Here is a 57,671-nt window from a genome sequence, read left to right as displayed (position 1 = left end):
AATGAGATCCCGGTGATTGAGAATGATGTTTTTCAGTACCATCCGGAACAGAAATACGATCTGGTGCTTTCCTGTGGTTTAATTGAGCATTTTAAGGATACAAAAGATATCATTGAGCGGCATCTTCAATTTTTAAAGCCGGGAGGTACTATGTTTATTACATTGCCCAATTTCAGAAGTGTGAATGGCTGGGTTCAAAAGACTTTCGACAGAGATAATTACGATAAACACTATATCGAATGTATGGATACCGAATATCTTGCAGCGATACTGGAAGAGCTTGGCATGAAATCCATAAAATCCTCATACTTTGGCAGATACAGTGTTTGGCTCGAAAACAAAGATCAAAAATCAGGAATTACTAAAGCGTTTATTAAAAGTATCTGGTTCATTGGGAAGGTAGCTACTACCCTGATACCTTTTGAATCAAAATTCTTATCTCCTTATATCGTTCTGGAGGCAAAAAAATAAATGGGAGAATTTTAATTTACACTTTTCAATTGGTTGTTTTTTCTAAATAAAAAATGGCACCCCTCATTGTAAAACTGCCTCCCTCTGTTGCCAGTTCCTCACCTATTGCTAAATGTTGGGCTGAAGCCCGAAAACGAACAATCTCATTAACCCCAGCTAAAGCTGGAGCCTATTGAGCAATCGTAATGATGTAATGATTGAATAAAAAATACTCAGCCTTGGAATAGCCATATCGCTCAATAGCCCGGTGCCTTAGCTCCGGGTGAAGGTGCGGTTTTCAAATCGGGCTTCAGCCCCAAACCTAAGCGAACAGAAGGGAACAATTACTGGTGCTTCAGCGCCATAATGCCGAAAAATAATCAGATACCTTTTATTTTCTGCTTCGTAAACCGCAATATCCTTTGCCATAAGCTTCCCTTGCGGGTTTTCAAAAAATTCTTGATTGCGAGATAAGTTTCCTTATTCTCCTCAATTTTTTCTGGAAAAGTTGTTACCGGAATTGGGTTGATAATCACATGATAAATATCATTCAAGCCCGAATGAATTCCTGAGCCATCATGTCCAATATTATTAACCAGGGATTTTGAAGGATTCAATGTCAAACCACCTTTGAGAAATATAGAAGCATACCAGCGTATCGCCCATGAATTGTTCCTGCCCCGCTTAAATTCAATAATCTGTTTCCAAAAATTCATAGTACCCTCAATGGAGAATTCAAGTCTCTTCTTCCGGTCGAACCGGGCGATTATCTTATTGATATCGGGTTCAAAATCCTTCCAGGCCCTATCCCAGGTTGCCCATCCCCAGCTTGTCGCGGCCCTATAAAAAAAGGTTTCGGGTAAATTTTCAGCTTTCAGCGGATACATATAAGCACCGATATGCATGACCTTTTCTTCATTCTGATACCGAACCAGGGCATCATTAAAATATTGCAGGGTATATGCCGAACTGATCAAATCATCCTCAAACACTATCACTTTACCGTATTCAGAAACCAGCAGGCTCACCCCATCTATAATAGACTCAGCAAGACCCAAATTGGTTTTTCTTTCAATCAGCTCAACAGACTTAAAGCCATCAACCAGCCTGATAATATCCCTCACTTCATCTACAAACACTTGTTGTGACGGATCTTTGGCAGCATCAGAAAAAATAAAAAGCCGCGATTCATCCGCCAACAAGTTTTGTTGCAAAAACTTTATTGTCCGCCTGGTATGCTCCGGACGGTTATAAACGAATAAAGCTATGGGAGCAAAATTTTGCATTAGATAGTATTTAGTATTTAGTACGGAACTATTAGAGTAAATTATATAAATTTTCAACTTTTAGAACAATCCCTGGGCTTCTGGCTTGTTCCCCTTTGGAAGGGGCAGGGGGAGGTTTTAATACTATTCCTCCCCCTCCAATCGCTCAGGCCTTTCGCACCCCCCTCTAAAGGTGGACAATAATCCTGCTTCTTTGTCTATTATCCTATTTTCCTTAATTCAAATATTTACCTGATTCAACGAAGTTCCCTCCTGCGTCGGGATGACATTCTACTTCACATAAAATAAACCTTAATAAAATTCTCCACTCTTAATTGTCAACTATCAATTCTCAACTCTCCATTATTTAAATTCCTTCTCCGTAAACCCCGTCTGCCTTCCTTTATATTTCAACCGTATAGCTGCAACCTCTTCTTTTGAAACTTTATCAGCTGAATTAGCCCAGGAGCCACGGATATAACTTAAAACCTGCGCAACATCCTCATCCGAAAAATTAGCATTAGAAGCAATCCCGGGCATCTCGCCGCTGACTTCCGGAACCTTGAATAACTTTTTGCTGACAGTTATCGGTCCGTTAAGTCCATAAAGAACGACTGCTGCCAGCCTTTTCTTATCCCCCGTAACCCAATCTGAGTTATTTAATGGAGGAGCCAGTCCATTAACCCCATTCCCATCAGCTCCATGGCATGCCTGACAAATACTCCGGTACAATGCAAGTCCTCTGGGGAATTCTTTTGCAGGATCGGGGGCATTGACTTTCTTTTTTGCCATATCATCGACAATCTTCTTCAGACGTTTACTTAGTACCAGACTCGTATCCTGATTTATCCCGGTAAACTCCTTATAAAAAGCAGCTTCCTTATTTTGCAGATTACTGATTACAGCGTCGGAAATAAAAACATTGCTTGCATACTTTTTGGAGAGTCCCAGCAAAAGTTTATTGGCTTCTGCCGGATCAAAGTCATTAATGTAAGGACTTACAAAAGCCAGATATGGAGCCGCAAGAGTATCATTTTCATTTAGTATTGCGATTAAGACCAGAAGAAACTCTTTGTGATTCTCCCTGTTCAAAACTGAGGGTAATACAGTTAATGCCTGCATACGCATTGCCCAATCAGTACTTTTCAAAAGGGGTAATACATCTTCCTTTTCCAGAACTCCCAGGCCCTCCATGGTCCAAAGGACATGAACCCTGCCCAGACTTTGTGAACCGGATCTCAATACCTGCCTTAAAGCAAAACCCAGACCCTTATCCTTACTGTCGACCAAAATTTGTTGAGCTTTATTACGAACCCATCCGTTTGAATCAGATAATAAGGCGATTAGTTTGGAGGGATCCTGTGGAATTTTGACACCTCTGGCCTTTTTTCCCCTGGGTAGTACTTTGTAAATACGGCCATAATTAAGGGGTTGTGTCAAGTTTCTGGCTTTGATCTCACTTTTGAGATAAGGAGTTAAATAAGTTTTATGTTGTATGATCCCACGATACATATCTACAATATATAAAGCTCCATCCGGACCAGTGTATAAACTTACTGGTCGAAACCTTTCATCTGTACTCGCCAGAAATTCACGACCAATATATGCCTGTTTACCCGCGACAAGATTGCCATCGTTACTCAGTATATTTCGTTTGATAAGATTGGCAGATGGCTCGGCAACAAATGCATTTCCATAATAATCGGAACCGAACAGGGTGCTATTAAAAATTACCGGTCCGCAAGCAGCAGTAAAATTAACCAGCTTCAAATTCTCGTCAATAATCCCCTTCATGTAAGCCCGGTTCACACCGGTATTAGGCCTGATTGGATAAACTTTATTGTTTTTGATAATGCTTTCTGAAAAGCCGGCAAGCCTTGACTGATTTGAATTTGTGGCTCCAAAACCCGGACTGAAATAATCCCCCTGAAGATTCTCGGAGTTGTTATTATAAAACAAACGACCCTGATCATCCTGTGAAATCCCCCATTGCCCCCGGAAATGGGTTCGTTCAATCAGCCATTTACTACCCTGTTTTCTATATCTTTTGCTTGATTTTGCATTATAGATCCAGTTATCTAAAGCCCTGAACAAGCCATTAGGTTGATGTTCAACATTTCCACCTTCGGCATAAGCGGCGTCAACAAGCGTCTTATTAACCGGCTTATCCTTTTTAATTTCGTAGTACCAAAGGTTTGGGGATTCAGCAACAAGAATTCCATTTTCAATGAAGCAAATAGCACGTGGAAGTACCAGGGAATCGAGAAAGATCTTCCTTTCATCCATTTTTCCATCGCCATTCCGATCAGTCAGAATGACGATCTTACCAACCGGCATATCTTCTCCAGTACCTATGGAATCGGGCATATAGTTTTCCATTTCCACAACCCAAATCCTGCCTTTATGATCAAAGCTAAGGGCAACAGGTGTATTTAAGAGTGGTTCAGTTGCGACTATATGAATATTGAAGCCTCTCTCAATCTGCATTTTTCGTATAGACTCCCGGGCAGAAAGTACCGGCGATTCAGAAAAGGCCTTTCTGATAGACAATGAATCAGCATAATAATTCCAATTTGATGATTTCCGCTGAGTACTATCGCTAAATAGTTGCAGGAAAAGGATCAGCAAAAAAGGAATTGAAAATAAGATAGTCTTCATAAAATGTGTTCTGTAGAATTAATGACTGAAGATATCCAGATCACCATTCTTTCTTAAAAATAGGGTATAAGCATTGGCAAATGATTCATTCCTTCTTGAGCCGCTTAATGAAATTATCAATTTCTTAACAAAATATTCAGCATCAATGCGAAGAGAGCTTAACAGGTTTTTAGTTTTCCCCTGATTAATAAATGTGTTGAACTTGGTAACTTCCGGCTCAATCATCGAAACCTTATCCGCTAGCACTTCAAAGCCTTCAGACTGAACCAGGAACCGGACTGAGGTAGGGGTATACATATTAATATGCCCATAATTCAAAAAATGCTTCATCCTTTTATCAACGCCATAGCGGTAATCACAGGGGACTTCAATGATTACATGTTTTGATACCCGTTTGATCTCGCGCAATAACATCCGTTCAAACTCTACATGTTCAAGAACATGGGCCAGAATAACAAGATCAAATTCATTATCGGCAAAAGGGATATGATATCCATCGAAAATATTAACCGATTTTAAATTTTTCAGTTTTCTGGAATTGAGCTGATCTACACCGCTTTGTGAGATTTCCAAAGCATGCATTTCAGGAAAGGAATTCATTCCATCAAGGTGCTGCAAGATACTTCCATCACCGGCCCCTACTTCCAGAACCTTTTTAAATTCATGCCCCTTGCAAACATCCATGATGTTTTTTGCCTTATACTTTGCGCCCAGCATCCTCCATTGTTCATCACGGCCCAGATAAAAATCATCATAGGCGCTTTTAACATCAGCGCTTAAAATCTCATTACTCATCTTAAATACCCAGGCAATTATTGTCTTTGTAAAACACTGAAGTAGACTTACGATAAAAAAGGCCGGGAGAGATGCCACTGAACGATAATTCCCTGAATTCCTCTTTCTTAAAAAAGCTGATCGCGGCAGCATAATTTTCCCGTTCTGAATCGTCGAGAACTATCACTCCCTTCTCGCTAAGTGCAGTCAGGGAATGGTAACAGCAGTTCACCCTGTCGCGGCCATCAACTATGATGATATCGAACTTCAGACCCATACTTTCAGGCATTTTGCTGTAATCCCCATCTTTCTGCAGGTCACAGAATATCATTTCAGAGTTTAGCGGTTTCGATGCTGATATTTTATCAAACCATGCCTTATCATGTTCTACAGAAACAACCTTTTGAGCCCGCTGTGCATAGTAAAAGGTTGAATTACCCGAACCAAATTCAAAAACTGTATGATCCTTTTGAATACGATCAGCTATAAAATCAATAAATGAATAGGTGACCCATGGAATAGGCTCTGAATTCCGGCCGATTGGCGATTTGGTTTCGAATGATTTAAACCAGCCTATTTCTGATAAATAACCTTTTAATCCGAAAGACAATAAGGTCTTTATTCTTGCCGGATTGATCAAACTGGTATAGGATTCCGTTTTTTTCAACGTTTTGCGATTTTTTGAATGAGTGAGATTAAAAATAAGGATTTAAGCATATTTATTCCTTGTTTTCTGGTTTCAGGAAAGACAAGGATAAAAAAAGTAGCAGAGAAGTATGCGATAAGTGTAGCAAAGGCAGCACCCTGCAGTCCGTATAAGGGTATCCAGAAAAATCCCAGAATAACATTAACCACGGCACCTGCACCAGTACGATACAAAGAATACCGGGTATATCCCTCAGCTACCAGATACTGACCACTTGCACTGCCCAGAAAAACAAAAACACCTGCCCAGATATGAATGGATAATATTTTTGCGCCCTCGGCAAACTCTGCAGCATAAAAGTACTGGTAAATATAGGTCGATGCAAAGCTCATAAATATCGCAATACTCAGGCTGATCAAAACCATCAGATCATACATATCGGTTAGTCTTTTCTGATAGCGCGGTGGATCATCCCTGCGGGCATTCATAATGGCAGGAAATACTGAAGTGACGATTGCTACAGGGATAAAATACCAGCTTTCACTCCAGTTAACTACTGTAGAGTAGATTCCAAGCGCTCCTACACCCAGAAAACTTTCTACCATGAGCTGTCCTATTTTCATATAAACAGTAACCAGAATGGCAGAAAATGCAAGCGGCCAGGAATGCTTTAATAGGTATTTGGCGAGGCTGCCTTCATATTCCCACTCTGATGTATAATTCCCCTTCGCTCTGTAAGCTATCAGATAACCTATTCCCATAATTGCGGCATCAATGAGCAAAGTCCAGATAAACCAGGCTAATGGAGCAGAAATAAAAATCAGAATTAGCTTAATTCCTGCCGACAAGAGATTTCCTGTCACCTGAACCATCATGACATATTTCCCCTGAACCCGCGATTGAAAATAGCTATCGATTATAGATAATGATTGAGTGATACCGATACAGGAAGCGATCAGAATATAACTAACAGGTATATCGCTGCTATTTCCTTTAAAGAGGGTATAAGTCAGCCAGGCAAGCGGAATAATAGCGATTCCGGCCAGAAGTCGCATACGGAAGGCAGTCCCAAGTAGCTTATTCTTTTTATCAGGTTCTGAAAGGAGTTCACGAGTTACAAATCCATCAAGACCAAGTGCTGCAGCGGCCAGAAAAAAGGTGACAAATACAAGGGGATAATTCAGCATCCCATTTGCGGTCTTACCAAGATAATTGGCAACGGCAATACCCGCAAGAATCTTAATACCCAAACTCCCCACCCTGGCAAGGAACAACCAGCCAGTGTTTTTCAGGTATTTACTAAAAGCTTGCTGGTCAAACCCGGGTACGACTGGAAACTTCATCAACACAAATATAATAGAAAAGCCCCGGATTAAATCCGGGGCTTTTCGTGTGTTATTTTAAAATATTTCGTTTGATTATTGATTCACAAACTTCTTTGCATTGATCTTACGCTCATTCTCAGTTAGATAAATCTTACGTAAACGCATACTTTTCGGAGTGATCTCAATGTACTCATCGGCCTGGATATATTCCATAGCTTCTTCCAGTGAAAACTTAACCGCGGTAGCAATACGTGCATTATCATCTGTACCTGATGCACGCATGTTGGTCAGAGCCTTACCCTTAACCACATTTACAACCAGATCATTATCACGGATATGCTCGCCCATAATCTGTCCTTCATAAACTTCAACACCCGGCTCAATGAAGAAACGGCCGCGATCCTGCAATTTATCAATCGAATATGCAGTAGTTGAACCTTTTTCCATAGATACCAAAACTCCATTCAAACGTCCAGGGATATTACCTTTCCATGGCTCATAAGCTTTAAAACGGTGCGCCATAATAGCCTCACCTGCAGTAGCCGTTAACACGTTATTACGAAGTCCGATGATACCACGTGCCGGAATTTCAAACTCAAGATGCTGAAGATCTCCCTTCGGCTCCATAATCAATAATTCACCCTTACGTTGTGTTACTAATTCAATAACTTTTCCGGAAACCTCTGCAGGTACATCCACGATAAGTGTTTCAATCGGCTCACACTTCATTCCGTCAATTTCTTTGATGATAACCTGAGGTTGTCCAACCTGCAGCTCATATCCTTCACGACGCATTGTTTCGATCAATACCGACAAGTGTAGAATTCCCCGGCCATAAACCAGATAAGAATCAGGTGAATCAGTTTCGACAACTTTCAGGGCCAGATTTTTTTCCATCTCTTTGTAAAGACGCTCACGTAAACGCTGCGAGGTTACAAATTTTCCTTCCTTACCAAACATTGGTGAATTGTTGATGGTAAACAACATATTCATTGTTGGTTCGTCGATCTTAATTACTTCAAGTTGTTCCGGATTCTCGAAATCGGCAATTGTATCACCAATATCAAAACCTTCGATTCCTACTACTGCACAAATATCCCCCGATGAAACTTCCTGTACCCTGATTTTTCCTAATCCTTCAAACGTATAAAGCTCTTTAATTCTTGATTTCTGTATCTTTCCGTCACGTTTTACCAAAGAAACAGGCTGATTTTCCTTAATCACTCCTCTTGCCACACGCCCAATTGCGATACGACCTACGAATGATGAATAATCTAACGAGGTGATTTGCATCTGAAGAGTTCCATCAAAACTTGGTGCAGGTGGAATGTGCTCTAAAATAGTATCCAGTAATGGCGTAATGTCTTCAGTCTGTACTTTCCAGTCTTCACTCATCCATCCCTGCTTTGAAGAACCGTATAAAACAGGAAAATCAAGCTGATCTTCTGTAGCTTCAAGATTGAAGAACAATTCGAAGATTGACTCATAAACTTCTTCCGGGCGACAGTTTTCTTTATCTACCTTATTAACAATAACAACCGGCTTTAATCCCAAAGAAAGAGCCTTCTGAGTCACGAAACGGGTTTGAGGCATTGCGCCTTCAAAGGCATCGACCAGGAGGATAACCCCATCAGCCATTTTCAATACCCGTTCAACTTCACCACCAAAGTCGGCGTGTCCCGGAGTATCAATAATATTAATTTTGACACCCTTATAGTTTACAGAAACATTCTTTGAAACAATGGTAATACCACGTTCACGTTCAAGATCATTGCTATCCAGTATCAGATCCCCGGTGTCCTGATTATCACGGAACAAATTAGTTTGGTGTAAAATTTTATCAACCAATGTAGTTTTACCGTGGTCAACGTGAGCGATGATCGCTATATTCCTTATTTTTTGCATTAAAAAATTACTCTTAAATTTTTTGCAAAGGTAGGATTTAATAAGCAGATTTAACCATCAATCTCCAAATAAATTGAGGATAAAATTATTTTGCAACACGGTATAATTTACCTTCGCCTGACCGGGCATTGTCAGATATTCTGTAACTTTGATTTATGGACTATCAACTGATTTTGGTTATTCTGCTATTCATCCTGGCCACTGTTTATATGGGCCGTATGGTCTATAAAAGTATGAACAGCAAAAAGGGATGCGCAAGCAATTGTGGCAAATGTGCTGCTGACTTCAGTGAGGTTAAGATTCCTGATTCAGGTAAACATTAGGGACTTCCTCAATTTTTCTCAATCAAACATACTGCATAAGCCACCAGTCCTTCCTTCCTGCCAATGAAACCCATCGTTTCATTCGTAGTTGCTTTGATGGATATATCATCTTCGCTAATCCCGGCAGCCTCAGATATTTTGACTTTCATTTCGGGAATATGTGGATTAATTTTAGGGGCTTCCAGACATAACATGGCATCGATATTTCCGACATTCCAGCCTTTCTGGTTAAGTAATTTGACACATTCCTTTAAAAGGATGAGACTGCTGATACCTTTCCAGCGATCATCTGTATTGGAAAAATGATAGCCAATATCACGAAGATTTGCTGCACCCAGCAGTGCATCACAAATAGCGTGAACCAAAACATCCGCATCAGAATGCCCGAAAGCCCCTGAATGATGTTCTAATTTAACTCCTCCTAAAATAAATGGATGATTTTCAACTAATTGGTGTACATCGAACCCAAATCCTACCCTGATCTTCATTAAACTACTTTTCGAAATTAAATACCAATGAAAAGCGCAGTGTCTGTGCTAATGGACTGGTTTGTTGATTTGCCAGCAAATAAGCGAAATCAAGATTAAATACATTGTATTTTAAGCCTGCACCGAGTGTAAGGTATCTCCTGTCACCCTTTGTGGGGGCTTCATAGAAATACCCGGAGCGAAGGGCAAATTGTTTATTGTACCAGTATTCTGTACCCAGAGAAAAGCTGATCTCACTTAATTCTTCAGAAAAACCACCCGGTGCATCACTGAAGGAACCAAAAATTGCAGCAGGCACTGAACGGTCGGGGTCTTTCCCATCAATAATATTTCCATTTATATCCCGGATAGGATTTGTTGGAACAAGTAATTTGTTCATGTCAAGAGCAACGGTGAAAGTATTCAATTCATCAAGAATAAAAGTAGAAGCTGCACCAAGTTTCATATTGGCAGGGAGAAAGGACTTTGAGCCTCCTTCGGAGTAACTCATCTTTGATCCGATATTAGACAGGTTCAAACCCAATGCAAGCTCTGCATCCTTGCCCAACATAACAGTACCTGTTTTATAATATGCAGAAGCATCTGCTGCAAGAGCGGTAGCAGGCTGTATATCCTGTCCGTTGAATTGTCCGTTACTTAAACTTGAGCGGATATATCTTAATGCAGTTCCCAGGGCAAATCCCTCTCCAAATTTTCTTGAAAAAGAACCCTCAACAGAGAATTCATTCGGGCTGTATACTCCAATATCATTCTGACTATTATCTGTTAGCTGGATGGAACCATAGGAAAAATACCTTAATGCTCCACCTATTGTATTTCTATCATCTAAACGGTGGTAGATCGTCAGGTAGCCCAAATCAACATCCGGAACCAGATTTCGAAGCCATGGTGTGTATGAAGCTGAAAGGCCTGTAGGTTTATCAAGAAATGCCAGCTTAGCCGGGTTCCAGTGCATGGAATTTGCATCAGGTGAAATTGCTACCCCCACGTCACCCATTGCACCTGACCGTGCATCGGGTGTGATCAGTAAAAACGGAGCTGCTGTCTGAATGGTATTGGTTCGCTTTCCATCTGTCTGGGTTGGCTGAGACACAGCCAAAGCAGGCACACAGACAATTAAAACGACGAAATAATTACAAAACGAGAGTTTGTTAACCATTAATTTTGAAAAAAAATCAATCAAATCTACACTTTACAGTGTTTTAAATATAGGTATTTAAAAGAATTATTTCCCAAGTAACCCGATATATTAAATGAAATTATAAAGCAAAAAATCAAATGATTAATAACAAGCAAAAGAGCTCTTCAATTTAAAAACTAATATTGTAATTAATTGATTTTCAAGATTTTAAATTGCTACAACTAAATAACTCACTATTACTCTAAAAATTGCATTGAAATAATATACAATATATAACGTTTGGAAAATGATTTAACGTATATTGATTTGTAACCTTATTCAAACTTTTTTCGTTTGACCATTAGTTAGATATTGACTTAATATAAGACAAAAAAAATCCATTGGGGATATAAGCCCAATTTTGTACTTTTAAAAAATTAATGCTCCAATTACATCGAATAGTAATGAAACGAATTTCAATTTATTCTTTAGCAGCCATAATGCTTCTTGGAATCTTATCATCCTGCAGTAAAAGTAAGACAGGCCAGTCTTCTAAAACAGGCATGGCTTATAATAATAAGAATAATGGTGGCTTTGAGGTTAACAGCAAAGTAAAGGCTGGCCCGGGCCCGGGATTGATTGCAATTGAAGGCGGAACTTTTGTAATGGGCGGAAGTTTGAATCAGGATTTAGGATATGAGTTTGATAATGTTAGACGAAGGGTAACCGTTGCGTCATTTTACATGGATGAAACTGAGGTATCGAACGTTGACTGGCTCGAGTATCTTTACTGGATCAGACGCAATTATGCCAATGATGCAGAATATTATTACAATGCACTTCCAGATACACTTGTTTGGAGACAACCTCTTTCCTATAACGAACCTTATGTTAATAATTACCTCCGTCACCCGGCCTTTCAGGATTACCCGGTTGTTGGAGTAACCTGGGAACAGGCAAATGCCTATTGTGAGTGGCGTACTGACCGTGTAAACGAAGAAATCTTAAGAAGTAAGGGTTATTTGATGGACTATAAAACATTGGCAGCCGGTGCAGGTAAAGCAGGAACGGCAGCTACTGTTTCAACATCCGCGGATCCTTTCAATACAGATATCTACCTGAACGGGCAGTATCGTGGCGAAGGAATTGATGGAAAAAAGATGAAAAAGGATTTAAACCCAAGTGCAGTAGCTACCGGTACAACTCCCAATGCAAAAGGGGTAGTCAGACCAGTACGTCTGGAAGATGGGGTATTAAAACAACCATATCGTTTACCAACTGAGGCAGAATGGGAATACGCAGCTTTGGCCCTGGCGGGTAACACTGAATACGAAAATATTGCAGACGGCAGGATTTATCCATGGAATGGCCTTGGTGTAAGATCGCCTAAAAAACGTACTCAAGGTATGATTCTGGCTAACTTTAAGCGTGGAGAAGGTGATAATATGGGTACAGGTGGCTACCTGAATGATAAAGCAGACATTACTGCACCTGTTAGAAGTTATGTACCGAATGATTTCGGTTTATATAACATGGCAGGAAATGTGAATGAGTGGACAGCCGATGTTTACAGGAAATTAAGTTTTGAAGATTTCAATGATTTCAACCCATTCAGGGGAAATGAGTTTGTTAATAAACGCTTGTCCGATAGAGACAAGGGCATTTATGCTAAAGATAAGTATGGACGTCCTATAAAAGATCCTGCTAAAACAGGCAAAAAACAAAAATGGTCTGAATTACAAAATAACGCCGCAGCTGTAGATTCATCCGCTATTGCAGGTAAACCATACAATCCTGATTTCCGTGGTCATCTGGATACTGTAGTAACCGATCTTTACGGAATTATTACACTGGTAAATGATCGTTCAAGGGTTTATAAAGGTGGATCATGGAATGACAGAGCTTACTGGCTCAATCCAGCTACCAGAAGATTTATGCAACAGGATGAAGCCAGTGCAGAAATGGGCTTCCGCTCAGCTATGACTCTGGTTGGTGCACCTGAAATTATGACTAAGGGTAAACCACAGTTTAGCCAGCCTAAATCAAAGGCTCAGAGTAAATCAAGATAAAAGCAGAAAGCCAAAAGATAAAAGCAGAAAGCCCTGAATGGTTAGCATTGGGGGCTTTCTATTTTTACAGGAAATGTGTGATTACGCAAAATAGCCATACCGACTATAGAACTACTCCATACCCAAACTATAATTATCGGATTTCAATCAATTGCAAGGGGCTTTAGCCATTTGTCCAAAATGGTAGATGAATCGGCTTTAGCAGAAATTCTTATAAATTTTATGCTTTTGGGCTTAAGCCCGATTCAATAGTTTTTCAGAAAACAAATGAAAGACTCATCCAAAGACTTCTTCCAACAGAATTTATTCCACTGCCATGTGTCCGATAATCAGCATTGAAAAGGTTTTGAGCACTTAAACGTAAATGTACATTCTCCAAAGAATATCCGGAATAGACATTTAGCACCTTCCAACCGGGTGTACCGCCTGTAGGAATCCTGTTATCATCTTTATCGCCCTGAGCCAGACGATCTTGTTTATCAGCCCAGCCCATCTCAGCTTTCATATAAAATTTATTCATTTTATATTTCATTGAAATGTTTCCATTAAAGGGAGGGACTCTTCTAAGTGGCTCTGCTTTAGAGATGTTTCGTCCATGATTAAATGAAGCAAATAAATCAAAGAACAGATTTTGTGAAACCTGAAATTCAGCAAAACCTTCTACCCCTTTAATTACTGCTTCTTCTGTATTTTCCTTCATGTAAACCTTATATCCATCAATTACCTGACCTGTTTGTACCCTGTTGATCAGATCACTAAGTTTATTTCGATATAAAGCTGTACCAAAACTAACATGCTCAGAAAAATATTTATAACCGATTTCTGAATTATAGCTCTTTTCAGGCTTGAGAGTATATGAAGGAAGTTCATATCTGAAATCTACAATACCAAGTGTTCCCATATCATCGATATTAGGAGCACGGTATCCGGTATTAAAGGAGCTGTAAATATGGTGCTTTCCAATAGAATAATTAAGTCCTGAATTCCATACAAATGCGCCAGGATTGATTTCCATCCGACCGAGGTCTTTATCTGCAATCGTTGCCTGTAACCAATTGTACCTTAATCCACCCTCAAGATTAAAATTGCCAAGCGCAAGATGATGTAGAGAATACACTGAAGTATTCGAATAGAGTGAATTATCAGGATATAAACCTCTTTGGGTGCTCACTACTCCGCTTTGAAGATTTGTTGTATTCCTGATACTGTTAACCTTGTCTCTGTAATATTCCAGACCACTGTTAACCGTCCACTTTTTACTTAGGTCAGAAAATATCTCAATTCCCAGATTAGAGGTTTTGATCCTATCTTTTTCTAAACCAAGCGACTGACTGGAATTTTTTTGACTGTTTCGTTCTTCCACGGTTGCATTTAAGGAACCTGTTACATCTATCCTTCTGAAAATTGAAGATTTCTGGTCAATACTGTATTTTAGATAGCTGAGATTCCTGCCCTGCAAACCCATTTTATTAACATTGAAATTCTCGAGCTGCACTTTATGATAAACATTGACATCCTTTTGCTGCACAAACTGATTGGCTAGAATAAGTTCGGAATTGTTAGAAACCTTAAGCTTAAATTTCAAGCTGGCATCCGATTGGGAATATCCGGATGGAGACTGTCTTCCGGTTGTGTCTCCGCCAATCAGATCTCCATAATTCTTTATTCCCAAAATTCCTGAAAGAACCATCTTACTTGTGGAATAAGACAATTCTGTACTGCCGGATTGCTCCATTTTACTGCTCCCAAATCTCCCTGAAACGCTTCCCTTGAAGGAATTTTCGGGTGTATATCCCGGATCTTTTGTAAAAATCTGTATAACCCCACCTATGGCATCAGATCCATACTGAACCGAACCACTTCCTCTCAGAACTTCAATCTTATTGACCGAAAAAGGATCAATCGTATTCAAATACTGATTTGGTCCATATCTGAAGGTGGAATTATTTAATCTGATTCCATCAATAAGGATCAATGTTTGGTTACCCGTTAAACCCCTTATAAAAGGAGAACCACCGCCATGGTTCGTCTTCTGAACAAACACACCGGGGATAATATTTAATGATTCAGGAACGGTACGTGGAATATTTTCAGATTGAGCAGGCAGATTTAATACACTGGAGGCAAAAGGCAGATGAACTGAAGAAGTATTGCGGCGTGAGGCAGATAAAATCTGTACTTCCGGAAGAGACCCTGATTGAGAAATAAGGAATATATCAAGGTTGATACCTTCATTATCCAGAATCAAAGTAGTTTGATAGGGCTCATAACCAACATAGCTTGCTTTGATGGTGTACTTGCCTGGCTGGATGTTCTGAAAATTAAATATACCTTTCTCATCTGTTGCTCCACCCATTGAGCTTGCTCCTTCAAGCCTGATGCTCACCCCAATCAATGCATCTTTTGTATTCTGCGAATATATTTTCCCCTTTATACTCTGGCCAGAAAGACTTCCGGAAAGAAATACCAAGGAAAGAAATATTAAAACTTTTGACATTATTATAGAATAAAATAAATAGAATAATTTGTGATTTAACGATAATTAGTCATCGGCTTTGTCTTTTTGCTCAAGCCTTAGAAATGCACTTCTGCGGGGAGCAGGCATTACAGAATCTTCACCCTTAACTGATTTCCAAACTACTTCATTCAGATCCAGATCAGGAGCAGCATCTTCTCTTGCGAAATTCCACTCCTGCGAGCGCTCCGCACTCTTATTCCATGCGATATTACGCTGCTTTAAGTCAACATTAGAAGGTTTTATCTTATAGGGTCTAAAATCAGGTGTTGAAGTAAAACACTCAGACATTGGAACAGCTGCCGCATCATACTGACTCATTGGAGGTAAACCAAGGATCAGCTCCATGGTTCTGAGCATTCCGGAAGTAGAATACATATTGCTATTTACTGAATTCCGTTTGGTATAGGGACTAATTACAAATGCAGGCGAGCGGTGTGCATCCACGTGATCAGGACCGTTTTGAGCATCGTCTTCCAAAACAAAAATTGCTGATTCCTTCCAGATACTGCTGTTTGAAATATGCTCCACAAGCTGACCTAATGCAAGATCATTATCTGCCACCTGAGCTGTAGGAGTTAGTTTCCCAATTCGTTGTCCACTGGTATGATCATTCCCTATCCGGATAGTATTGAATTGTGCCACCTCGTTAATTGCGAGCAATGAATCGAAATCAGATTTAAATGCAGTTATTCTGTCAATATCCATAATATCCAGATTATAAGACGGAAATTTTGTTGCGATTTTACCAATAAGCGATTCTGTTGTTGCACCATCCTTGGTAACAAATTGCCCATAACTACGGTAACTCACACCTGCACGCTTGCAATAATCCCAGATGTACCCATCCCGCGGATAAGCAATTTTGCGGCTGCCCTCATAATCATAAGTACCACCCCTGCTGCCGTAGCTGGTTGGCCATGTTTTCTCGGTATAGTCGGTTGCATAAGCAGCCATGCTCCAGTTATGTCCATCAGCACTTACCTCTGCATCTACATAAAAATTATCAAGCAGAACGAACTCCCTCGCCAATGCATGATGATTAGGTGTTACTTTCTCGGGGAAAATACAAAGCGTAGGGTCACCGTTACCTTCCTTTATATCTCCAAAAACCTGATCATACGTACGATTCTCCTTAATCACATAAAAGACATATTTAATAGGTGATTTACCCCCCTGAATATTGGGTACGGGATTATCTTTAAGGCCCTTAGAAAGAGTTTCAGTCTGCTTGCTATAAGGAGTATTGGCATACACCTGCTTTGAAAATGATTCGAGTTTTGAATCATCCGGCTGATCGATAATCGAAAGTGTTCCTTTAAATAGTCCTCCAATATATTGTACCTCCCTTTGCTCAGTGATACCGACATGTACTCCGCTATTATCGGTCTTTTTAACTGGTTGCGGACCGTATGGGTTTGCCATTGAGCTGAACCCCTTTCCATTTGATACAAATATTTTTTTCCCGGCCACCCGAACATTCGTTGGATACCAACCTGTAGGAATAAACCCTTTTGATCTGCTTTTTCCAGGTGTGGAAACATTAAATACAGCAAGACAGTTATTATCGGCATTTGCTACATAAAGTGTCTTTTCATCTTCAGAAAGTGCAAGACCATTGGTTGTTGAGCCTGTTAGTCTGGTTGGATAAAGAGCGGTAGAAATTACTTCAATTACTTTTCCGGCCTGGGTATCAATAACAGAAACTGAATTATCATTAGCATTAGCTACGAAAAGGTATTTACCGCTCCTGTTTTGAATAATTTCGTTGGGGTGATTCTCAGTAAATATTTCAGTGATTACACGATTTGTTTTGGTATCATAAACAGCAAGTTTATCTGATCCCCAAAGCGAGATGTATAATTTGCTTTTATCCGGTGATAAAAGACAATCGTAAGCCTCTGCGCCAAGATTAACTCTGTGTAAAAGTTTCTTTGTTGAGAGATCAAAAACGTAAAGCGAATTATTCTCCTTGGTTACTGTGTACAATCGTTTGCCGGCATCATCAACCTCCAAACCTGTTGGCCCAATTTTTTCGGCTGGCCAGGGCTTTCCAAGTACAATTGTATCTGCAACGGCTAATTTTTTATTAACTATTGGATATATCAGTATAATATTATCATTTGCACCCGATGCATATAACTTTTTTTCATCAGCACTGAACTTAAGTCCGTACCAGGCCTTTCCGATCGGCTGCTCATGGAGTATTTTTTCGCCTTGCGGATCAATCAGCTGAATACTGTGTTTGCTCTGTCCATTATTGGTTATAGCCATCAGTTTTTGAGATGGGGATATCTGAATGTTCAGTGGCAGATCACCTAATTGAAGTGAACGTCCGGCCGGACTTAATGACCAGCCATTTGGCAGGAGTATTTTTGAAGAATTTTTACTATTAGGAACTGTCTGGCCTATCGCTACATGGGATAAAAACAACAAACAAATAATCAATAGATCAGGTAGGAATACCCGGGGACTTTTTTTTATAAAAATCATAGCAAAAATGTATTTTTCTATTTTGTAAAAACAAGAAACTGTTAATACTTCATTCCATAAAAGAACTCAGTTAATGTGAACAATACATTAAGTGAATATGACCATTAAAACATGTTCATAGTAATGCAGAATCGATCCTTGATTGGCCGAAGTAAATTATGAACCAAATGCAATAAGTTATTTATCTCTTACAGGAATTTACCACAACTCATAACCTATAACTTATTACTTACAACTTATAACCTACAACTTATAACCTACAACTTACAACTCAACTATCCCAGGTCATAATTTTCCCCCGATCCTCTGCTTTCAGACATTCTGCAAGAGTCTTTTCATCATATTCAAGCCCATACTGTTTCAGTACATCATCCGGAACACCATCCCATGCATTAGGTTGATTTCCTTTGTATTGCATATCTTCAATACCTTCTTTACTTGTGAAAAATCCGGTAGCTGTCAGGTTGCGCATTGTACTGAAAAAACTAACCCCAGCAGCATTCTCAGGTGCTGCTTTCTCAGGAAATGCAATCAGTTCGACGAGTTCAATCTGCTGCGCTTTAGAAGCCTCAGTAAATGATTTTTTGAAAAGTTTAAGCGATTTCAAATCCAGCCATTTCAAACCACCTCTCATCGGGGTTTTATACCGGGGCTGGTCTTTTACAATAAACTCAATGAATTCGGGAACTTTAGCATCACTTGCACTCCCCGACTTTTCGTCACGGGGGATGATAATATCGCATAATACTGTAATTGAGCTCATTTCAGCTGCACTGAAGAACTTTTCAGCCATCAGTTTCTCATCAATCAGTTTTTCTTCGGTTGTCCGGCCATATACTCCGGCCTTATCTTCTCCGGCGGATTGTGCTCCATCCTTTTTATCGCATGATGTTAGCAAGGTTCCAACACTTACTGTTCCAACAGCCAGTGCTTTGAGTGAATCTCTTCTGTTCATCTGATTAAATATTTTGTTTTTTTAACTGATCAACGATATACTCTGATGCGCGTAAAGAAAGTGCAAGAATAGTCCAGGTTGGATTCTTATCCGCCTGAGAAACAAATGCACCACCATCCACTACAAACAGATTTTTGACATCATGTGCCTGATTGTATTTATTTAATACCGACCTATTCTTGTCATCACCCATCCGGGTTGTTCCAACTTCGTGAATAATCCTTCCGGGAGCTTCCAGTCCATACTTTTTATCCTCTCCGGGTTTAACTCCGCTGGCAATACCTCCCATAGAATCAATAATCTCTTCAAAAGTATCCTGCATATGTCTGGCCTGCTTTATCTCCTGATCAGTCCAGTTATAATTAAACTTCAAAACAGGAATTCCATATTTATCAACTACATCAGGATCAATTTCACAGTAGTTCTCTATTCTGGGAATGCTCTCTCCACGACCGGCAAAACCTACAGTGGAACCATAGTATCTGCGGTAATCATCTTTCAAAGAGGCACCATAGCCTCCTGCAGCCTTCATTTTGCCATCCGCACCAGGATGCGCACCATTCATTCTTTCGATTCCAAAACCGAAACCGTAGGAAGGCATACCCAGGCCACCCCAGAATTCGATATGATAGCCACGGGCAAAATCAAGTTTTTTATTATCGAGCCACCATGGAATATAAAGGTGGAGACCCCCAACACCGTCCTCATTATAGCGCTTTCTGTCCATCAGCTGAGGGATAAATGCCCCACGTGATGCACCGGTAGAATCATGCAGATACTTACCTACCATTCCACTGGAATTGGCCAGACCGTTTGGATGTGCACTTGATTTAGAATTTAGTAATAATCTGGCAGATTCGCAGGCACTTGCTGCAAGAACAACAACTTTTGCATTAACCTGATATTCCTGCATATCTGTTTTATCAACATAGGATACCCCTGTGGCTTTACCTTCACGGTCGGTAAGAACTTCCCTTGCCATCGCATTAACATAAACATCAGCATTCCCTGTTTTCCTTGCGGGTTTAACGAGGCAGGTTGATGAAGAAAAATCGGCATGTACAGAACAACCCCGGTTACACTGGTTACAGAAGAAACAAGAACCCCGATCATTATTTACCGGTCTCGTTAAAATAGAAAGTCTGGAAGGGATGACCGGTATTCCAATCTTATTTGCAGCTTTCTTAATCATCAGCTCATGAAGTCTTGGCTTAGGAGGAGGAAGAAAATAACCATCCGGCTCATTATAAATTCCTTCTTTAGTACCAAAAACCCCAATCATTTTATCAACCCGGTCGTAATAAGGCTTTACATCATCGTAACCAATAGGCCAGTTATCACCTAAACCATCAAAATCACGACGTTTAAAATCTTTGGGGCCAAAACGAAGGGAAATCCTTCCCCAGTGATTGGTTCTTCCACCAAGCATACGCGATCTGAACCAATCGAATTCAGTTCCATTCTTTTTTGTGTAGGGCTCTCCTTCTATTTCCCACCCACCATAAGCAGCATCAAAATCACCAAAGGCACGGTTTGTACCTGCACCTCTTCGGGGTGATTCATAAGGCCATTTAAGCTGGGTTTTCTGTTCAGGATTTGCAGGGTCATAATCTGGACCCGCTTCGAGTAATGCCACCTTCAGTCCGGCTTCAGTTAATACTTTTACAGCCATTCCGCCACCTGCACCGGAACCCACGATACAAACATCGTAAAGTTCACCTTTGGTTTTAATTTCTATTGACATCAGGAAATTCTTATTATTTAGCTTAAATATGCTTGAAAATAAACAATATTTATTTGCGGGAAGAAATAATATTCAAGGAATACTATGTTTCCCTCAAGAAATTTTAATTGGCCATTCGGTCTCACGCAAAGATCATCACAACCTGGTTCTTTTCGACCTTATCGCCAGACTTAACTTTGATTGATTTTATTTTTACATCGGCAGGAGCCTTTATAATATTTTCCATCTTCATTGCTTCAAGAACAAACAAGTTACCTCCCTTTTCTACTTCTTCCCCTTCGGCAGCCAAAATCCTGATCACCAAACCAGGCATAGGAGCTTTGACTTCTGAAACCTTGGTGGCTTTTAAATTATCCATTCCCAATTGATGCAGCAGTTCATCAAACTGATCAGTCATCTGCATCGAATAAATATTGGTGCCAACCTTAACCGCACAGGATTTTTCATCCTTGTTTAAGTTAATCAGTTCTGCATTATAGGATTTGCCCTTATGAATTACATGAAAGGTCCGATCATTGATTCTGACTATGTCTGCATCGATTGCCTGATTATTGATTATCCTAACATCTTTTTCAGAACTGACTTCAAAACTGAACTTGTCATTTACCTTTATCTTAAGCATATATTATTGAGTTAAGGCGTACTGAACCAGATTTGAGCCCATTTTTAGTGCTTTTTGGCGGGAATCTTCTGAATCGCCGGCATATGTTCCAGCATCCTCCCATCCATTACCAAGATCGCATTCGAAAGTATAATAACAAACTATCCTTCCTTTATAAACTAGTGCAAGGCCTTGGGGGCGCTTACCATCATGTTCATGAATCTTTGGAAGTCCGGCAGGAAATTTAAACTTTTGATTATAGAGCAAGTGATTAGATGGTAATTCTACAAAATCAAGCTCTGGGAAGACTTTCTTCATCTGTGGACGGATGAATTGATCTAAGCCATAATTATCATCAATATGCAAAAATCCACCACCAGTCAAATACTTGCGAATATTCAAGGCTTCCAGATCAGAGAACACAATATTACCGTGACCCGTCAGATAAACGAAGGGGTAATTAAACAGATCTATGCTTCCAGCCTCAACAATGGCCTCTTCCGTATCAAAATTGGTTCCGATGTTTTTATTACAAAAGTTAATCAGGTTGGGAAGGGCTGTACGGTTCGCATACCAATCCCCTCCCCCATTGTATTTCATTTTCGCAATCTTATAGGTCGGAGCCTGAAATGAGAAAAACATTCCTGTAAAAAGAAAAAGTACAATCAATAAATATGTGCTTTTGAAATACTTCATCTGTTTAAAAAATTTATCTCGAAACAGGCTTCCAAAGCGGCGGTTTCAGTCCTTAATCTGGATTCACCCAGACTTATCGGCACAAAATTTTGCTTCATAGCTGAATCAATTTCAGCAGAAGTAAAATCTCCCTCAGGGCCTATCATTACAAGATAATCAGAATTGAGCTTGAATTGATCCTTGATAGCCGATTTTTTACTTTCGATGCAGTGAGCAATAAATTTATTGCTCTGCTTACTTTTCATAATGAAATCAGAAAAGCGTTCGGCTTCATTTAACTTTGGATAAAATGCTTTAATTGATTGCTTAACCGCAGTGGTGATTACTTTGTTCAGGCGCTCTGTTTTGACCTCCTTACGCTCTGAACGGTCACAAATGATTGGAGTAATCTCGTCGATGCCGATTTCAGTAGCCTTCTCAAGAAACAACTCCAGACGCTCAATGTTTTTGGTTGGGGCAATAGCAATGTGCAGGTAATGATTCCTCCTGCCATAATTTTCATGGACACGAAGAATATTAATCCTTGTTCTTTTGGGATGTGCTTCCTCTACAATTGCATCATATAAGCCACCTTTGCCATCAACCAGATTAAGCAGGCTTCCCTTCTGAAATCTTAAAACTTTAATACAATGTTTGCTCTCCTCTTCACTCAGGATATAAGTATCAGAATTTATATCAGGTGTATAGAAAATATGCATGGACAGCCCTCCGGATTAATGAATATCCACTGCATCCTCACTGTCAATTACTAATTCAAGTTTAACAGATTCAACATTCTGATCAGCCTTCTTTAAGATAGTAATAACATATCCATTAAAATCACTGGCTTCCCCAACATCCGGGATCTTTCCAAAAATCTCACTCACAAGACCAGCCACGGTATCATAATCGCCATCTTCAGGAAGATCGTGCGGAAGGTATTCATTTACATCATAAATTGAGGCTGTCGCATCGATGATAAATTCGTTCGCCGATACTTTTTCGACAATTGGCTTTTCCTCATCGTATTCATCCTGAATATCGCCAACAAGTTCCTCAACAATATCTTCGGCGGTCACCATACCTGCTGTACCACCAAATTCATCCAGAACAATAGCGATCTGGATACGCTTCAATTGCAATTCACTTAATAGATCATTAATCTTTTTAGTTTCGGGAATGAAATAAGGTTTACGGATGATATCTCTCAATACACACTCCTTATTTTCTGCTAAAAGAGGCAGAATATCTTTAGCATGAACAATTCCTACAATCTTATCAATCGTTTCGTCATAAACAGGTATTCTGGAATATCCTTCCCTAATAATTATATCCAACACTTCTTTATGAGGAGTATTCAGTTCGATTCCGGATATCTTGGTCCTGGGTACCATGATATTCTTAACGACACGATCGTTGAAATCGAATACATTCTTTATTAGTTCATGTTCATTAGTTTCAAGTGCGCCACTTTCTTTACCTTTATCAAGCAGATACTGGAGTTCTTCAGAACTATGGTGCGCCTCTTGACCTCCTATTGTACTGATTCCCATTATCTTAAGAATGAAATTTGCAAAGCCGTTAAGCAGCCAGATAAAAGGTCTGAACAGCAAATAGAAGAAATGAAGTGGTAAAGCAATTCCCATGGTTGTACCGATAGGACGCTGAATAGCAAGAGATTTCGGAGCCAACTCACCAAATACGATGTGCAATACTGTAATTATCGCAAATGCGAGAACATGACCAATATTTGTGGCAATCGAGGAGGACATATCTATATTTATCAAATTGAAGAAATTGCTGACAATTTTAGTCATCACTTCTTCTCCAACCCAACCCAATCCCAATGAGGCAAGTGTAATACCTAACTGGGTTGCAGCAAGATAACCATCCAGATGCTGAGTCATGTGCTTGGCAATCTTTGCTACCCGGCTACCGGTTTTGGCTTTAATTTCAATCTGTGAAGCACGCACTTTTACCAATGCAAATTCAGCAGCAACAAAAAAGCCGTTAAGAAAAACAAGGAAAAATGTAAAAAACAGCGCGATGCCCATGTTAATTATTTATTTAAAAATGTGGTCTTATATAATTGAAGACTTTCCTTGATGACTTTATATGCATAATTTTTGCCAAGTAAATGTTCAATACTAACATTTTTGCGTTCCAGGGCTTTATAATCCTGAAAAAACCGCACAATCTCCGTCATAGTATGTGGAGGCAATTCTTTCAGATCCTCAATATAATTAACAGACATATCATTCCTGGCAACAGCTATAATTTTATCATCCTGCTCACCATTATCTACCATATGCATTACCCCAACAACTTTCGCTTCAACAATAGACATGGGGTAAACGTCAACAGAACATAAGACTAATATATCCAAAGGATCCTTATCATCACAATATGTCTGAGGAATAAAGCCGTAATTAGCCGGGTACATAACGGATGAAAAAAGTACGCGATCTAATTTAATCAGGCCTGACTCTTTATCAATCTCATATTTTGCTTTTGATCCTTTTGGAATTTCAATAATTGCATTAACATGTGAAGGGATATCTTCACCGGGTGAAACGTTGTGCCAGGGATGGTCTTTATTCATTTTATTTAAGGATTTTGCTCTTCTTCATCGCTCCTGTCTCCTTCAATTTTCCTTTTTAAATAGGTTACAATTAACGGTATAGCTGTTATCAGTATAAAACCAATAATTATATATAACAGATAGTCATTTATCTCTTGTTCAAAACTCCTGCCAAGATAAAATCCAAGCAAAGTTAAGGATGTAATCCAAAGAAAAGCGCCCGATATATTATAAAATGCAAATTTATTAAAATCAAGCCTAACAATCCCTGCAATTATTGGTGCAAAAGTCCGGACAATTGGTATGAACCTCCCCATAATCAGAGCGAAAGCACCTTGCTTTCTGTAGTAAACTTCAGCAGCTTTGAGGTATCTCTTCTTAAAAAAAAAGGAGTCCTCTCTCTGATATAGGACTGGCCCGGTCCTCTTACCAAACCAATACCCAACAAAATTACCCCCAACTGCAGCTGCAATTAAACCGGCTATCAGTATATAAATTGATACATCAAGTTTATTGGTAGCAACAAACATTCCGGCAAGGAATAAAAGATAGTCTCCAGGTAGGAAAAAGCCGAAAAACAAGCCCGTTTCGGCAAATATTACAAAGAGAAGCAAGTAAAAACCCCCTTCTCGAAGCAATTTCACAGGATCAATAAGATGTTGAAAATAGTCCCAGAACTCGTGCATAAAATCAATATGCGTAAAGCTACAATATTTATGTAATAATTTGGCTTAGAAAAGGTTGGATATGAAGCCTGGATAGACCCCAACAATAATCGTTAGCAAGGCAGAAAATCCAAGAACAAAATTAAAGTAAGGGGATGACTGAATCTCTGAACGTTCTGCAGATTTAAAGTACATCGCTACCACTACTCTTAAATAGTAATAGATTCCGATTACAGCATTAATAACTGCAATAATTACAAGCCAGATATGATATTCTGACAAAGCCGTTGAGAACATCATAAATTTCCCGATGAAACCGGCAGTTAATGGTATTCCTGCCAAAGAAAGCATTGCCACAGTGAGCGTGAAAGCAATAAAAGGATTTCTTTTAGCAAGTCCTGTAAAACTATCAAAATTATCAGATCCGGTTTGGCGCTTAACGAGTATAAGCACAGCAAATGCGATAATGGATGCTATTGAATAGGCACTGGCATAAAGAAAAACGGAATTGCCAGAACCCGGACCCAAAGCAATAATTGCAAACAACATATAACCTGCATGCGAGATACTCGAAAAAGCAAGCATTCTTTTAAAGCTATGCTGGTATAAAGCGGTTACATTCCCAATGAACAGGGTTAAAACAGAGATGACCAGCAAAACAGGCATCCAGAAATCATGAAGCGGTGCAAAGCAAATCATGAATAAGCGTAAGAAAGCAGCAAATCCGGCAGTCTTAACTACAGTACTCATGAAAGCAGTAATGATTGTAGGAGAACCTTCATAAACATCCGGAGTCCAGAAATGGAAAGGAGCGGCACCGACTTTAAAACTAAGTCCAATGATCATTAATGTCAGGCCTGTATAGAATAGCGGTGAGATCTGAGTGGGGTTTGAAATGACATACTCTTTAATAACACCCAGATCAAAGCTGGCGGTTGATCCATACAGAAATGCAATTCCCATCAATAAAAATCCTGTAGAAAAAGCACCTGTCAGAAAATACTTTAAAGCAGCCTCATTGGATTTAAAATCATTTTTACGGATACCTGCAAGAATATAAAGACTCACCGACATGATCTCAATACCAATGAACAGCATCGAGAGATTGTTGAAAGACACCATAACCAGTATCCCAATCAGTGCGAAAAGTATGATTGCATAGTATTCTGCAACATTATCGCTGATATGTTCAAAATAGTCTTTGGATATCAGCAAAATCAGCATAGTTGACACAATACCTATCGAAGTAAAGGCTACAGCAAAATTGTCAAACTGCATCATTCCACTGTAAATTGGTGCAGCACCCGAGTTCCACTCAAGTAAAGCTAAAACTAGTCCGACAGCCAGGCCAAGCAAAGTAACAGGCAGCAAAGCATTTTTTGCCTTATACAAGCCTAAGTAAAGAACCAGAATGGCTAAAATAGATAGGGTTATTAATGCGTTCATGCTTTTATTTAACTAATATTTTTTGATTGACCTGATCTAACAGGTTAATAACTGCAGCTTCTGAAATATGCAGGATTGGCTGAGGGTAAACCCCGATTAAGATCACAAGTGCTGAAATAAGCAGCAAAACTGATTTTTCTGTTCCATCAAGATCTTTAAAAATTGCTGTACTTGAATTTACTGGCCCAAGCATCACCTTCTGATACATTCTTAGCATATAAACTGCTCCGAAAATAATAGTCAAACCGGAAATAGCTGACAGCCAGATATTATGATTGTAGACTCCCATTAACAGCAAGAACTCTCCAACAAAGCCATTAGTAAGGGGTAAGGCAACAGTACCCAGTAAAACGATAAGGAAAGTAATGGCAAGAATTGGTGCCGGTTTTGCGATTCCTCCCATCTGAGTCATTTCACGGGTATTCATCCTGCGGATAAGAATATCTGCAATGAAGAACATCCCAACCACATTGATGCCGTGATTTAGCATTTGTATCATTGCTCCTTGCAGCCCTTGCAGGTTCCAGGCAAAAATACCGGCTGAGATAAGTCCGACGTGTGCAATTGATGAGTAAGCAATCAGGCGCTTAATATCATTCTGAGTAAATGCAATAATTGATGCATAAACAACGCCAATTACCGATAAGATCAACGCTGTTTCTCCCCATGCATCAAAACCAAGTGGCGCAACAGGAATTAACCAGCGAATAACTCCATAAATACCCATCTTAAGCATGATACCTGAAAGCAGCATGGTTCCTGCAGTCGGAGCTTCAGTATAGGTATCCGGCTGCCAGGTATGAAATGGAAATACAGGCATTTTGATTGCAAAAGCAATAAAGAATGCCCAGAATATCCATGCCTGAGTTACAGAATCAAGTTCAAGTTTATAAAACTCTGCTATATCATAACTATTGCCCGGAGTTTGTAAATGCAGGTAGATAATCGCCAATAACATTAATAAACTACCGGCGATAGTATAAATGAAGAATTTCAAATTGACCTTTATACGATTCTCGCCACCCCATAATGCACAAATGAAGTAAACTGGTATCAATGCTGCTTCCCATCCGATATAAAAAAGAAAGCCATCCAAAGCTGTAAAAACAAGCAATAAACCAGTCTGCATGAAAAATATCAATGCATAAAAAGCAGTAACATTCTTAATATCATGTTTATAGCTTGATAAAATAATGATTGGAATAAGGAGGTTGGTAAGTAATAAAAGCACCATACTTATACCATCGACTCCAGCCTTAAAATGAATCCCAAACTGTGGAATCCAGGCCAGATCAACAAGAAACTGGGTGCTGGCATCCGGAATAAAATTCAGATATAAATAAATAGTGATAGCAAGGGATACTAAAGACAAAACACCCGCAAGCCCCTTAACTATTGTTTTGCCTGAAAGGAGGATGACCAGTGCAGCAATAAGCGGAATAAAAATTTGTAACAGTAAGATTTCCATTTAAATTGTTCTACTCCTTAATATTAAATTTTATACATACTATAAACCAGTAAGGCCAGGATTCCGGCAACCATCATAAAGATGTAAAAGCCAACCATACCGGATTGAAGTAATCTGAAAGTTTTACTTGCTTCTACCGCTCCCTTTCCAAAGCCATTCACCAATCCGTCAATACCTGCTTTATCCACAGTTCTGAAAAAGAATCCGGACAATGCATTTAGCGGACGGGTAATAAGTGCATCATAGATCTCATCTACAAAAAACTTATTGTAGGAAAGACGAGCTAGTCCGCTGCGTCCTGTAATTTCATCTGCAGGAATATGAGCTTGTTTTACATAACGGTTATAAGCATACAGCATTGCAATTATTGCAGCCCCAACAGAAACAGCCATAAGAATGTATTCTGTTGTATGGTCTAAAGTCAGGTGGCCCGATTTGGAAGCAGAAGCTTCAAAAACCGGAGCAAGGAAACCAGCCAGCCAATGGCTGCCGCCAAATACTGCAGGAATTCCGATCAATCCGCCCAGAGCAGAAAGGATTGCCAATACGATCAAAGGAACTGTCATGGATGCTGGTGATTCATGTAAATGATGTTCCTGATCAGAGGTTCCACGGAATTTTCCGTTAAAAGTAAGATACATCATCCGGAACATGTAAAATGCGGTGAACATGGCACCAATAACAGCGATCAGCCAGAAAATTTTGTTGCTTTCATAAACGTGTGCAAGTATCTCATCCTTCGAGAAGAATCCTGAAAAAGGAGGAAGTCCGGCAATTGCAATTGTCCCGATCATCATGGTAAGATAAGTAACCGGCAATTTCTTTTTCAGTCCGCCCATATTTCGCATATCCTGCTCATTACTCATGGCATGAATGACTGATCCTGCACCAAGGAAAAGTAATGCTTTAAAAAACGCATGGGTGATTACATGAAAGAATGCCCCGGTATAGGCTCCAACTCCTAATCCAAGAAACATATATCCCAACTGAGATACAGTTGAATAAGCTAATACTTTTTTAATATCAGTCTGAGTTACAGCAATGGCTGCAGCAAGGAAGAGCGTTGCAAGTCCGATAATGGCTACCACTCCGAGAGTTTCGGGTGCCAGTGTAAATAAAATATTAGAGCGGGCAATCATGTAAATACCTGCAGTAACCATTGTCGCAGCATGAATCAGGGCTGATACAGGAGTAGGCCCGGCCATTGCATCAGGCAACCAGGTAAACAATGGAATTTGTGCCGACTTTCCTATAGCTCCTATAAATAATAAAGCCGTAATTAAAATCAATACTGAATCACCTGAAGCCATATTTGCAGCCTGAGGAAAAACACTGGAGAATTCTACACTGTTGAAAGTGGCAAAGATCAGGAAAACAGCAATCAAAAAGCCTAAATCACCGATACGGTTCATCACAAAAGCTTTTTTTGCCGCACTGGCATACGATGAGTTAGTGAACCAGAATCCGATAAGCAGATAAGAGCATAAACCCACGCCTTCCCATCCGATAAACATGACCACATAATTGGAACCAAGCACCAATAGTAGCATGAAAAATATGAACAGATTCAGGTAGGAAAAGAATTTAGCAAAGCCTGCATCATGGTGCATATATCCGGTTGAATATACATGGATCAGAAAGCCAATCCCGGTAACGATCAGCAACATTAATGCACTGAGAGGATCAACAAGGAAAGAAAAAGGAATCTTCACATTTCCTGCACTAATCCAATCGAAAATTGGAATAATGAAAGATTTTGTTTCTGCTGAATTCAGTTCAAAGAATATCCCCAAACTAACCGCAAAAGAGGCAAGTACTGTAAGGCAACCCACAAAACCAACAACAGCTTTGGGCAGGGTATTACGGCCTAATCCGTTGATGAGGAAACCTAAAAGTGGAAATAAAGGAACTAACCAGACTAAATTTATCATTATTATATGCTAATTATCATACTATACACCCTGTCATCCCTGTCTGCCGTCAGGCAGACTGAGTCTCAGCAGAGGATTACCACTTAAGTTTATTCAAAATATTAACATCAGTTGAGTTGGTGTTTCGGTAAACCATTACAATGATGGCCAGACCGATTGCCACTTCAGCTGCTGCCAATGCCATTATAAAAAATACAAATACCTGCCCTGAGGGATCATTATGATGAACTGAGAATGCAGTGAGTAAAAGATTCACAGCATTAAGCATCAATTCAATTGACATAAAAATTACGATAGCATTTCTGCGGATAAGTACTCCAATTACACCAATCGCAAAAATGATTGTGCTTAACAGGATATAATGATTTAAAGGTACACCTTGAATTGCCTGAGTTACATTTTCCATGATCTATCCCTGTTTTATATCTTTTTTAGCTAATAGAACGGCTCCAACCATCGCAGAAAGTAAGAGAATAGATGATATCTCAAACGGTAACAGGAATTTGCTGAATAAGACCTTTCCGAGGTTTTTCACAAGACCAAGGTCCTGAGTTTGCAGAACCAGGGGATCGGAAGCATTTAATGCCTTGACCGATCCAACCAATGTTATGACAAGACACATACCTGCAATGACGCCTACCATTTTAAGAAGATTGGATTTCGAACCGACTGAGCCCTCATTCAGGTTAAGCAGCATGAGGACAAAAAGGAAGAGTACCATTATCGCACCCATATATACGATGAAGTTCACAATAGCAAGGAACTGTGCATTCAGCATGATATAGTGCAGGGTAAACGTAAAAAATGTGACAATGAGATAAAGCACGCTATGCACCGGATTCTTCGAAAATATCACCAAAAGGGCGAAGAATATGGTTAAGAAAGCAACAAAATAAAAAAGAGATATACTCATTAATACGGTATTTTAATCTTTGCTCCGAATTTGGGCAAAGGTATAATTTCTGCCGAAATAATTACAGGCTCCGGCTGCCTCAAATTTAAAAATATTAGTCCTATTGAACCTTCATAGGCTCTTCAACCAGCTTATCCTTACCATAGATGAAATCCTTTCTGAGGTAATCTGCAGGAACGATAGGACCATCCAGATAGATCGCTTCTTTCGGGCAAGCTTCTTCACACAACCCACAGAAAATGCAACGCAGCATATTGATCTCGTAAACAGCCGCATATTTCTCTTCACGATATAAAGCTTCTTCACCCTTCTGACGCTCGGCCGCAATCATTGTGATTGCTTCTGCCGGACATGAAAGTGCACAAAGTCCACAGGCCGTACAACGCTCACGACCTTCTTCATCCCTCTTCAGTGAGTGCATACCTCTCCAGTTTTCAGAAAATTCGCGTTCAACCTCAGGATAAAAAATAGTCTCCTTCTTTTTGAACATGTGCCTGAAAGTTATTCCCATCCCCTGAAAAATTGCCGGAAGGTATAATCGCTCCCAGAAATTCATTGGTTTCTGTTCTAAAACTTTTTTTCTGTTACTTAATGGTTCCATAGAGCCTAAATCCTCCTAAAAGGGTATTTATTTATAATAAATCAGTCGCTTACCAACCAATTATAGTTTGTCAATAATTGTAATTACAATACCGGTAATTACTATGTTGGCAATTGCCAAAGGAATTAATATTTTCCAGCCAAGGTTCATCAACTGGTCATATCTGAAACGTGGTACGGTCCACCTCACCCACATAAATAAAAAGATGAAGGCAAATATCTTCAGCATCAAAACGGCCATTCCAATCAATGGTCCGATTACAGGTCCGGTTAATTCATTAACCCAATCCATTCCCGGATAATTATAAGCACCAAAATATAGTGTTGACATTACCGCCGAAGCCAAAAACATGTTCAGATATTCTGCGAACATGTATGCACCCATTTTAAAGCCTGAATATTCGGTATGGTAACCACCGACAAGTTCAGTCTCACATTCAGGTAAATCGAAAGGAGTACGATTGGTTTCTGCAAAAGAACAAATAAGAAAGATAATGAATCCAAGAGGCTGGTAAAAAAAATTCCAGTTAATACCATGTTGCTGCTCGGCTATTTCCTTCATACTCAAGGTATTGGTAGCCATCAACAAAGCAATAATGGATAGACCCATTGGAATTTCATAGCTAATACTTTGGGAGGCAGCTCTTACGGCACCCATAAGCGAGAATTTATTATTGGAAGCCCATCCGCCAATCATAATTCCATAAACACCTAGTGAAACCACTCCGAAAATATAAAGCATTCCAACATTAATGTCGGTAATTTGCAAACTAACCTGGCGTCCTGCTATCTCAATATCCTGGCCCCATGGAATTACTGCACTACCCAAAAATGATGTAAATAATGCAAGGGATGGTCCCAGAATAAAAAGTGCTTTATTTGAATCTGTAGGAATGATTTCTTCCTTAAAAAACATCTTGAGTCCATCAGCAAGGGGCTGGAACATTCCTCCGGGTCCGGCTCTGTTCGGGCCAACCCTATCCTGAAGGAAGCCTGCGATCTTTCTTTCTGCAAGTGTAGAGTAGGCAGCAACAGTTAGGCTGATCAGAAATATGACCAGAATTAACGCGAATTTCTCAATTATAAATGCTAGTTCCATCAGATCTTGGTTGCTCTTTCAAATTCAACTTTATTTGCTTCAATTAAAACCTGATTCTCTTTAATTACAGGTAATGGAACAAATTCATAATGATTAGCGGATATTACTGAGGTTTGTGCAATATGACGCGGTCCTTCTATAATCCAGCTGCTGGTATTTTTAGTCTCGAAACGGCAGGTATTACATATAAAATCCTCAACCTCACCAAATTGATCTTTACGGCCTGTAACTCTTAAAACCTCATCTCCTTTATACCAAAGAGTTACATTTCCTTTACAGGTAGGGCAATCGCGATGGGCATCCACAGGTTTTGTAAACCAAACCCGGTTCTTGAATCGGAATGTTTTATCAGTTAAAGCTCCTACCGGACAAACATCAATTATGTTACCAGAAAAATCATTATCGATGGCTTTTTCAATGTAAGTTGAGATTTCTGATGCATCGCCCCGTCCCAAAATACCATGTAAGCGGTTATCAGTGATCTGATTTGCAACGTAAACACATCTGTAGCATAAAATACAACGGGTCATGTGTAACTGAATCTTATCGCCAATATCGATTTTATCAAAAGTACGGCGCTCAAATTCATATCTTGAATTGCCTACACCGTGCGCATAAGACAGATCCTGTAAATGACATTCTCCGGCCTGATCACAAATCGGGCAATCAAGCGGGTGATTGATCAATAAGATCTCAACTACTCCCTTTCTTGCTTCAATAACTTCAGGTGAAGTGATGTTCTGGACCTCCATTCCATCCATTACACCGATACGGCATGATGCAACCAGTTTTGGCATCGGGCGAGGATCCTTTTCAGAACCCTTGCTTACTTTAACCAGACAGGTCCGGCATTTTCCGCCACTACCTTCAAGTTTAGAATAATAGCACATAGCAGGAGGTACAATATCTCCCCCAATCTGACGTGCAGCATTGAGAATACTTGTACCCGGTTCTACTTCAACCGTGATCCCATCTATTGTAACTTTAACTTTATCACTCATTGTTTAAAATTCAAAACCTGTGCTTAATATCAAAGGGATTTCCGTCCAAATTTTTGACTTTTTAATTTTGACTTGCCACTTCTTCTAATTTCGGCAAGGGGTCTGCATATTTCGCAAGACCATAATTGCGCTCCATCGCTTCCTTTGGATTGGCAACATGCCATTCAAATTCATCACGGAAATGGCGAATTGCACTGGCAACAGGCCAGGCAGCTGCATCTCCTAATGGACAAATTGTATTTCCTTCGATTTTCTTGGAAACGTCTACCAAAAGATCGATATCACTCATTTTTCCATGACCATATTCCAGACGATGAAGAACCTTCTCCATCCAGCCGGTTCCTTCACGGCATGGTGAGCACTGTCCGCAGCTTTCATGATGATAGAAACGTGAGAAATTCCAGGTATTTCTAACGATACACTGGTCTTCATCAAACGCAATAAAACCACCGGAACCTAACATTGTTCCGCTTTGAAAGCCCCCATCAGAAAGAGATTCGTAACTCATTAAACGGGGCTGACCGTTAACAGTATTGAGAATAAGATTAGCCGGCAGAATCGGCACCGAAGAACCTCCTGCTACAACAGCTTTTAATCTCTTTCCATTTGCAATACCGCCGCAATATTCATCAGAATAAATAAACTCTTCGACAGGCACACCTAATTCTATTTCATAGACACCCGGCTTTTTCAGATTCCCTGAAGCAGAAATCAATTTTGTCCCGGTACTTCTGCCATTACCAATTTTTGCGTATTCCTCACCACCATCATTAATAATAGGCACTACTGCGGCTATTGTCTCTACGTTATTGACTACTGTAGGACAAGCCCAAACACCTGAGATTGCAGGAAAAGGAGGTTTGATTCGAGGATTACCACGTTTGCCTTCCAATGATTCTATCAATGCCGTTTCTTCACCACAAATATATGCTCCGCCACCCGGCTGAACATATAATTCAAGATCATAACCTGAGCCTAAAATATTTTTTCCAAGAAAACCAGCACTCTTTGCTTCAGCAATTGCACGCTCCAGAATTCTGATCTGGGGCATCATTTCGCCACGCACATAGATATAGGATGTTTTTGCACCTAAAGCAAAACTGGCAACAATCATTCCTTCGATTAGAAGATGAGGAATGTGGGTCATCAGGTAACGGTCTTTAAATGTTCCCGGTTCAGATTCATCAGCATTACAAACCAGATAGCGCTCACGACCTTCAGGTTTGGCCAAAAAACTCCACTTCATACCTGTAGGGAAGCCGGCACCGCCACGTCCGCGTAGTCCGGAAGTTTTCACTTCTTCAACCACAGCATCAGGAGTCATGGTCTTTAAGGCCTTTTCTACCGAACGGTATCCTCCATTCTGACGATAAACATCGAAAGTATGAATTCCTGGTACATTAATATTCTCTAATAATAACTTGCGCGCCATGTTAAATCAAGATGAGAGATAGGAGATAGGAAATAGGAGACCTGGCTGTAAGAAAATACTCAGTCTCATATCTCATTTCTCACACCTCATTTCTCATATCTTATTCTTTAATGTTTCAATCAATTTATCTACACTCTCAACTGTCAAATGCTCATAAAAAGTGTATTCAGGGCCAATCTGTAAAACCGGAGCCATACCACAGGCCGCCAAACACTCTACCCCTCTCCAGCTGAACTTTCCATCTTCCGTTACTTCACCTTCTTTAACTCCCAGAGTTTTTTCAATATAAGTCATAATCTTTTCGGCACCGACCAGACAACATGGTCCGGTACGGCATACCTCCAGAACATATTTTCCCTGTGGACGAAGAAAAAACATTGTATAAAAAGTGGCAACTTCGTAAACCTCAATTGGTTTTATCTGAAGATATGCTGCTACTTTATCCATTAGCTCCGGACTAACCCAGCCGTATTCTGCCTGTACCAAATGAAGCATAGGCAACAATGCCGACTTTTGTTTTCCTTGAGGATAACGGGTTACAATCCCATCAAACTTTTTAATCAGTTCTGATGAAAATTCAATTTCCTTATGTTCAGTTACACTAAGCATCTAATTCTCCTGCGATTACGTTCAAGCTACTCATATTGATAATGGCATCGGATAATAACATTCCGGCACTCATTGGAGCATACATCTGGTAGTTAATAAAACTTGGTCTTCTGAAGTGCAGACGGTAAGGAGAACGTCCGCCGTCATTAACAAGATAGAAACCCAGTTCACCATTACCACCCTCAACTGCATGATATACCTCAGTTTTTGGAGTATCAATCTCACCCATCACAATTTTGAAATGGTAGATCAAAGCTTCCATACTATTATAAACCTCTTCTTTTGGAGGCAGGTAAAATTCAGGTACATCCGCATGAAAAACACCTTTTGGTTCCTTTTCAATCTTTTGCAGCGCCTGCTCAATAATTCTTAAGCTCTGCCACATTTCCTCATTACGTACAATGTAACGATCGTAAACATCACCACTTGTACCAACCGGGATTTCAAAATCAAAATCCTGATAAGAAGAATAAGGTTCATTTACCCTCACATCATAATCTACACCGGTTGCCCGTAAAATCGGACCGCTCCAGCTATAGTTCAGCGCAGTTTCCGGATCAACAGCACCAACACCTGAGGTACGCTCAATAAAAATTCTGTTCCGGTTAAATAAGATTTCAAATTCTTTCAGAATAGGTGGGAATTTGACAAGGAATTTTTTGATTTTAGCAAAAGCGATATCATTAAAATCACGTTCAAATCCACCGATACGGCCAATGTTAGTTGTCAGTCGGGCACCACAAATCTCTTCGTATATTTCGTAGATATGTTCTCTCTCTTCCATCAGGTAAAGGAAGCCTGAAAATGCGCCGGTATCCACCCCTAAAATTCCATTACATATTAAATGATCTGAAATACGGGCAAGCTCCATGACAATCACTCTCAGGTAATCAACCCGCTTTGGGGTTTCAATACCGAGTAATTTCTCAACCGTCATATGCCACCCCATGTTATTGATTGGGGAGGAACAATAATTTAAACGGTCAGTAAGCGGGGTGATCTGATAAAAGGGACGGTGCTCAGCAATTTTTTCAAATGCCCGGTGTATGTAACCAATAGTTGAAACGCCACTTATTATCCGCTCGCCATCCATTACCAGAACATTCTGAAAAACACCATGTGTCGCCGGATGGGTAGGACCAAGGTTTAATATAAACGTTTCCTTCTGAGGATCGTTATCTGTGAATATGGGGTGATTCGTCATCTTCCGAAGAAATAATCCTTTTTATCAACACGATTCGGGTCTTCCAGTGGATGTTCTCTACGCATCGGGAAAACCGTCATATCATCAACATTTAAAATTCTTACCAGGTTCGGATGTCCATCGAAAATAACTCCGAAAAAGTCGTAAGTTTCACGTTCCATCCAGTTAGCACCTTCCCAAAGCTTAGTAGCAGTTGGGATGTGTGGCGCATCTCCACCAATAAAGACCTTAATCCTGACCCTTACATTATTTGACAGGCTATGCAAATGATAAATTACACCAATTGAGAGCTTTTGTTCTGGATAATGTATACCGGTTATGTCAGTCAAATAATTAAATTTGAGCTCCTTATCTTCCTTAAGAAAACGAAGTACTTCGCTGATATTTTCAGCAGAAGTTTCAAAAGTTAAAAAATCATAAGGCTCTGAAGGAACAGAAATCCTGTCTCCAAACGCTGATGTTAAACTTTGTATAACTTGCTGATTATTGAGTTTGCCCATTACTGGATTCCGTATCTTTCTAATAATTCTTTATATTCTGGTGAGTCTCTCCTGCGAAGTGACTCATTTTTAACCAGTTCCTGTATTTTATTAAACCCGTCGATTATGGCTTCTGGTCTTGGTGGGCAACCCGGAACGTAAACGTCAACCGGAATGATCTCATCAATCCCCTGCATCACAGAATAAGTATCAAATATTCCCCCGCTGCTGGCGCATGCACCTACTGCAATAACCCAGCGTGGCTCTGCCATCTGAAGGTAAACCTGCTTCAATACAGGTCCCATTTTCTTGGCAATAGTACCCATAACCATTAAAAGATCTGCCTGACGTGGCGAAAAACTAGGCCTCTCTGATCCAAAACGGGCGAAATCGTAGTGCGAGCCCATGGTTGCCATAAATTCAATCCCACAGCAGGAAGTTGCAAAAGGTAATGGCCATAATGAATGAGATCTGGCCAATCCAACTACCTTATCCATGGAGGTAGCAAAAAAACCTGATCCCTCAAGACCCGGAGGCGCTTCTACTAAATTTACTTCAGTCATAATTCTTCAAAAGAAAAAGCCCAATTCAGACAAGTCTAAAATGAGCCCAAATTTAAGAAATTTAATGTTTTCAATTGTTTAAACCATTATTTAGAAACAGTCTAAACGCTATTCCCAATCCAGGGCTTTCTTCTTGACTATATAAATAAAGCCAAGCAAAAGCGTGCCCATAAATACAAACATTTCAAGCAAACCATTAACTCCAAAATCGCGGAAGTTAACAGCCCAAGGGTACATGAAAATAACCTCTATATCAAAAAGAACAAAAAGAATAGCAACTAAAAAATACTTAATGGAAAAAGGTTGGCGTGCATTTCCAATTGACTCTATCCCAGACTCAAAAGCAACCAATTTATCTTTCGTTTTACGCTTAGGACCAGCCAAATGCGTAATAGTCATTGTCAGGCCTACAAAGCCAAGGGCAACAAGCATTTGAAATATAATAGGGAGGTAGTTTAAGGCAGTACTTTGTGCTTCCATTGTTGTTTTTTGCTGGGCAAATATAAAAAAAAAGAAGTCCCTAAACAATGTTCAGGGACTTCTCTCTAAATATTAATGAATTTTTTACTTACTTCCATCAATTGCTTTCACAGCCTGTGTTGCTGTGACATTCGCCGGGTCTAAAGCAAGAACCTTATCAAAGTATTCTTTGGCTTTTACATTGTCCCCATCCTTTCTGGCTGCAACAGAACCAAGGTAATTGTATGCCTCAATAAGACCAGGAGCGCTCTTTGAAGCAAGTTCTGGCTTTTCAACAGTAACCAGATCTATGTATTTGGCATAAAATGGCACCGCCAGACCCTGACTATCGTTCTCATCATCCAGCAATCGATTGATACGGCCTCTGTACTGCCAGCCAATCTGTGTGGTTGGAGAACGCTGAACCAGATAGCTAAATGCGCTGTCTGCTTTCACTAAAAGATCTTTTTCAGGAGTCAAATTAGCATTTTTCAATGCTCCATAATGAAAGTAATATGATGAACCTAAATAGTAATAATCGAGAAGAGCTCTTTCCGGATTTAAAATAGATATCTCATATGCTTTCGCTGCATCTTCATATTTTTTTGCCTTGAATAATTCCAGTCCCACTTCACTCATTACCGCGGCATTAGTAGAATCCATCTCGACAGCCTTGGTTATATTAACCATACCTTCTGAAAGCATGGTAGTATCTTTCATCTGGGCTCTTCCAAGGTAAAGATAATCCTGTGAGATTAAACGACTCGGTTCAACCTTAGAAATGAAATCTTTAAGTGCCTGCTCGCTTGATGCAAAATTTCCATTCTCAAAAGCAGAATAAGCCAGGTATCTTAAAACTCTGGGATTTACTTTATCAAGCTTTGCCATTTCAATGGCTTCAGCCTCAAGTGCTTTAAAGTCTTTCGCCAGGAATAAAAAGTCTGCATGACGTAAACGGGAATCCAGGGAACGATCCGTCAGATCCATATATTTCTCATAATATTGCAATGCCTGCTGAATACGACCAGCATACTCCTTTTGAGATGTCCAGGCCCAGCCAAAATAGGTCTCAGCCAATTCACGATAAGCTGGTCCGTAAGTTGCATCCAGAGCAATCACACTATTAAATTCTTCAATTGCTTCAGGGTATGCTTTAGACAATTTATTGATCTTGCCTAATTCAACTTTAGACCTCAAGAAGGTTTTATCAAGTTCAAATGCACTTCTGTATGCACTAAATGCCTCACCGTTCTTTTGTTGCTCGCGATAAGCATCTCCCAATACAAGATATAACTGAGCATCCTTATCATTAAGCAATTTCGATTTCTCAAGATGAACCAAGCCCTCTGCGATCATTGGTACCGGAGCATGCACATAAGCACGACCAATATAGAGATCTGTTGTATGGTCCTTCCTTTTTGTAAGATCCACTGCTTTATCAAAAAATGTTTTAGGATTTCCCTTCTTTGCAAGTTCTACAGCACCCATACCGACATGATTTAAAGGGTACTCATCATCTGCGGCAATCCCTTTGCCGAATGCAGTTTTAGCCGAATCTATATAATCTGGTCGGACATATATAGGACTGGTTGTTAAATACAGATTACCTAAAAAGAAAAAGTTCTCGGCGTTTGTAGGCTGAGTACTGGTTAAGGTATTTAAAATAGCCTTTCCTTTCTGGTACTGTTCCGCATCAATTGCCTTACGGGCATCAGCTAAACTCTGAGCAAAAACTGCTGAACCAACTAATATCAACCCCAAGGTTATTTTTACTGCCTTGTTCATCATGTTACAATTTTAATTTAGTTTACAATATTTATCTCCCGTGAAGGAATGCTATCCGGCAAAAGTCCGGATTTAAGTACAACCCTTTGTCCACGTTCACCTGCAATGAATGATGCAAAACCTGTGCCTAAACCTGCACCACCTTCACAGTTAATTATGTACAATGACCTTGTCAATGGATATAATCCCAATGCAATGTCATTTTGAGTAGGTTTATAGAAGGCATCAGATCCTGCTTGACCTTCTAAATTTTTTACTCCCAATATTTTCAAACCCTCCACAATCTCCTCGAGATCGGTTGGAGGCTGTACCATCCAGTTGACACCTACAACTCCAATTGCGCCAGGGTTCTCATGAACGTACCTGATTACTTCAGCATTGGACTTAAGTGCATAAACACCATTTGCAGGAAGTTCTTTAACGCCTGCAAGTTCCTTAAAGTATCTTACTGTACTCGAGTTTGCATTGTCAAACACTAAACTTTGAATGGCTGAACCAGTACCTTTCAAAACTTTAATGATATCCTGAACAAGAACAGTAGAATCTTTTGAAGGATTCTTTGTAATAAGTGCTATACCGTCTATCGCAAAGCGATTAATACGAATCTTTATATTTCGTCCCTCAAAGTGCTTCGTCTCTTCAGGAGTCAAAAGCCGGGATAAAACTGCCACCTGAATACTATCACTTAAAAACAAATTTAATAATTCATTTTCAGATTTCATTACCAGATCCAGCTTAGCATCTGCATAGGTGCTTTCAAACAAATATTCCTGATCCTCAATGATTGGTGCAAACGATTCATCAACCAAAATTTGCTCATAACCACTTGTATATGATTGCTGAACGGAAGCGGTATTATTCTGACATGAAAAAAGAACGAACAGAAAACCTGCCGAAAAAATATACCTGATTCTTTTCATATTAATCATTAAGAGCGTAATAAACGCACAAACCTGATAAAAGAATAAATGATCAGGAGCAATGCAAAAGCTACTCTGTAACCGAAATCGAGATTAATTGGAAAATCTTTCCAGAATATAATCGCGACACCTAATGCAAAGTATAGCGCAAACATCCCAAGCCCTAAAATAAACAGAAATCGCTTTGCGGGCGATTTCTGTATCTTCTTTTCTTCTTTAGAGAAAGACATAGACAATTATTGTCCTGCCAACTGGAAGAAGATAGGCATAGTGTAAGCAACACGCACCGGACGACCATTTTGTATACCTGGCTTCCAGGCCGGTGCATTTTTCAATACCCTTATAGCTTCCTCATCACATCCGCCACCGATACCTCTTAATACTTTGATATCTGTTAACTGACCATTTTTCTCAACTACAAAGCTCATAATTACACGGCCAGTTATGTTGTTTTCACGAGCCATTGGAGGATATTTCAGATTTTTCTGAAGATATTTTCCCCATCCGGCCATACCGCCCTGAAATTCAGGAAGTACTTCAACACTTGCGAAATCCCTGATACTGTTATCCTCGATGACAGCAACTTCTTTAGGTGCTTCACCTACAGGCTCATCAATTACGATATCTGCATTCGGATCACCTTCAATTGTTTTCTGACCAGGATCAGCAACTTTCAGTTCTTCAACTGTTGGGGGCTCCTCATCCCTTACCTGCTCTGCAGGAACAACTACAGGAGGAGGAAATTTAATCTGATCAATTTTAGGTTTAGGTGGCTCCGGTGGAGGTGGAGGCAATTCTTCCTTGTTAATTGGAGGTGGAGGTGCCAAAACTACCTCAGTAATCTTGACCTTCTCTTCTTCTGGCAATATTCCGGAGATATACCTTATAATCAATGGTAATGAAACCAAAGTTATAAATAGCAAAGAGCCAATAATCACTGCTCGGCTTGTAGTCTTAGAATTACCTTTCCTTAACTCATAAGCTCCATAGCTTTTATTTCTCCCGGCAAATACAACATCCAGCCATTGCGGGTTGAATAAATCTATTTTAGACCCTAACATATTTAATTCTTTAAAGGGTTAATATTTGTTTAAAATAACTATTTGTAGATACCATCACGTTTTAACAAAGCAATATCAGGATCAGAGATCTCAACGATCGCATACCTATCGATATTTGAAACTTTCATCTCATCAAGGATGTCTACAAAATTTCTATAATTTGACTGATCGCTGGGTTTAATTAACACGATCAATCCTTTACTTGGATCACCAGTTGCTGCTATAACTTTTTTAGCATTCTCAACCAGAGCCTTTCTGATTCCATTTCTTCCATAGTTATCAACCTGGGGAGGAGTCAGAGGTTTATCAACAAGTCCCATATACCATTCCAGACGATTGTCTGCACCAAGAAGTATGGTCATTGTTCTGTTATCAGCGATAGTTAATTCCTGCTGATCTTGTTTTTCCTTATCAGGCATGGCTAAATCCATTGCCTGAGGTTTAGCCAGTGTAGTGGTAAGCATAAAGAAAGTGATTAAAAGGAAAGCCAAATCCACCATTGCGGTTAAATCCACACGTGTTGATTGCTTCTTACTTCTAACTTTACCGCCTTTATGCTTACCCCCGCCGGAGGTATCTAATTCTGCCATCGCGTTTTATATTAATTTTACGAATTACTTTTCGTCTGCCCTCAAAGAGGTGATCAGACTAAATTTGTTAATATTCTGATCCTGAAGGATTCCCAATATTTTCTTAATTGCAGGGTATTCTTCTTTTGAATCACCTTTAATACTGACACGCATATCAACATTGTTAAGCTCTTTGGTTGCATAACGGGCTGATAATAACCAGTCATGTAATTCAGATGGACGCACACCTACTGAATCAGTAGGAATTCCAGGCTGCAATCCGGCTTTATTCCGATCGTCGCCTTTCATCATGATGATCTGCTTCAGATTACCAATTGGAACCCCAAAACTTTCCATTACTGAAAAACGAGTCTTTTCCTCATCTGTAAACTGGATCTGATACTTTTCGCCCATCAATTCAAGAGTCCGCTTGCGGATAGGTTGACCTGGTACTCCAAAAAACACTTTACCTTTCTGACCGATAGTCAGTGTTGCTATATCCAAATCAGGCAGTTTGAACTTTACTGTTGATGCCGGGGTATCAACAGGAAGAGGCTCTGGCTGACGGGCTGTTGCTGTTAGGATAAAGAAGGTAAGCAACAAAAACGCCACATCACACATTGCTGTCATGTCGATAGCTGTACTCTTTCTGGCAACTTTAATTCTAGGCATTGCTTATTTTTTAATTATTAACTATTTACTATAGAGATGAAAATATTCCGGATTTTCCATAAAGCCCGGAATAAATTTTCAAAAACTATTATTTATGAGTACTTGCATATGTTTGAACGATAGAGAAACCTGCCTCATCGATAGCATATGTCAATTTATCAATTTTAGAAGTAAATAGGTTATACATAACAATTGCCAAAGCAGAAGTAGCAATACCAGTTGCAGTATTGATCAAGGCCTCAGAAATACCATTTGCAAGAGCTGCCTGATCCGGAGAACCTGCAGTTGATAATGCCGCGAAGGCCTTAATCATACCTGTTACCGTACCTAACAGTCCCATCAAAGTTCCTATTGATACAAGAGTTGCTATAACAGTCAGGTTTTGCTCCAGCATGGGCATCTCTAAAGCAGTTGCTTCTTCAATATCTTTTTGGATTGCAAGACATTTCTGCTCAGTATCCATCTTAGGTTCAACTTCCATTTCTTTGTATTTCTTCAATCCCGATTTGATAACATTCGCAACAGAACCTGCTTGTTTATCACATTCTGAAATAGCTGAATCAATATTTCCGGCACCGATGAATCCCTGAATCTTTTTAACAAACTGGTCAACATTTCCTTTACCAGTAGCTTTTCCGATAACAAAGAAACGCTCGAATGAAAATACGATCACCATAAGGAATAAACCCATCAGTACTGGTACAACATATCCTCCTTTGTAAACCATTCCGAAGTAGTTACCTGATAGTGGGTGACCGTTCTCAGGATCTCCACCTTCAAAATTAGCAGGATCTCCCATTACAAATTTCCATAACAGTACTCCGACAAGAATACACATCACAATAGATAGACTTGCAAAAATGCTTGAACCAGAGCTCTCTTTCTTAGCTGTTGTTGGTTTTGGTGCGTTCGCCATTTTTTTAAAATTTAGTTTTAGTTGTTGATTAGATAATATAAGTTAATTGATTTTTTGTTTGGTGTTATTATGTTAATGTTAATTTTCTATGATTTTTAAAAATATAATTTGTTTGTCTCCCAATTAGTTCGGGATAACAAAAATATAATTTTCGAGTTAATAAAAAATTTTTTGTGAATTTATTAATCCTATTTATTCAATCCTGTCAAAGCCATCCCTAGAATGTGGCAAGAAACGTGCCGTTCTAAAAGATGATTATCATCAAAACCTGATAATCATTTTACAATGAAAACTATTTTTTATTGCAATTGCAAATTTGCTGAAGGATTTTAAAGGCTAAACATTTAAAAATACTTTAGGATTAGCACTAATTATCTCATTATCAGTGTATTCTTCATATTGTTTAAAATTTGATACAAATGCCTGTGCCAGAATTAAAGCTTTCTGATCATAGGCTTCTTTATCATTCCAGGTAGTACGTGGGTTTAAAATTTCTGAAGGCACACCGGGGCAGGACAATGGCATAGCCAAATCAAAAACCGGATGTTGTTCATATTGAACTAAATTCAAATCGTTATTTAGGGCAGCACTGATCATTGCTCTGGTATATGAAAGCTTCATTCTTGTACCTATTCCATATGCTCCTCCTGTCCATCCGGTATTAACCAGCCATACATTTATATCTCCTTCAACTATTTTCTTTCCAAGAAGCGCTGCATACTTAGCCGGATGAAGGGGTAGAAAGGCCTTTCCAAAGCAAGCCGAAAATGTTAACTGGGGTTCGGCAACATCAGCTTCTGTACCGGCAACTTTGGCTGTATAACCTGAAATAAAATGGTACATAGCCTGTGATCTGCTCAATCGGGATATCGGAGGCAGCACTCCAAATGCATCAGCTGTCAGAAAAAAGATATTCCTGGGTCCGGGTGCTATCGAAGGGATAAGGGCATTATCAATATAATCAATGGGATAAGCTACCCTTGTGTTTTCTGTTTTATGTGTATTGCTGAAATCAACGATCCTTGTATTCTCAAAAAAATTAATATTCTCCAGTAATGCCCCAAACTTTACAGCTTTGAAAATCTGGGGTTCCTTCACCTGGCTTAAATCTACACATTTGGCATAGCAACCACCTTCAAAGTTAAATACTGTCTCCTCATCCCAGCCATGTTCATCATCACCAATAAGTGCCCGGTCAGGATCTGCAGAAAGGGTTGTTTTGCCAGTACCCGACAGGCCAAAAAACAAAGCGGTATCTCCTTTCTTACCTTTATTAGCAGAGCAATGCATGGAAAGAACCCGGTGCTGCTGAGGTAAGATGAAATTTAAAACAGAGAATATTCCTTTCTTTATCTCTCCTGTATAACCGGTTCCACCGATCAGAATGATCTTGCTTGAAAAATTTATGATAGAGAAATTATGCTGTCTGGTTCCGTCCCTTGTAGGTTCAGCCAGAAATCCGGGTGCAGTAATAATTGTCCATTCAGGCTGAGAATCAGGATTTACCAGCTCTGGCCGAAGGAATAAATTATTTGCAAAAAGATTTTGATAGGCAGTTTCCGAAACTATCCTGATATCCACTCTGTACTGTTCGGCTGCACAAGCATAACAATCACGAACATAAATATCTTTATCAGACAGATAGTTCCGCACCCTGGCATACAGGGCATCGAAATTATCGGGACTCATCGGAATATTAATATCTCCCCACCACACTGTATCCGAAGTAATATTGTCGTAAATAATGAAACGGTCTTTAGGAGACCTGCCGGTAAACTCACCTGTATCTGCAGCAAAAGCTCCGCTTTCAGCAAGTTTACCCTCTCCGTTCAGAATGGCCTGTTCAATTAAAGCAGCCGGAGATAATTGATGATAAATTGATTTTTCCTGCTTAAGCTTCAGGTATGCAAGATCTAACCTTTCGGCCGAAATTTTATTGGTATCCATTCCTTTTATAACAAGATTTTTACAAAGGTACGGAGTAAAATTTTCATCATTACAATAAAACTGTCTCAAAATCAGCTAATTGTAATTTTAACACTAAGGCATAAAGCCCTTAATTTCAATACGATAAAGGCTCCAATCAGCCTCCGGATTTTTTAGCTTTATACCCCTCGGCAAGAAGTAAAGCCAAAACCTTTTCACGAAAATCTCCCTGAATAATAATTTCACCATCTTTCGCTGACCCACCAACACCGCATTTCTGTTTAAGCCTTTTAGCAAGCTGCTCGAGATCTTCCTGTTTTCCTGCAAAACCAGTAACCAGTGTAACCGCTTTCCCCCCGCGTTGTTTCCTGTCGAGTTGTACCCTCAAATCCTGCAGTCGGGGTTCGGGAGTTTCCTGGATTTCAAGATCATCAGAAATATAACCAAAGTCAGGATCTGTAGAATATACAACCCCCTGAAGACCTTTATTCTTTTTAGACATAATTAATTAAGAATATTTAAAGAATGTGGGTTAACTCCTATACTCAGTATTGTCCCCATATTAAAGGGATCTCCATCCAGATGAACAGCCGCATCACTCTCTCTCTTAATAGTGATATTACTGCCCTGAATTATCTCCAAATAATTTGATTTATGAGTATTCTTTCTGAACATTCTAAGCACCAATGCAGGAAACTTATAAAGCGGGAATGGTTTTAGGATACAAATATCCAGCATGCCATCATTCAGGGAGGCGAAAGGAGAAATATGCGCGTTGTTCCCATACTGCGACGAGTTAGCAACGCTAATCATAAATGCCTGATGCTCATATTCTTTTCCATCTATGGTCAAACGATAATGCTGAGAACGATAATTAGAAACTTCTGAGAATGCTATTTTAATGTAGCTACTGAGACCGCGTTTAACATTTTCAGCAAAACGTGAACTGATCTGTGCATCAAATCCGATACCAGCCATATTAAAGAACTTCCTGCCATTAAAAGTGCCTGAATCGATTGTACTAACATGAAGATTATTTATTCTTTTGATAGCCTGAACCTCCGCTATTGGAATCCCCAAAGATCTGGCCAGTCCGTTCCCTGATCCAAATGGTATGATTCCCATTAACTTATCAGTTCCCTCAACTTCTGTTGCTACCTCATTTATGGTGCCATCACCTCCCACTGCAACCAGAATATCTACACCATTTCTGATCGCTTCAACTGCCAGAAGAGATCCATGACCATGATAATCTGTAAAGACACATTCATAGTCAAATTTGCTCTTATCCAGATATTTATCAATCTTTTTCGGAAAATTATATTTGGCTTTCCCACCTGAAATCGGATTGATAACGAATAAAATTTTTCTTTTCAACTAAATTTAGATTTTAACTCCAAAAATACTCTTAAATTTTTTAGAACATAATATTTATCCTACTTTTGCCTTGCAAAAAAGTGGATCGATTTGCGTTGATTGCAACCACGTAAAAAAAAGTGCTAAAACATTCTGCCGGTTTTTACATCGATCAAAACACTCCATCTGCTTTCTGCATTTTACGAAATCTCTTATTTTTAAATATTAATTAAAACTCTATGCCTTATTTATTTACCTCCGAATCAGTATCAGAAGGTCACCCGGATAAAGTGGCTGATCAGATATCAGATGCATTAATCGATAACTTCTTAGCCTGGGATCCTGATTCAAAGGTTGCCTGCGAAACCCTGGTTACAACAGGTCTTGTTGTATTAGCCGGAGAGGTTAAGTCACAAACTTACCTTGATGTGCAAAGAATTGCCCGTGAAGTGGTTCGTAAAATTGGCTACACCAAATCTGAATATATGTTCGAGGCTGATTCATGTGGTGTTATCTCTGCAATTCATGAGCAATCCGCTGATATCAATCAAGGAGTAGACAGAGTTAAAAAACAAGACCAGGGTGCAGGTGACCAGGGAATGATGTTTGGTTATGCTACAGGCGAAACCGATAACTATATGCCATTGGCATTAGATCTTGCGCACAAGATATTAACAGAACTTGCTGTACTGCGCAGAGAGAATTCTGCAATTAAATATCTTCGCCCGGATGCGAAATCACAGGTAACTATAGAATATAGTGATGACCACAGACCAATTCGTATCGATGCGATCGTGGTATCTACTCAGCATGATGACTTCGACACAGAAGTAAACATGCAGAAAAAGATTCAGGAGGATATCATCTCTATCTTAATTCCAAGAATAAAAGCACAACTTAAACCAGAGCTTCAGGTGCTTTTCACTGATGCGATCAAATACCACATCAATCCTACAGGAAAATTCGTGATAGGCGGACCTCATGGAGACACCGGATTAACAGGTCGTAAGATCATTGTAGATACCTATGGTGGTAAGGGTGCACATGGGGGTGGTGCATTCTCAGGAAAAGATCCTTCAAAAGTGGATCGTTCAGCAGCCTATGCAACCCGTCATATTGCTAAAAACCTGGTTGCCGCAGGAGTTTGTAGTGAAATTCTGGTACAGGTATCTTATGCAATTGGTGTTAAAGATCCAATGGGAATTTTTGTTGATACGTACGGAACTGCCAAAGTTGGACTTAATGATGGTGAGATTGCACAAAAAATATCTTCTATTTTTGACATGACTCCATACGGAATCGAAACCCGCTTAAAGCTTCGTAATCCAATATATTCTGAAACCGCAGCTTATGGTCATATGGGCCGCCAAAATGAGGTGGTAACTAAAACGTTCTTAGGAAATAACGGAGATAGTAAAACTGTAGAAGTTGAGCTGTTTACCTGGGAAAAACTAGATTATATTGATCAGGTTAAAAAAGCCTTCAATCTGGCTTAATACCTAATTATAACACTTTAAAGCCTTCTCTCTTTACAGAAAGAAGGCTTTTTTGTTTAATATTGTACTGATGAAGCATCCGAACCTAAACCCCTGGAAAACCCTTTCGAGTGAAAAGATTTATGAGAATCCATGGATTAGTCTGACTGAACATCAGGTAATTAATCCGGGTGGCGGGAATGGAATTTACGGTGAAGTCCATTTTAAAAACCTGGCTATTGGGATTATCCCGCTGGATGAGGAAAATAATACCTGGCTTGTTGGACAGTATCGCTTTCCCCTGAAGCAATATAGTTGGGAAATCCCGGAAGGTGGCGGTTTACTTAATAATGATCCGGTTTTAAGTGCCCAAAGGGAATTATTGGAAGAAACAGGAATTAAAGCAGAAGAATGGATAGAGATTCAAAAAATTCATCTGTCTAATTCTGTGAGTGATGAACTGGGTATTATTTATCTCGCAAGACAACTTAGATTTGGCGAATCAAGTCCGGAAGAAAGCGAAGATTTGATTGTTCGTAAATTACCTTTTGAAACCGCATATCAAATGGTTTTAAATGGCGAAATAACAGATTCACTAAGTGTTGCAGCAATTTTAAAAGTGAAAATTTTGTACTTAACGAATAAACTGGCTTAATTGATGGTTTCCCATCCGCATAATAAAACTATATGAATAAATTTTTAGGCTATATCTTTTCACCGATCCACTATTTATTTTTTGGGTTTTTCCTCTGCCTGTTTCATCCGATTCAATGGGTATGTTTTAAGTTTGGCGGTCAGGAAACACACAAAAAATCAGTCGATCTTATGAACTTCTTCCTGCTGAGCACCTATTACCTCATGGGAAGTTCGATAAGTTTCAAAAATCCTTACCAATTACCCGATAAACGGCCGATAATTTTTATAGCCAATCATCAAAGTTTGTATGATATTCCTCCCCTCATCTGGTTCCTCAGGAAGCAACATGCTAAGTTTATATCGAAAATTGAATTAACAAAGGGAATCCCAAGCATTTCATTCAATCTGAAATATGGAGGTGGTGCTAATATTGACAGAAAAGACAGTAAACAGGCGGTTGTAGAAATTCTAAAACTGGCCGAAAGAATGAAAGCCAACAATTGGTCGACTGTTATTTTCCCCGAAGGAACCCGCTCAAAGGATGGTAAATTAAAGCCATTTGCTATAGGCGGTGTTGCTACAATTTTAAAAAAGGCTCCTAATGCACTTATAGTACCTATTGTAATCAGAAACTCCTGGAAACTGGTGCAATTCGGTGCATTTCCATTAAGCTTTGGCGAAAGAATGAGTTGGGAGGTTCTGGAACCCCTTGACCCTGATGGCAAATCGATGGAAGAAATTATGAACTATACAGAAGAGTCTATAAAAAAGGCTCTCTGAAAGTAAACGAAGTAAATCTATCCTATATTCTTGTCTTCAATTTGCCTAAAAAAATAATCTCTGTAGGTATCACCAATTGGAATAGTCTTATCTCCGATCTGAATTCTGCTTCGCTCTATACTTTCAATCTTACCCAGTGATATGATATAGGACTTATGAACCCTGATAAAGGACTTAGGGGGCAATGACTCCTCCATTTTCTTCATATTCTGCAGGGTTATTATCCTTTCTGTTGCTGTAAAAATAGATATATAATCTTTCAGGCCTTCAATGTAAAGTATATCATCAAGGTATATTTTCTGGATCTTATGTTCGGTTTTTACAAAAATAAAGTCATGATTGTTTTGTTGAACAGCAGGTGATTCGGGAACAGGTGAATGATTATTGCCTTTATTCTGAAGAACCTTTTGAGCTGCCTTATAGAAACGATCGAAGGCAATTGGTTTAAGAAGGTAATCCACTACATCCAGCTCATATCCATCTAAAGCATACTGCGAATAGGCCGTAGTGAGTATAACATCGCATTTGCCATTTATTATTTTTAAGAACTGAATTCCTGTCAATTCGGGCATCTGAACATCTAAAAAAACAAGGTCAATGGCACCGCTCTGAACCAAAGATAAGCCTTCAATAGCGCTGGTTGTGGTTTTTACCAAAGTCAAAAATGGAACTTTTTTGATATAATCCTCAAGAATATCCAAAGCCAGAGGCTCATCATCAACTACCAGACAACGTATCATTCTATAAATTTAGATATAATTCGCAATTATAAATATCATTCTTATCCTGAATATGCAGTTCATAATTGTCTTTGTATAATAAGTCCAGCCTCCTGCGAACATTTTGCAAACCTATTCCCCCGGTTTCATCCTTGTTCTGATTGCTCTTTTTGTTAATTGTTCTGAAGAATATCTTACCGGGTTCTATGTTCAAAAGTATACTTATTGGCACTTCCTTATCAGTAGCTACTCCATGTTTAAAAGCATTTTCAACAAAGGAAATAAGTACCAGTGGTGTGATCTTTTGAGCTTCTACCTCCCCAGTTATTTCAAATTTGATATAACTATTATCTTTAAATCTTAATTTCTGAAGTTCAATATAATTTTCAAGGTAGCGTATCTCATCTGCAAGAGCCACTTTATCTTCATTGCTTTCATAAAGCATATACCTCATGATCTCAGAGAGTTTTAAAATAGCCTCAGGGGTTTTCTCTGATTTCTGATATGCCAGTGAATAGATATTATTTAATGAATTAAACAAAAAGTGGGGATTGATCTGAGATTTTAAAAAAGCCAGCTCCGAAATCAGTTTTTCGTTCTCAAGGTTGCTTTTAATTTTTTCATTTGAAAACCAATCGGTAACGAATTTTAAAACAGCGCTGAGGAAGATAAAAAGACAACTTACAAATGCGGCACTCATAAAATAGTCCCAGAAAGCCATGATATGCTTTCCGGAATCCCGCTTAATTATTATATCATAGAAATAATAGGCTAAACCACATTTCACAAAAGACGAAATGAGTACCAGAAAAAGTATGACAATTGCACACCACAAATACTTCTTACGGTTCAGGAATGTGGGAAGAATGAACAGGTAATTAATGTAAAAAATCGTGATATTAATTAATCCGAAGTAGACAAATACAACTACTGTCTTGTGCACAATCTTACCATTACTGCCCATAAACATAAAGAGCAACAGTAATGCGATCCAAACAATAATATGAGTAAGAACCCGCATAGATTTATTCATAATCGAAAATAGCTTTTCCGCCGGTTTAAAGTATTCAGTTTCGACCAACAGGCCAAATCAATCTGCCAACAAGCAAATACAAGCTATCAATTATAGGATGCATAAAAAGTACCGTTGGTCTGTAAAAATTGCCCCTTGGTCTAATAGATTTCAGCAAGAGTTTTTTTAAGTATTTATTTGTTCTATCAAAAAAGGAAAATATGAAAAAATTAACCAATTGCGTATCTCCATTCATAATGTTACTTGTTCCATTATTCCTGCTTATCGGATTACTGGTTTCAAATCTTAATAATGAAATCCCTGTTGAAAAACAGCGTGCAGGATTAAAACTTCAGGTACCTTCACTCAAGAACCTTGTCAGCACTGTCCTCAAATAATAAATGAAGCCAGGGTTGATTATTGAAACCAGGAATCTATCCTATCGATTTGGTAATCAGCTGGTTCTTGATCAGGTCTCCCTTAATGTCAGGGAGGGAAGTATCTATGGATTTCTTGGGCCTAACGGAGCAGGGAAGACTACAACTATTAAGGTGCTGCTTAATCTACTCCAGACCGAAAAAGGAAAGGTATTTCTTTTTGGCAAAGACCTGAATAAAAATCGAATAGAAATACTTTCAGGAATCGGTTCATTAATTGAGCAGCCGGCAATATATTCTCATTTATCCGGAAAGGAAAATTTACTGAACAGAGCCTTGCTCCTGCATGTAAATACCACAAGGGTTAATGAAATGCTCGATCTGGTAAATCTGACGGAACATGCAAATAAAAAGGCAGGCAAGTATTCCCTGGGCATGAAACAGCGACTTGGAATCGCCCTTGCACTTCTGCATGATCCAAAATTGCTGATTCTGGATGAACCAACCAACGGACTTGACCCAAATGGAATAATTGAAATCAGGCAACTTATCCGCAAACTGGTAGAAGAACGTGGGAAAACCATTTTCATTTCAAGTCATCTCCTTTCGGAGGTCGAAAAAATGGTTACCCATATTGGAATTATAAATCGTGGAAAATTACTTTTTCAGGGAACAATAGAAGAACTTCATAATGTCAGTAAGAAACATCTTGAGATCCAAACCAATGACCTGGTCAGATCGAGGGAACTTTTATGCAAAAATGGTTATCAGGCAGAAATTTTATCAGATACGATCCTCATACCTTACCTATCAGAAAAACATAGTGCAGAGATTAATAGCTTGCTTGTAAAATATGATCACAAAGTTTACAGCTTAACAGTGAGTAAACAAAATCTGGAAAATTTATTCCTATCCATTACTCAAATATAAAATGCTGGGATTTTTACTTTCAATTCAATCTGAATTCTACAAGACCAGAAAAACCCTTGCTTTTCTTTCAGCTATATTACTGCCGCTAATTTTATGTATCCTGATTACAGCCGGTTTTTATACCCATGCTGATAAAATAATGTTTCTCTCTGCCAAAATGCAGTGGTTCAGATTCACAGGAGCATTTTTAGGCGTGATGGGCAGCCTCATTCTTCCAATCCTGATCATTTTCCAAACCTTTTCTATAAATAATATAGAGCATCGTGCTGAAATGTGGAAAAGCCTGTTCTCTCTTCCCATACACAAATGGAGCATTTATTCAGCCAAATATGTTTACGTGGTATTTTTGAATGCACTTTGCTTAGCATTGTTTGCCAGCTTTATTATTGTTTCAGGGTATTTATTGAATGTTTTAAATCCTGAATTAAAGTTCAATCAGTTTGATATTTCAGGTATCCTGTTCAAGTTACACCTTAAACTTTTCCTTGCTTCAATGGGAATCTTATCCATTCAGTTTTTATTTAGCCTGCTTTGGGCTGATTTCTTAAAGCCGATGGGCATCGGATTCGTGCTCACTATTTTCGGAATAATCACTGCGAATCTGGGCTGGAAATACGCATTCACAATTCCTTATACACATCCGATGCTGGCATTGCAAAGTATGATGAAGCAGGTTCTGAATAATAAGAATGAACAAATGGAGTTCGACCTGATGAGCCAGGAGATTTATGTGAGCCTAATTGTGGCAGTTCTAACATTCGCCATTGGCTATTTTGTAATCAACAAACGTAGTATCAGATAATTAACGAACCGACTTCGGAATCACCACCAGACTTTCATGTCCATCAGCGTCTACCGATTGAACTCCGAAATAATAATTGTCTTTTGAGTAGTTCAGGCTGGCAGTGTTACCTGTAATGAAAAATTTCTTCTCCCAAACCGGACTTGTAGTCTCTCTCATCACCACATAATATCCGGCAGGTTTCTCTCCAACAGGATTCTCCCACTTAAGTACCGTTTTATTAGTCAGGCCGCTGGTTACAACACCCACATTTAAAGGCTCACGAGGTGCTAGAGCAAGATTTGCAAGGGAGGCAAGATTCATTCTTGTTACTTTCTGAGTATAATTATAATCCACAAAATCAGGGAGGTCTCCATAATCCACACCGTTTTCTTTCCTTACATTCTGATGCTGGCGGTCAAAATCTTCATTCATTTCAGTAATTCTGATACCCGCAAAACCCTGTTGTGAAAATGGAGTATGATCACCACCTCTAAGATATCTGTCACGGCGATAAATCAGCTTCACATTCAACTGATCCACATATCTTTCACCAATTTCTTTCAAATAGCGAGCAAATTGCCGTGCCTGTCCATCATTCTCAGATCCGGTACTGGCTCTGCGGGCAGCCTCCTCAGGACTTTCTACGCCTGATACCCCCTCACTAAAGATTCTAACACTATTATTATCCTTAATACCCGTTTCCATCCCATAAGTATTGCCCACAATATCATTGGTGATCATCCCCGCCAGGTTCCACTTTTCAGCTTTTGCTCTTTTCGCAAGATTCGCTGCTCCATAAAGGCCTTGTTCTTCTGCAACCATGGCTACAAATATTAGGGTGCAGTTAAATTTATATTGACTCATCACACGGGCCAGTTCAATAGCAGCAGCTGTTCCTGAAGCATCATCATTTGCACCCGGAGCAAATATCTTAGAATCGTTTACATCAGATGCCCTTGAATCATAATGACCTGAAACAATAAATACCCGGTCATCAGCTGGATCTGTACCTGGAAGTATTCCCAAAACATTCTTCATGATAGTTGGGCTTGCAATTCTCCGGCCGTCGGCAGGCTGCGTAAACGTATCGAATTCGACCTTTAATCGCCCTCCTGAGGCTTTCGAATAACGTTCTAACTCTGATTTAATCCAGTTGCGGGCGGCGCCAATTCCGGTTGTGGTACTTAATGTATCACTCAGACTATGTCTTGTTTCAAAGGTCACGAGTTTTCTGACGATCATCTCTATATTCTGTGCAGATACTTCATCCACCATTTTTTTAATCTGCTGATCCTGCCTGATTGTTACAGTTTGCGAGTGGCCAGAAAATGCAGAGAAAATAAATAAACTTAGTAAGAGGTATTTCATAGTATTAATCTAACAATAATTGAAAATAGGCAATTTTACCTGTTTTAATCCAGAATAAATTCCTGATGCCTTTCAGGGATCTCTACATTTTTATATCCCTTGGCCAGGATCTTTTTCACGAAGTTTTGTTGAACATCATATTCGCCATGTACCAAAAATACCTTTTTAACCTTTGAAGGATCCTGACAGGCAATAAACTGTAACAAATCATTATAATCACCATGAGCACTCATAGAACGAACTGACCTTATTTCAGCCCTAACCGGAAACTCTTCGCCGAAAATAGTCACTGTACTATTTCCTGCCGCTAACCTTCCCCCTAGTGAGTTTGGTTCGCAATAACCTACCATAAGAATGGTATTCTTTTCATCAGTGATATTGTTTTTTATATGATGCTTAACCCTCCCTGCTTCAGCCATTCCTGAAGCAGAAATTATTACACAAGGCTCCGGATCAGTATTTAAGGCTATAGAAGCACTTGTATCCTGAATAAAACTTAGATTTTTAAAATCAAAAGGGTCATCATCGTGAAGCATGACATCCTGAACGTGCTTATTGAAATTCTCAGGATGGCTTTTAACCACATTTGTAGCTTTGATGGATAGCGGGCTGTCGACATAATATTTTACATCAGGCAGAATTCCTCTTTCTTCAAGATGATTCAAAGAATAAAGTAATTCCTGGGTACGGCCAACACTGAATGCAGGGATAATTACCTTACCACCCCTCAAAATACAGGTCTGATAAATGATTTCTTTGAGTAAATTTTCCGCCGGTTCAGCATCCTCATGCAAACTATCACCATAAGTTGATTCAAGAAGGATATAATCTGATTGCGGGAAGGTCTCGGGCGACTTGAGGATCAGATCACCGTAACGACCAACGTCACCACTAAAGGTTAAACGTGTTGTCTTAGCATTTTCCTTTATTGAAAGGTGAACAGCTGCGCTGCCGATGATATGGCCCACGTCTGTTAAAAGAACGCTGATATCTTCGTTTATCCGATGCTCTGCATTGTATTTTATAATCTTAAACTGACGCAATGCATGCATGGCATCTTCTTCTGTGTACAAAGGTTTAAGCAAAGGCAATCCTTTGCGTTTCCTGTGCTTATTGCTATAATCTGAATCCTGCTGCTGAATTCTTGCAGAATCCATTAGTAAAATTCTAGCCAGATCCATGGTTGCTGCAGTACAGAGCACCTCACCTTTAAATCCCTGGGCTATTAATCTGGGAATGAGTCCGCAATGATCAATATGGGCATGGCTCAGGATAAGATAATTTATTTCTGCAGGGTTGAATCCAAAATGCTCATTCAGTTGATCAGTTTCTTCGCCCATGCCCTGAAACATCCCACAGTCAAGTAAAATTTTTATTCCATTATCAAGAGAAATTAAATGCTTACTCCCGGTTACATTCCTTGCAGCACCATGAAAACTTATACGCATATATCAGATATTAAATAGAAGGGTATCTGTCAAAATTAATTTAATAAAGTCAATATCCTGCTATATCCTTGTAAAAGAAAGAACCGGTTTCAATAATTCCGAAAACAAAAAAAGGCTCCGAAGAGCCTCATTTCAACCAAAACAAACATAAAATTATTGTTGTGTTACTGTATAAACTACCGGTACCACATTTAAACCTGTTGCTTTACCTGCCTATGCACCACCTGCACCAATCAAGTAAGAAATATTGAATTTGTTTGTAGAATTTGTTTCTGTATCGAAGTTCACATCCAATGATGCCGGCTGAGTTACACTGAATGATAAGACATCAGAAATGGTGATGTTCAAATTTGCAGTCTGTGCAAATGATTTGGTACTTAATAAGGATACTGCTGCAATTGCGAATGTTATAATTACTTTTTTCATCTGTTTGTTTATGTCTGTTTTAATTTGTTGATGTTGATAAGCTATAGACAAATTA

Annotated in this window: 56 protein-coding genes (1 of these 56 running past the window's edge); 9 read left to right on the top strand and 47 right to left on the bottom strand. The window is 39.3% G+C overall.

Going from position 1 to position 57,671, the window contains the following annotated elements; translation table 11 throughout:
* Positions 1–471, top strand: partial view of a bifunctional 2-polyprenyl-6-hydroxyphenol methylase/3-demethylubiquinol 3-O-methyltransferase UbiG gene (locus tag Q8M41_RS09905; protein WP_305365105.1) — the 3' portion only. The gene continues 276 nt to the left of window position 1, outside the view; 471 of the gene's 747 nt are visible here — the last part of the coding sequence; its start codon lies off the left edge, out of view; the stop codon is at positions 469–471.
* Between the two features lie 359 nt (positions 472–830).
* On the opposite strand, the gene Q8M41_RS09900 is transcribed toward Q8M41_RS09905, so the two are convergent.
* The 6 genes from Q8M41_RS09900 to typA form a co-directional block, all read right to left on the bottom strand.
* The gene (locus tag Q8M41_RS09900) at positions 831–1,736 is read right to left on the bottom strand and encodes a sugar transferase (RefSeq protein ID WP_305365104.1); all 906 of its coding nucleotides are present in this window, start codon (positions 1,734–1,736) and stop codon (positions 831–833) included.
* A 342-nt stretch (positions 1,737–2,078) separates the two neighbouring features.
* Entirely contained in the window at positions 2,079–4,373 is a 2,295-nt protein-coding gene (locus tag Q8M41_RS09895; RefSeq protein WP_305365103.1) for a c-type cytochrome, read from the bottom strand.
* Between the two features lie 18 nt (positions 4,374–4,391).
* Entirely contained in the window at positions 4,392–5,168 is a 777-nt protein-coding gene (locus tag Q8M41_RS09890; protein ID WP_305365102.1) for a class I SAM-dependent methyltransferase, read from the bottom strand.
* Between the two features lies 1 nt (position 5,169).
* The gene (locus Q8M41_RS09885; protein WP_305365101.1) at positions 5,170–5,814 is read right to left on the bottom strand and encodes an FkbM family methyltransferase; all 645 of its coding nucleotides are present in this window, start codon (positions 5,812–5,814) and stop codon (positions 5,170–5,172) included.
* A complete protein-coding gene (locus Q8M41_RS09880) occupies positions 5,811–7,136 on the bottom strand; it encodes a flippase (RefSeq protein WP_305365100.1) in 1,326 nt (441 codons plus the stop codon). The genes Q8M41_RS09885 and Q8M41_RS09880 overlap by 4 nt, the downstream gene beginning before the upstream one ends.
* A 75-nt stretch (positions 7,137–7,211) precedes the next feature.
* Positions 7,212–9,023 (bottom strand): translational GTPase TypA, encoded by a 1,812-nt coding sequence (gene typA, locus Q8M41_RS09875; protein ID WP_305365099.1) that lies wholly within the window; start codon positions 9,021–9,023, stop codon positions 7,212–7,214.
* Positions 9,024–9,178: 155 nt separating this feature from the next.
* Here typA and Q8M41_RS09870 point away from each other — a divergent pair, with 155 nt between their 5' ends.
* Positions 9,179–9,346: a FeoB-associated Cys-rich membrane protein gene (locus Q8M41_RS09870; protein ID WP_305365098.1), complete on the top strand. Its 168-nt coding sequence runs from the start codon at positions 9,179–9,181 to the stop codon at positions 9,344–9,346.
* Positions 9,347–9,354: 8 nt separating this feature from the next.
* On the opposite strand, the gene ispF is transcribed toward Q8M41_RS09870, so the two are convergent.
* Together ispF and porV are read right to left on the bottom strand one after the other, a co-directional pair.
* On the bottom strand, positions 9,355–9,834 hold the full coding sequence (gene ispF, locus Q8M41_RS09865; protein ID WP_305365097.1) for a 2-C-methyl-D-erythritol 2,4-cyclodiphosphate synthase: 480 nt from the start codon (positions 9,832–9,834) through the stop codon (positions 9,355–9,357).
* 4 nt (positions 9,835–9,838) lie between these two features.
* Positions 9,839–10,993, bottom strand: a complete 1,155-nt coding sequence (porV, locus tag Q8M41_RS09860; protein WP_305365096.1) for a type IX secretion system outer membrane channel protein PorV — start codon at positions 10,991–10,993, stop codon at positions 9,839–9,841.
* Between the two features lie 425 nt (positions 10,994–11,418).
* Between porV and Q8M41_RS09855 the strand changes: the two genes are divergently transcribed.
* Complete coding sequence (locus Q8M41_RS09855; protein ID WP_305365095.1) at positions 11,419–13,023, top strand: SUMF1/EgtB/PvdO family nonheme iron enzyme; 1,605 nt, start codon at positions 11,419–11,421, stop codon at positions 13,021–13,023.
* A 256-nt stretch (positions 13,024–13,279) separates the two neighbouring features.
* On the opposite strand, the gene Q8M41_RS09850 is transcribed toward Q8M41_RS09855, so the two are convergent.
* The 34 genes from Q8M41_RS09850 to Q8M41_RS09685 form a co-directional block, all read right to left on the bottom strand.
* On the bottom strand, positions 13,280–15,520 hold the full coding sequence (locus tag Q8M41_RS09850; protein WP_305365094.1) for a TonB-dependent receptor: 2,241 nt from the start codon (positions 15,518–15,520) through the stop codon (positions 13,280–13,282).
* 45 nt (positions 15,521–15,565) lie between these two features.
* Positions 15,566–18,031: a bifunctional YncE family protein/alkaline phosphatase family protein gene (locus Q8M41_RS09845; RefSeq protein ID WP_305365093.1), complete on the bottom strand. Its 2,466-nt coding sequence runs from the start codon at positions 18,029–18,031 to the stop codon at positions 15,566–15,568.
* A 271-nt stretch (positions 18,032–18,302) separates the two neighbouring features.
* Complete coding sequence (locus tag Q8M41_RS09840; protein ID WP_305365092.1) at positions 18,303–18,986, bottom strand: gluconate 2-dehydrogenase subunit 3 family protein; 684 nt, start codon at positions 18,984–18,986, stop codon at positions 18,303–18,305.
* A 4-nt stretch (positions 18,987–18,990) separates the two neighbouring features.
* Positions 18,991–20,730 carry a GMC family oxidoreductase gene (locus Q8M41_RS09835; RefSeq protein ID WP_305365091.1) on the bottom strand — a complete coding sequence of 580 codons (1,740 nt, stop codon included), beginning with the start codon at positions 20,728–20,730 and terminating at the stop codon, positions 18,991–18,993.
* Between the two features lie 121 nt (positions 20,731–20,851).
* On the bottom strand, positions 20,852–21,352 hold the full coding sequence (locus tag Q8M41_RS09830) for a biotin/lipoyl-containing protein (protein WP_305365090.1): 501 nt from the start codon (positions 21,350–21,352) through the stop codon (positions 20,852–20,854).
* A 3-nt stretch (positions 21,353–21,355) separates the two neighbouring features.
* Positions 21,356–22,027: a DUF4159 domain-containing protein gene (locus Q8M41_RS09825; protein ID WP_370870470.1), complete on the bottom strand. Its 672-nt coding sequence runs from the start codon at positions 22,025–22,027 to the stop codon at positions 21,356–21,358.
* Positions 22,024–22,725 (bottom strand): 16S rRNA (uracil(1498)-N(3))-methyltransferase, encoded by a 702-nt coding sequence (locus Q8M41_RS09820; RefSeq protein ID WP_305365089.1) that lies wholly within the window; start codon positions 22,723–22,725, stop codon positions 22,024–22,026. The genes Q8M41_RS09825 and Q8M41_RS09820 overlap by 4 nt, the downstream gene beginning before the upstream one ends.
* Before the next feature lie 15 nt (positions 22,726–22,740).
* Positions 22,741–24,060 carry a hemolysin family protein gene (locus tag Q8M41_RS09815; protein WP_305365088.1) on the bottom strand — a complete coding sequence of 440 codons (1,320 nt, stop codon included), beginning with the start codon at positions 24,058–24,060 and terminating at the stop codon, positions 22,741–22,743.
* Between the two features lie 5 nt (positions 24,061–24,065).
* Positions 24,066–24,608 (bottom strand): inorganic diphosphatase, encoded by a 543-nt coding sequence (locus Q8M41_RS09810; protein ID WP_305365087.1) that lies wholly within the window; start codon positions 24,606–24,608, stop codon positions 24,066–24,068.
* A 5-nt stretch (positions 24,609–24,613) separates the two neighbouring features.
* Positions 24,614–25,273, bottom strand: a complete 660-nt coding sequence (locus Q8M41_RS09805) for a DedA family protein (protein WP_305365086.1) — start codon at positions 25,271–25,273, stop codon at positions 24,614–24,616.
* Positions 25,274–25,318: 45 nt separating this feature from the next.
* On the bottom strand, positions 25,319–26,698 hold the full coding sequence (locus Q8M41_RS09800) for an NADH-quinone oxidoreductase subunit N (protein ID WP_305365085.1): 1,380 nt from the start codon (positions 26,696–26,698) through the stop codon (positions 25,319–25,321).
* Between the two features lie 4 nt (positions 26,699–26,702).
* Positions 26,703–28,166 (bottom strand): NuoM family protein, encoded by a 1,464-nt coding sequence (locus tag Q8M41_RS09795; RefSeq protein WP_305365084.1) that lies wholly within the window; start codon positions 28,164–28,166, stop codon positions 26,703–26,705.
* A gap of 23 nt (positions 28,167–28,189) precedes the next feature.
* Entirely contained in the window at positions 28,190–30,097 is a 1,908-nt protein-coding gene (nuoL, locus tag Q8M41_RS09790; protein WP_305365083.1) for an NADH-quinone oxidoreductase subunit L, read from the bottom strand.
* 76 nt (positions 30,098–30,173) lie between these two features.
* On the bottom strand, positions 30,174–30,503 hold the full coding sequence (nuoK, locus tag Q8M41_RS09785; RefSeq protein ID WP_305365082.1) for an NADH-quinone oxidoreductase subunit NuoK: 330 nt from the start codon (positions 30,501–30,503) through the stop codon (positions 30,174–30,176).
* A gap of 3 nt (positions 30,504–30,506) precedes the next feature.
* Positions 30,507–31,010, bottom strand: coding sequence for an NADH-quinone oxidoreductase subunit J (locus Q8M41_RS09780; RefSeq protein ID WP_305365081.1), 504 nt, complete (start codon positions 31,008–31,010; stop codon positions 30,507–30,509).
* A 100-nt stretch (positions 31,011–31,110) separates the two neighbouring features.
* Entirely contained in the window at positions 31,111–31,611 is a 501-nt protein-coding gene (locus Q8M41_RS09775) for an NADH-quinone oxidoreductase subunit I (RefSeq protein WP_305365080.1), read from the bottom strand.
* Positions 31,612–31,671: 60 nt separating this feature from the next.
* On the bottom strand, positions 31,672–32,709 hold the full coding sequence (gene nuoH, locus Q8M41_RS09770; protein WP_305365079.1) for an NADH-quinone oxidoreductase subunit NuoH: 1,038 nt from the start codon (positions 32,707–32,709) through the stop codon (positions 31,672–31,674).
* Positions 32,709–33,710, bottom strand: coding sequence for a 2Fe-2S iron-sulfur cluster-binding protein (locus Q8M41_RS09765; protein ID WP_305365078.1), 1,002 nt, complete (start codon positions 33,708–33,710; stop codon positions 32,709–32,711). The genes nuoH and Q8M41_RS09765 overlap by 1 nt, the downstream gene beginning before the upstream one ends.
* A 61-nt stretch (positions 33,711–33,771) precedes the next feature.
* Positions 33,772–35,142 carry an NADH-quinone oxidoreductase subunit NuoF gene (gene nuoF, locus Q8M41_RS09760; protein ID WP_305365077.1) on the bottom strand — a complete coding sequence of 457 codons (1,371 nt, stop codon included), beginning with the start codon at positions 35,140–35,142 and terminating at the stop codon, positions 33,772–33,774.
* Between the two features lie 93 nt (positions 35,143–35,235).
* Positions 35,236–35,751, bottom strand: coding sequence for an NAD(P)H-dependent oxidoreductase subunit E (gene nuoE / locus Q8M41_RS09755; RefSeq protein WP_305365076.1), 516 nt, complete (start codon positions 35,749–35,751; stop codon positions 35,236–35,238).
* Entirely contained in the window at positions 35,744–36,955 is a 1,212-nt protein-coding gene (locus Q8M41_RS09750; protein WP_305365075.1) for an NADH-quinone oxidoreductase subunit D, read from the bottom strand. Before Q8M41_RS09750 ends, nuoE begins: the two co-directional genes overlap by 8 nt.
* Entirely contained in the window at positions 36,952–37,455 is a 504-nt protein-coding gene (locus Q8M41_RS09745) for an NADH-quinone oxidoreductase subunit C (protein WP_305365074.1), read from the bottom strand. The genes Q8M41_RS09750 and Q8M41_RS09745 overlap by 4 nt, the downstream gene beginning before the upstream one ends.
* Positions 37,455–37,997 (bottom strand): NADH-quinone oxidoreductase subunit B, encoded by a 543-nt coding sequence (locus Q8M41_RS09740; protein WP_305365073.1) that lies wholly within the window; start codon positions 37,995–37,997, stop codon positions 37,455–37,457. The genes Q8M41_RS09745 and Q8M41_RS09740 overlap by 1 nt, the downstream gene beginning before the upstream one ends.
* A gap of 108 nt (positions 37,998–38,105) precedes the next feature.
* Positions 38,106–38,477, bottom strand: a complete 372-nt coding sequence (locus Q8M41_RS09735; protein WP_305365072.1) for an NADH-quinone oxidoreductase subunit A — start codon at positions 38,475–38,477, stop codon at positions 38,106–38,108.
* An 84-nt stretch (positions 38,478–38,561) separates the two neighbouring features.
* A complete protein-coding gene (locus Q8M41_RS09730) occupies positions 38,562–40,244 on the bottom strand; it encodes a hypothetical protein (protein ID WP_305365071.1) in 1,683 nt (560 codons plus the stop codon).
* A gap of 14 nt (positions 40,245–40,258) precedes the next feature.
* A complete protein-coding gene (locus tag Q8M41_RS09725; protein ID WP_305365070.1) occupies positions 40,259–41,161 on the bottom strand; it encodes a PstS family phosphate ABC transporter substrate-binding protein in 903 nt (300 codons plus the stop codon).
* A gap of 8 nt (positions 41,162–41,169) precedes the next feature.
* On the bottom strand, positions 41,170–41,391 hold the full coding sequence (locus Q8M41_RS09720) for a hypothetical protein (RefSeq protein ID WP_305365069.1): 222 nt from the start codon (positions 41,389–41,391) through the stop codon (positions 41,170–41,172).
* A gap of 6 nt (positions 41,392–41,397) precedes the next feature.
* Positions 41,398–42,222, bottom strand: coding sequence for an energy transducer TonB (locus Q8M41_RS09715; protein ID WP_305365068.1), 825 nt, complete (start codon positions 42,220–42,222; stop codon positions 41,398–41,400).
* 38 nt (positions 42,223–42,260) lie between these two features.
* A complete protein-coding gene (locus tag Q8M41_RS09710; RefSeq protein WP_305365067.1) occupies positions 42,261–42,812 on the bottom strand; it encodes a biopolymer transporter ExbD in 552 nt (183 codons plus the stop codon).
* A 24-nt stretch (positions 42,813–42,836) separates the two neighbouring features.
* Positions 42,837–43,463, bottom strand: coding sequence for a biopolymer transporter ExbD (locus Q8M41_RS09705; RefSeq protein ID WP_305365066.1), 627 nt, complete (start codon positions 43,461–43,463; stop codon positions 42,837–42,839).
* A gap of 88 nt (positions 43,464–43,551) precedes the next feature.
* Entirely contained in the window at positions 43,552–44,379 is an 828-nt protein-coding gene (locus tag Q8M41_RS09700) for a MotA/TolQ/ExbB proton channel family protein (protein ID WP_305365065.1), read from the bottom strand.
* Positions 44,380–44,715: 336 nt separating this feature from the next.
* A complete protein-coding gene (gene pckA, locus Q8M41_RS09695) occupies positions 44,716–46,326 on the bottom strand; it encodes a phosphoenolpyruvate carboxykinase (ATP) (RefSeq protein ID WP_305365064.1) in 1,611 nt (536 codons plus the stop codon).
* Positions 46,327–46,462: 136 nt separating this feature from the next.
* Complete coding sequence (locus Q8M41_RS09690) at positions 46,463–46,807, bottom strand: translation initiation factor (protein ID WP_305365063.1); 345 nt, start codon at positions 46,805–46,807, stop codon at positions 46,463–46,465.
* Positions 46,808–46,809: 2 nt separating this feature from the next.
* The gene (locus tag Q8M41_RS09685; RefSeq protein ID WP_305365062.1) at positions 46,810–47,682 is read right to left on the bottom strand and encodes a diacylglycerol kinase family protein; all 873 of its coding nucleotides are present in this window, start codon (positions 47,680–47,682) and stop codon (positions 46,810–46,812) included.
* Between the two features lie 218 nt (positions 47,683–47,900).
* Here Q8M41_RS09685 and metK point away from each other — a divergent pair, with 218 nt between their 5' ends.
* The 3 genes from metK to Q8M41_RS09670 all read left to right on the top strand — a co-directional run bounded on the left by metK (position 47,901) and on the right by Q8M41_RS09670 (position 50,552).
* The gene (gene metK / locus Q8M41_RS09680; RefSeq protein WP_305365061.1) at positions 47,901–49,157 is read left to right on the top strand and encodes a methionine adenosyltransferase; all 1,257 of its coding nucleotides are present in this window, start codon (positions 47,901–47,903) and stop codon (positions 49,155–49,157) included.
* Between the two features lie 70 nt (positions 49,158–49,227).
* The gene (locus tag Q8M41_RS09675; RefSeq protein WP_305365060.1) at positions 49,228–49,791 is read left to right on the top strand and encodes an NUDIX hydrolase; all 564 of its coding nucleotides are present in this window, start codon (positions 49,228–49,230) and stop codon (positions 49,789–49,791) included.
* 32 nt (positions 49,792–49,823) lie between these two features.
* Positions 49,824–50,552, top strand: a complete 729-nt coding sequence (locus Q8M41_RS09670) for a 1-acyl-sn-glycerol-3-phosphate acyltransferase (protein WP_305365059.1) — start codon at positions 49,824–49,826, stop codon at positions 50,550–50,552.
* A 17-nt stretch (positions 50,553–50,569) separates the two neighbouring features.
* Here Q8M41_RS09670 and Q8M41_RS09665 read toward each other — a convergent pair whose 3' ends face one another.
* Both Q8M41_RS09665 and Q8M41_RS09660 read right to left on the bottom strand, forming a co-directional pair.
* Entirely contained in the window at positions 50,570–51,292 is a 723-nt protein-coding gene (locus Q8M41_RS09665; protein WP_305365058.1) for a LytTR family DNA-binding domain-containing protein, read from the bottom strand.
* Between the two features lies 1 nt (position 51,293).
* Complete coding sequence (locus Q8M41_RS09660; protein WP_305365057.1) at positions 51,294–52,304, bottom strand: sensor histidine kinase; 1,011 nt, start codon at positions 52,302–52,304, stop codon at positions 51,294–51,296.
* 200 nt (positions 52,305–52,504) lie between these two features.
* Between Q8M41_RS09660 and Q8M41_RS09655 the strand changes: the two genes are divergently transcribed.
* The 3 genes from Q8M41_RS09655 to Q8M41_RS09645 are packed head-to-tail and all read left to right on the top strand — an operon-like array spanning position 52,505 to position 54,392.
* Complete coding sequence (locus tag Q8M41_RS09655) at positions 52,505–52,681, top strand: hypothetical protein (RefSeq protein ID WP_305365056.1); 177 nt, start codon at positions 52,505–52,507, stop codon at positions 52,679–52,681.
* 3 nt (positions 52,682–52,684) lie between these two features.
* On the top strand, positions 52,685–53,590 hold the full coding sequence (locus Q8M41_RS09650; protein ID WP_305365055.1) for an ABC transporter ATP-binding protein: 906 nt from the start codon (positions 52,685–52,687) through the stop codon (positions 53,588–53,590).
* Position 53,591: 1 nt separating this feature from the next.
* Positions 53,592–54,392, top strand: a complete 801-nt coding sequence (locus Q8M41_RS09645; RefSeq protein WP_305365054.1) for an ABC transporter permease — start codon at positions 53,592–53,594, stop codon at positions 54,390–54,392.
* Here Q8M41_RS09645 and Q8M41_RS09640 read toward each other — a convergent pair whose 3' ends face one another.
* From Q8M41_RS09640 to Q8M41_RS09630, 3 genes are all read right to left on the bottom strand, one after another.
* Positions 54,393–55,742: a M20/M25/M40 family metallo-hydrolase gene (locus Q8M41_RS09640; protein WP_305365053.1), complete on the bottom strand. Its 1,350-nt coding sequence runs from the start codon at positions 55,740–55,742 to the stop codon at positions 54,393–54,395.
* A gap of 44 nt (positions 55,743–55,786) precedes the next feature.
* Complete coding sequence (locus tag Q8M41_RS09635) at positions 55,787–57,190, bottom strand: MBL fold metallo-hydrolase RNA specificity domain-containing protein (protein WP_305365052.1); 1,404 nt, start codon at positions 57,188–57,190, stop codon at positions 55,787–55,789.
* A 213-nt stretch (positions 57,191–57,403) separates the two neighbouring features.
* Positions 57,404–57,671, bottom strand: a 268-nt coding sequence (locus tag Q8M41_RS09630) for a hypothetical protein (RefSeq protein WP_305365051.1), incomplete at its 5' end; no start/stop codon positions are given.

Origin of the sequence: Daejeonella sp., assembly GCF_030684675.1 — a bacterium.
Lineage (GTDB): Bacteria > Bacteroidota > Bacteroidia > Sphingobacteriales > Sphingobacteriaceae > Daejeonella.
The sequence above is the reverse complement of the archived record's forward strand: the minus strand, read 5'-3'. Positions and strand labels throughout refer to the sequence as shown.

Bases quoted from the DNA above. Each gene is read 5' to 3' on its own strand.
- Q8M41_RS09900 (WP_305365104.1), bottom strand. From the start codon at position 1,736: ATGCAAAATTTTGCTCCCATAGCTTTATTCGTTTATAACCGTCCGGAG.
- Q8M41_RS09895 (WP_305365103.1), bottom strand. From the start codon at position 4,373: ATGAAGACTATCTTATTTTCAATTCCTTTTTTGCTGATCCTTTTCCTG.
- Q8M41_RS09890 (WP_305365102.1), bottom strand. From the start codon at position 5,168: ATGAGTAATGAGATTTTAAGCGCTGATGTTAAAAGCGCCTATGATGAT.
- Q8M41_RS09880 (WP_305365100.1), bottom strand. From the start codon at position 7,136: ATGAAGTTTCCAGTCGTACCCGGGTTTGACCAGCAAGCTTTTAGTAAA.
- typA (WP_305365099.1), bottom strand. From the start codon at position 9,023: ATGCAAAAAATAAGGAATATAGCGATCATCGCTCACGTTGACCACGGT.
- Q8M41_RS09870 (WP_305365098.1), top strand. From the start codon at position 9,179: ATGGACTATCAACTGATTTTGGTTATTCTGCTATTCATCCTGGCCACT.
- ispF (WP_305365097.1), bottom strand. From the start codon at position 9,834: ATGAAGATCAGGGTAGGATTTGGGTTCGATGTACACCAATTAGTTGAA.
- porV (WP_305365096.1), bottom strand. From the start codon at position 10,993: ATGGTTAACAAACTCTCGTTTTGTAATTATTTCGTCGTTTTAATTGTC.
- Q8M41_RS09855 (WP_305365095.1), top strand. From the start codon at position 11,419: ATGAAACGAATTTCAATTTATTCTTTAGCAGCCATAATGCTTCTTGGA.
- Q8M41_RS09850 (WP_305365094.1), bottom strand. From the start codon at position 15,520: ATGTCAAAAGTTTTAATATTTCTTTCCTTGGTATTTCTTTCCGGAAGT.
- Q8M41_RS09845 (WP_305365093.1), bottom strand. From the start codon at position 18,031: ATGATTTTTATAAAAAAAAGTCCCCGGGTATTCCTACCTGATCTATTG.
- Q8M41_RS09840 (WP_305365092.1), bottom strand. From the start codon at position 18,986: ATGAACAGAAGAGATTCACTCAAAGCACTGGCTGTTGGAACAGTAAGT.
- Q8M41_RS09835 (WP_305365091.1), bottom strand. From the start codon at position 20,730: ATGTCAATAGAAATTAAAACCAAAGGTGAACTTTACGATGTTTGTATC.
- Q8M41_RS09830 (WP_305365090.1), bottom strand. From the start codon at position 21,352: ATGCTTAAGATAAAGGTAAATGACAAGTTCAGTTTTGAAGTCAGTTCT.
- Q8M41_RS09825 (WP_370870470.1), bottom strand. From the start codon at position 22,027: ATGAAGTATTTCAAAAGCACATATTTATTGATTGTACTTTTTCTTTTT.
- Q8M41_RS09820 (WP_305365089.1), bottom strand. From the start codon at position 22,725: ATGCATATTTTCTATACACCTGATATAAATTCTGATACTTATATCCTG.
- Q8M41_RS09815 (WP_305365088.1), bottom strand. From the start codon at position 24,060: ATGGGCATCGCGCTGTTTTTTACATTTTTCCTTGTTTTTCTTAACGGC.
- Q8M41_RS09810 (WP_305365087.1), bottom strand. From the start codon at position 24,608: ATGAATAAAGACCATCCCTGGCACAACGTTTCACCCGGTGAAGATATC.
- Q8M41_RS09805 (WP_305365086.1), bottom strand. From the start codon at position 25,273: ATGCACGAGTTCTGGGACTATTTTCAACATCTTATTGATCCTGTGAAA.
- Q8M41_RS09800 (WP_305365085.1), bottom strand. From the start codon at position 26,698: ATGAACGCATTAATAACCCTATCTATTTTAGCCATTCTGGTTCTTTAC.
- Q8M41_RS09795 (WP_305365084.1), bottom strand. From the start codon at position 28,166: ATGGAAATCTTACTGTTACAAATTTTTATTCCGCTTATTGCTGCACTG.
- nuoL (WP_305365083.1), bottom strand. From the start codon at position 30,097: ATGATAAATTTAGTCTGGTTAGTTCCTTTATTTCCACTTTTAGGTTTC.
- nuoK (WP_305365082.1), bottom strand. From the start codon at position 30,503: ATGGAAAATGTAACTCAGGCAATTCAAGGTGTACCTTTAAATCATTAT.
- Q8M41_RS09780 (WP_305365081.1), bottom strand. From the start codon at position 31,010: ATGAGTATATCTCTTTTTTATTTTGTTGCTTTCTTAACCATATTCTTC.
- Q8M41_RS09775 (WP_305365080.1), bottom strand. From the start codon at position 31,611: ATGGAACCATTAAGTAACAGAAAAAAAGTTTTAGAACAGAAACCAATG.
- nuoH (WP_305365079.1), bottom strand. From the start codon at position 32,709: ATGGAACTAGCATTTATAATTGAGAAATTCGCGTTAATTCTGGTCATA.
- Q8M41_RS09765 (WP_305365078.1), bottom strand. From the start codon at position 33,710: ATGAGTGATAAAGTTAAAGTTACAATAGATGGGATCACGGTTGAAGTA.
- nuoF (WP_305365077.1), bottom strand. From the start codon at position 35,142: ATGGCGCGCAAGTTATTATTAGAGAATATTAATGTACCAGGAATTCAT.
- nuoE (WP_305365076.1), bottom strand. From the start codon at position 35,751: ATGCTTAGTGTAACTGAACATAAGGAAATTGAATTTTCATCAGAACTG.
- Q8M41_RS09750 (WP_305365075.1), bottom strand. From the start codon at position 36,955: ATGACGAATCACCCCATATTCACAGATAACGATCCTCAGAAGGAAACG.
- Q8M41_RS09745 (WP_305365074.1), bottom strand. From the start codon at position 37,455: ATGGGCAAACTCAATAATCAGCAAGTTATACAAAGTTTAACATCAGCG.
- Q8M41_RS09740 (WP_305365073.1), bottom strand. From the start codon at position 37,997: ATGACTGAAGTAAATTTAGTAGAAGCGCCTCCGGGTCTTGAGGGATCA.
- Q8M41_RS09735 (WP_305365072.1), bottom strand. From the start codon at position 38,477: ATGGAAGCACAAAGTACTGCCTTAAACTACCTCCCTATTATATTTCAA.
- Q8M41_RS09730 (WP_305365071.1), bottom strand. From the start codon at position 40,244: ATGATGAACAAGGCAGTAAAAATAACCTTGGGGTTGATATTAGTTGGT.
- Q8M41_RS09725 (WP_305365070.1), bottom strand. From the start codon at position 41,161: ATGAAAAGAATCAGGTATATTTTTTCGGCAGGTTTTCTGTTCGTTCTT.
- Q8M41_RS09720 (WP_305365069.1), bottom strand. From the start codon at position 41,391: ATGTCTTTCTCTAAAGAAGAAAAGAAGATACAGAAATCGCCCGCAAAG.
- Q8M41_RS09715 (WP_305365068.1), bottom strand. From the start codon at position 42,222: ATGTTAGGGTCTAAAATAGATTTATTCAACCCGCAATGGCTGGATGTT.
- Q8M41_RS09710 (WP_305365067.1), bottom strand. From the start codon at position 42,812: ATGGCAGAATTAGATACCTCCGGCGGGGGTAAGCATAAAGGCGGTAAA.
- Q8M41_RS09705 (WP_305365066.1), bottom strand. From the start codon at position 43,463: ATGCCTAGAATTAAAGTTGCCAGAAAGAGTACAGCTATCGACATGACA.
- Q8M41_RS09700 (WP_305365065.1), bottom strand. From the start codon at position 44,379: ATGGCGAACGCACCAAAACCAACAACAGCTAAGAAAGAGAGCTCTGGT.
- pckA (WP_305365064.1), bottom strand. From the start codon at position 46,326: ATGGATACCAATAAAATTTCGGCCGAAAGGTTAGATCTTGCATACCTG.
- Q8M41_RS09690 (WP_305365063.1), bottom strand. From the start codon at position 46,807: ATGTCTAAAAAGAATAAAGGTCTTCAGGGGGTTGTATATTCTACAGAT.
- metK (WP_305365061.1), top strand. From the start codon at position 47,901: ATGCCTTATTTATTTACCTCCGAATCAGTATCAGAAGGTCACCCGGAT.
- Q8M41_RS09675 (WP_305365060.1), top strand. From the start codon at position 49,228: ATGAAGCATCCGAACCTAAACCCCTGGAAAACCCTTTCGAGTGAAAAG.
- Q8M41_RS09670 (WP_305365059.1), top strand. From the start codon at position 49,824: ATGAATAAATTTTTAGGCTATATCTTTTCACCGATCCACTATTTATTT.
- Q8M41_RS09665 (WP_305365058.1), bottom strand. From the start codon at position 51,292: ATGATACGTTGTCTGGTAGTTGATGATGAGCCTCTGGCTTTGGATATT.
- Q8M41_RS09660 (WP_305365057.1), bottom strand. From the start codon at position 52,304: ATGAATAAATCTATGCGGGTTCTTACTCATATTATTGTTTGGATCGCA.
- Q8M41_RS09655 (WP_305365056.1), top strand. From the start codon at position 52,505: ATGAAAAAATTAACCAATTGCGTATCTCCATTCATAATGTTACTTGTT.
- Q8M41_RS09650 (WP_305365055.1), top strand. From the start codon at position 52,685: ATGAAGCCAGGGTTGATTATTGAAACCAGGAATCTATCCTATCGATTT.
- Q8M41_RS09645 (WP_305365054.1), top strand. From the start codon at position 53,592: ATGCTGGGATTTTTACTTTCAATTCAATCTGAATTCTACAAGACCAGA.
- Q8M41_RS09640 (WP_305365053.1), bottom strand. From the start codon at position 55,742: ATGAAATACCTCTTACTAAGTTTATTTATTTTCTCTGCATTTTCTGGC.
- Q8M41_RS09635 (WP_305365052.1), bottom strand. From the start codon at position 57,190: ATGCGTATAAGTTTTCATGGTGCTGCAAGGAATGTAACCGGGAGTAAG.